The organism is Cellulomonas chitinilytica, from assembly GCF_016862675.1.
GTDB lineage: Bacteria > Actinomycetota > Actinomycetes > Actinomycetales > Cellulomonadaceae > Cellulomonas > Cellulomonas chitinilytica.
Genome location: NZ_BONK01000006.1, coordinates 227,367 through 285,037 on the forward strand (window position 1 = coordinate 227,367; position 57,671 = coordinate 285,037).

Genomic DNA, 57,671 nt, shown 5'->3' on the forward strand with positions numbered 1-57,671 from the left:
TACCTGTCGTCCGCGCACCCGCTGCAGGTGGCGCTGCGCGACACCGTCGCGGCGCTCACCGGCGTTCCCGTGGAGCACACCACCGTCGACGGGTGCGGGGCGCCGCTGTTCTCGACGACGCTCGCCGGCCTGGCCCGGGCGTTCGCCCGCATCGCCACGGCGCGACCCGGGACCGTCGAGCAGCGGGTCGCCCGGGCCATGTCGCAGCACCCGTGGCACGTCGCCGGCACCGGGCGGGACGCGACCCGCTTCATGCAGGCCGTGCCCGGGCTCGTCGCCAAGGACGGGGCGGACGGCGTCTACGCCGCCGGGCTGCCCGACGGGGGAGCGGTGGCCGTGAAGATCGTGGACGGCTCGCCCCGGCCGCGTCCCGTGGTGCTCGCCGCGGCGCTCGCCGTCGCCGGGGTCGACCCCGCGGTCCTGGCCCCGATCGGCGCCACGCCCGTGCTGGGTCACGGCTCACCGGTGGGAGCAGTCGTCGCGACGTTCGGGCCCGACGCGTGAGGGCGGTGGTCCAGCGGGCCACGCGCGCGTCGGTGACCGTCGACGGGATCGTGGTCGGGGCGATCGACCGGCCGGGGCTCGTCGCGCTCGTCGGCGTGACACCCGGCGACGGGCCCACCCAGGTCGAGATCATCGCCCGCAAGATCGCCGAGCTGCGGATCCTGCGCGACGAGCAGTCCGCCGTCGACGTCGGGGCGCCCGTGCTCGTCGTCAGCCAGTTCACGCTCTACGGCGACACCCGCAAGGGGCGTCGGCCCACCTGGAACGCCGCCGCGCCGCGCCCCGTCGCCGAGCCGCTCGTGGACGCCGTCGTCGACGCGCTGCGTGCCCGGGGGCTCGAGGTCGCGACCGGGGTGTTCGGGGCGGACATGGCCGTGGAGCTCGTGAACGACGGGCCCGTGACGATCCTGCTGGAGTCGGTGCCGGGGTCCTGATCGAGCACCGGGGCGTCGGTGGCGCGGGTGCGGCTGGGCAACGGAAAGGGCCCCTCGGAGTAAGCGTCCGAGGGGCCCTTCCGTGACCGCAGGTCGCGTGTCGCCGGCTGACCGGTGACCGACGCCGCCGTTGACGGTGCGGCTCCGACCCGACACCCGGTGGTTCGCCGGCTGCGCTTCCCCCGGAGGGGTCCCACTGCCTGCTCTCCGCCGTGGGCGGGGGGACTGCGATCGACCTCCCGGTCCGTAGCGACCCCTGCGTCGTCATCCGCAGGTCGGTGGGTTGCCCCTCCGATGTGGTTGCCCGTTCTCCGGTCGGCCTGGCCTCGACCGCCTGTCTCCGCCTGCGTCCGGCACCCCCGGAGGGGTTCCTTGGCCTGCGGTTCTCGAACCGTCGAGGTCGATGTGTGATTTCTAGTCCTGCCCTCGCGGGGGCTGCAAGGGCTTCGGAGAGGAATGTTTGTCCACCGCTGTCCCCACACCTTCGTCCACAGGCTGACCTGCATGAAGACGCGGGAAACACAGGGGTGTGGACAACATTTGTGGATGGTTGGCGCGTCGTTCACCCAGGTGGGTGCAGGCGCCAGGTATCCTGGGACGCAGCGACAGGCCCCTCGGAGTAAGCGTCCGAGGGGCCTTCCTCGTGCCCGGCGTCCGCCGTCCCGGTGTCGGGGCCGCGCGGCGCCCGCCATGATGGCCAGGTGCGCATCGAAGCCGTGCAAGGTGACATCACCACGCAGGACGTCGACGTGATCGTGAACGCCGCCAACTCCTCGCTGCTCGGCGGCGGCGGGGTCGACGGCGCGATCCATGCGGCGGCCGGTCCGGAGCTGCTGGCCGCGTGCCGGGAGCTGCGCCGCACGACCTACCCCGACGGGCTGCCGCCGGGCGACGCGGTCGCGACCCCGGGGTTCGGGCTGCCCGCCCGGTGGGTCGTGCACACCGTCGGGCCCAACCTGCACGCCGGTCAGGACGACCCGACGGTGCTCGGCTCCTGCTTCTCCCGGTCGCTCGAGGTCGCCGTCGAGCTCGGGGCGCGCAGCATCGCGTTCCCCGCGATCAGTGCCGGGGTGTACGGGTGGGACGTCGCCGACGTCGCGCGCATCGGCGTCGGCGTGGCACGCATCTGGGAGGCGGGCGTCGAGTCGGGTGCCGCGGACGGGCACCCGTCGCCGCACGGCCTCGACCTGGTGCGGTTCGTGCTGTTCTCCGCCGCGGCGCTCGACGCGTTCGAGCAGCGCCTCGCCGCCCCGGGCCGGCACGATGAGTGACCTGCTCCCCGCCCTCTCGCTGGACGGCGTCCGGCGCGTGCTCTGCGTCGTGGCCCACCCGGACGACGTCGAGTACGGCACGTCGTCGGCCGTCGCCGCCTGGACGGCCGCGGGCGTCGAGGTCTCCTACCTCCTGCTGACCCGCGGCGAGGCCGGGATGGACTCCTCGCCGCCCGAGCGCACGGCGCAGGTGCGCACCCGCGAGCAGGTCGCCGGCGCGGCGGAGGTCGGCGTCACCGACGTCGTGTTCGCCGAGCACCCCGACGGCGTGCTCGTCTACGGGCTGGACCTGCGCCGGGACATCGCCCGCAGGATCCGCGAGGTCCGGCCCGACACCGTCGTGACGGGCTCGTGGGAGGTCGAGGGGTTCGTCGGGCTCAACCAGGCCGACCACCGCGCCGCCGGGCTCGCGAGCGTCGACGCCGTCCGGGACGCGGGCAACCGCTGGGTGTTCGGGGAGCTGCTCGACGACGGGCTGGAGCCGTGGGAGGTGACCCGGCTGCTCGTCGCGGGGGACTCGCGCCCGACCCACGGCGTGGACGTCGGCGGCGAGCCGCTGCGGCGCGGCATCGCGTCGCTCGAGGCCCACGCCGAGTACCTCGCCGGGCTGCCCGGCCACCCAGCGCCCGCAGACATGCTGCCGTTCATCGCGGCGATGCAGGGGCGGGCCATGGGCGTCGAGCACGCGGTGCTGTTCCGGGTGCACGACCTGCAGGGGCCGCCGCCCGAGCTGCGGGACGAGCTCGCCCGGCGGGGCATGACCCCACCGGACGAGCCCACCGGCTGAGAGCGGGTCAGGCGGCGTCGAGCTCCGCGATCTCCTCGGGGCCGAGGATCAGCTCGGCGGCCCGCAGCGAGTCGCGGATCGTCTCCGGGCGGGACGCCCCGGGGATCGGGATGACGACGGGCGCCTGCGCGAGCTCCCACGCGAGGGTCACCTGCTGGGGGCTCACGTGGTGGGCCGCCGCGATGCGCGCGAACGCGCCGAACCGGTCGCCCAGCTCGCCGGCCCGGGCGATGCCGCCGAGCGGGCTCCACGGCAGGAACGCGATGCCGAGCTCGGCACACAGGTCGAGCTCCGGCTGCGACGAGCGGAACGCGGGCGAGTACTGGTTCTGGACCGACACGAGCCGGCCGCCGAGCACGTCCTGCGCCTCGCGGATCTGGTCCGGGTTCGCGTTGGAGATGCCGGCCATCCGGATCTTGCCCGCGTCGAGCAGCTCGACGAGGACGCCGACCGAGTCGGCGTAGGGGACGGTGTTGTCGGGCCGGTGGTACTGGTACAGACCGATCGCGTCGACGCCCAGCCGCTTCAGCGACCCCTCCACGGCCTCCCGCAGGTGCTTCGGGGAGCCGTCGACGGTCCACGAGCCGTCGCCCGGGCGCAGGTGGCCGCCCTTCGTCGCGACGAGCACGTCGGAGGTGTCGCCGCCCCACGTCTGCAGGGCCTCCGCGATGAGCTCCTCGTTGTGGCCGACCTCGCCGGCGAGCAGGTGGTACGAGTCGGCGGTGTCGATGAGTGTGACGCCCGCGTCGAGGGCCGCGTGGATCGTCGCGATCGAGCGGGAGCGGTCCGGCCGGCCCTCGATGGACATCGGCATGCCGCCGAGCCCGATCGCGCTGACCTGGACGTCTCCGAGTGTGCGTGTCTGCATAGGGACCATCACAACAGAGGACGGGCGCGCACCGCATGCGGTGCGCGCCCGTCCTCCTTCGTGGCCGGTGGGGTCCCGGTCAGGCCGGGACGACCTCCTGCTCCGGTTCCTTGGCGGCGGGCGCCAGGGACGGGTCGGGCCGCTTGGCCAGGGCGCTCGGCCACCACATCGTCTTGCCGATGTCGAGGTTGAGCGCGGTGACCAGGACGGACCGCACGATGATCGTGTCGAGCAGCACGCCGAACGCGACCGCGAACCCGATCTCCGCGAACGACACCAGCGGCAGCGTGCCGAGCACCGCGAACGTCCCGGCGAGCACCAGGCCGGCCGACGTGATGACACCACCGGTCGCCGCGAGGCCGACGAGCGAGCCGCGGTGGTGACCCACCCGGATCGCCTCCTCCCGCACCCGTGTCATGAGGAAGATGTTGTAGTCGATCCCCAGCGCCACCAGGAAGACGAACACGAACAGCGGGAACGACGTGTCCGCGCCGGCGTACCCGAACACGTGCCGGAAGATCAGCGCGCTCACGCCGATCGCGGCGCCGAACGAGAGCACCACGGTCCCGACGAGCACGAGCGGTGCGACGATCGCCCGCAGCAGGATCATCAGGATGACGAACACCGCGACCAGGATGATCGGGATGATGATCTTGCTGTCGTACGCGGCGGCCCGCTGGACGTCGAGGTTCGTGGCCGTCGCCCCGCCGACCTTCGCGTCGGCGTCCGGGACCGCGTGCAGCTCGTCGCGGGCGCGGTCGACGGTGGCGTAGGCCGCCTGGCTGTCCGGTGCGGACGTCAGGGTGCCCTCGATGTAGGCGAGGTCGCCCTTCACGACCGGCTCGGACACGCTCGACGGCTCGATGCCGTCGACGCCCTTGAACGCCGTGGCCACGGCGTCCGCCTCGTCGGCGTTCGCGATGACGACGACCGGGGTCCCGGCGCCGCCGGCGAAGTGCGCCGAGAGCACCTTCTCGCCCTCGATGGACGGCTGCGTGGTGGTGAACGAGTCCTCGTTGCTGAGGCCGACGGCGTTGAGCTGGGCGATACCGACGCACGCGACGAGCAGGATGCCGGCGGTGACGATCCAGGTGCCCCGGGGACGCTTCTCGATGCGGCCGCCGACACGGGCCCAGAAGCCGTTCTCGGTGGGCTCGCGGTCGCCGACGTGCGGGGCGCGCGGCCAGAACACCCAGCGGCCGCACGTCACGAGCAGGGCGGGGAGCAGCGTGGTCATGACGGCGAGCGCGACGACGATGCCGACGGCGGCGACCGGGCCGAGGCCCGCGGTGGAGTTCATGGTCGCGAACAGCAGGCAGAGCATGCCGACGGTCACGGTCGCGCCGCTCGCGATGATCGCCGGGCCTGCCCGGTGCAGGGCGACGGCCATGGCCTCGTGCCGGTCCGTGTGATGTCGCAGCTCTTCCCGGTATCTCGCGACGAGCAGGAGCGCGTAGTCGGTCCCGGCGCCGAACACGAGGACCGTGAGGATGCCGGCGCTCTGCGCGTTGACCGTGAGGTCGTAGCGGTCCGCGAGGACGTAGATCACGGCCTGCGCCACGGTGAGGGCCACCACGGCGGACACCACGGGCAGCAGCCACAGGACCGGGCTGCGGTAGGTCAGCAGCAGGATGACGATGACGACCGCGCCCGCCGCGTACAGCAGGGTGCCGTCGATGCCCTCGAAGGCCGCGGACGAGTCGGCGGCCTGGCCGGCCGGCCCGGTGACGTACACGCCCATGCCGTTCGCGCCGTCCTCGGCGGTCGCCCGCAGGTCGGCGACGGCATCGGCGGCGAGGTCCCAGCCGTCCTTGCCGAGGTCGAGCGGCACGATGACCTGCACGGCCTCGCCGTCCTCCGACGGGACCGGGCCGATCACCTCGCCGTCGAGGGTGTCGAGCGAGGAGAACTCGGCGACGTCCGCCTGGATGGCGGAGAGGTCGTCCTGGGTGAGACCGCCCGGGCGGTCGTAGACGATGACGGCCGGGATCGTGTTCTCGGAGACGAAGGTGCTCGCCACGTCGATGACCTCGGTGGACTCGGCATCTCCGGGGAGCCAGGACTTGGCGTCGTTGTCCTGCGCGCTCGTGAGCTTGCCCGCGAGGGGGCCGAGCAGGGCGACGACGACGAGCCAGAAGGCGATGACGACGAACTTCGCGTAGCGGTGCGTGATCCAGCCCGCAACCTTGGACATGACAAATCCTCTGGGGGTGTCGACGACGACGGTGGAGTTGGCCGGCGAGGGTGGGGATGCACGTCGCGCGCCGGGCGAATCCTAGGTTCCTCGGGGAGGTGCATCACGGACCATCCGGGATACCCCCGAGTTTCCCCTCAGGGTGCGACCCGGGTCACGCGCCTTTCCTCAGGGAACTCTCAGGGAACGGACCCAGGCGACGACCTCGCTGGTCACGGGCCCGTCGTCGCGCGGCGAGTGGTCGCCCGTGACGGTCACCAGCCTCAGCGGCCCCTCGATCGTGCCCAGGTGCAGGGCCAGCTCCTCAGGGGTGCCGAACGGGTCCCGCAGGCCCGAGACGGCCAGCGCGGGCACCGTGACCTGCGGCAGGTGCTCGACCCTCAGCTGGTCCGGACGTCCGGGCGGGTGCAGCGGGTACGACAGCAGCACGAGCCCCGCCGCCGGCAGGCCCTGGGCGACGGCCATCGAGCACATCCGTCCCCCGAACGACCGCCCGCCCAGCACCAGGCGGTCCGTGCCGACCCCGAGCTCGGCCGCGAACGCGGTCGCCTCCTCGACGACGCACGCGATCGCCGCGTCCGGGCGGTCGGGGCCACGGCGGCCCGCACGACGGTTCGGGAAGTCGACGCGGCGGACCGGGAGCGGGGCGAGCGCCTCCTCCAGGGCGACGAGCGTGCGGTGGTCGCGGCCGGCGCTCGCTCCCGGGGTCAGCAGGACCCCGGCGACGTCCCGTGGACCCGCGGGTGCCGCGCCGCCGGTCGACGCGGGGGAGCTCATCGGGCGGCGACCCGCGCCGCGTGCCCGACCGCCGCGCCCGCAGCCCGGTCCACGTCGTCCTCGTCGTTCCACACGTGGAACGCGAGCCGCACCCGGCCCCCGCGGCCGGCCACCCGGCACCCGGCCGCGTCGAGCGCTGCCCGCAGCGTGCCGCGCTCGTCGTCCTCGAGCGACACGATCGCGCTGTCGGACGGCCCCAGCCCGACGGCGTCGCGGAACGCGTTCGCGAGGCCGACGTCGTGCCGGTGCACGGCCTCACGGTCGGTCGAGGCGAACGCCTCCAGCGCGGGCGCCACCCCCAGCCACACCAACCAGGCCGGGGAGACGTCGAACCGCCGCGCGTCCGACGCCAGCGTCATCTCGGGCCCGTAGATCGACGACCAGATCTCCTTGCCCGCGTACCAGCCGGCGTGCAGCGGGCGCAGCCGCTCGACGAGGCCGGGCGCGACCGTGAGGAACGCCGCGCCGCGCGGCCCGGCGAGCCACTTGTACGACGAGCCCGTGGTCACGTCGAACCGGCCGGCGTCCGTCGGCAGCCACCCGACGGCCTGCGTCAGGTCGCACACGGTCAGCGCCCCGACGTCCGCGGCCGCCCGGCACACCGCGTCGGCGTCCGCGACCTTCCCGTCACGCGACTGCACGAGCGAGAACGCCACCGCACCGGTCGACGGGCGCACCTCGTCGGCCAGCGCCTCCACCGGGACGTGCCGCACCGTGACGCCCCGGTCGGCGTGCGCGAGGAACGGGAACACGACCGACGCGAAGTCCTGGTCGACCGTCAGCACCTCGCACCCGTCGGGCAGCGCGGCCGCGGCCAGGCCGACGAGCGACGACACCTGCGCGCCGATCGCCACCGCGGCGGGGTCCACGCCCACGAGGCGCGCGTACGCCTCGCGTGAGCGGGTGACCGCGTCGTCGTAGCCGTCCATGTCGATGCGGCCCGCCTGCCACGCGTCGATGCCGGCACGCATCGCGTCGGCGGTCTGGCGGGACGGCAGCCCGCACGTCGCCGCGTCGAGGTAGCCGGGGACGCGCTCGAAGCGGTCCTGCAGCGCGGCGAGCGTCCCGGTCCCCGTCGTCGTCGTGGTCATGGGCCGATGGTCGCCCGACGTGCGGCCCCGCACAACGTCCAGCTCACCGGAAGTGGCCTCTCCGGGGCGGTGCGGGTGGGCCTGTCCCGGCGGCGCGGTCAGCGGACGACGGCTGCGACGGCGGCGACCTCGATCAGGGCGCCCGGCACCGAGAGGCCCGCGACCCGGGCGCCGGTCACGAGCGCCGGGTCGCCGTCGACCTGGAGGGTCGGGGCGGCCGCGGCGAAGGCGGCCCCGAGGTCGGCGCCGTCGACGATGAGGATCGTCCACGCCACGACGTCACGGATCGTCGCGTCGGCCGCGGCGAGCGCCGTGACGACGTTCGCCATGACCTGACGGGTCTGGGCCGCGACGTCGTCCCCGCCGACGAGGGCGCCGGTGGCGTCGACGGCGTTCTGGCCGCCGACGTGGATGGTCGTCGCCCCCGGCGGCACGACGGCGACGTGGCTGAACACCGGGCTGTGCACCAGCCCGGCGGGGCGGAGGAACGAGACGGAGGTGTCCATACGGGTCACGCTAGGGCGAACCACCCACACGGACCCGCCGCTGCGGTTAGGGTCGCGCGGTGTCCGTCGCCGCCCTCCTGGTGCTCCTCGCCGTCCTGACCCTCGCCGTCGGGCCCGTCCTCATCGTGCTCGGCAGCCGGAGGATCGCGGCCGCGCGGAACGTGCCCCGGGTGGCGGTGCCGGCCCGTCTGCTGTCCCGCTGGCCCGTGCCCGGCGGGCTGATGCTCTCCGTCGAGTACCCCGGCCCCGACGGGAGGCCGCTGCGTGCGGACACGTACGCCGTGATCCGCCAGGGGCTCGGCGCGACCCCGACGTTCGCGGGCTGGGTGTACGTGAACCGTGACGACCCGTCGGACGTCATGACCCGCCCCACCGGGCGGACCGGTGCGGGCTGGTGGCTCGTCATCGTCGGGATCGTGCTGTGCGTCGCGTCCCTGCTGCTGCTCCTCGTGGCCGGCGTCGTCGCCGTCAGCAACGCGGGCGTCCCCGCCTGACGGCCGGTCAGGCCTCGATCCCCAGCACCGCGCGGATGGTGCGGACCACGCCGTTGGCGTTGTTCGACGGCGCGACGAACCGGGCGGCGGCCCGCACCTCGGGGTGCGCGTTGTCCATCGCGAACGACCAGTGCGAGGCGGCGAGCATGCCGAGGTCGTTGAAGTAGTCGCCGAAGGCCATGGTCTGCTCGGGGGTGATGCCGAGCCGGGCCTGGACGGCCTGCAGGGCGGTGCCCTTGTCGACGGTCCGGCCCATCACGTCGACCCAGTGCTCGCCGGACACGATCACCCGGTCGTGCGCGTCGAACGGCGCGAGCAGCGGCCCGGCGCCCTGCTCGGCGGGGCCGAAGTCGTACACCGCGACCTTCAGCACGTCGTCCTCGACCGCGGTCAGGTCGTCGACGAGCTCCAGGAGGGCGTAGTAGGGGCGGACCTGCGCGAGGAACCGGTCGTCGGTGCGCTCGACGTACGCGGACCGCTTGCCGCACAGGACCGTGCCCACGTCGCCGGCCGACGAGCGCACCGTCCCGACGAGGGCGTGGGCGGTCGCCGGCGTGAGCGGGTCGGAGGAGATCTCCTCGTCGTGCCGCACCACGTACGCGCCGTTCTCCGCGATGTAGACGAGGTCGTCCCGCGCGAACTCGCGGCGCAGCGTCGCGTACTGGCGGCCGCTCGCGGGGGCGACGAGGATCCCGCGGCGGTCCAGCTCCTCGAGCAGCGGCCAGAAGCTCGGGTCGATCCGCTTGTGGTCGTCGAGCAGGGAACCGTCCTGGTCGAGGGCGATCAGGCGGACGTCGGGGACCTCCCCGACGTCGGGCGGGTCGAGGACGGGGCGGGGGCCGGGCGCAGTGGTCACCCGACGATCCTCGCAAACGGCTCAGCCGGCGCTCTCGGACCCCGCGAGCGCGAGGGCGTCGCTTACGCCGGTCTCGGGCGGTCCGCCGAAGCGCGGTGCGCGGTGCGTGAGCGCGTCGAACGCGGCCCGGCCCGACGCGGGCAGCTCCCGCACGCGGTACATCGCCGCCTTCGCGGGCTCCACGCTGCGCGACGAGACGCCCACGCCGACGACGTCGATCCCCGCGGCCCCGCAGGAGAACAGCGCCCGCCGCAGGTGGTAGTCCTGCGTGACGACGACCGCACCGGTCACGCCGAACACGTCGTGCGCCCGCACGCACGTGTCGTGCGTGTCGACCCCCGCGAAGTCCGAGACCACCGCCGCGTCGGGCACGCCGTGGTCCACGAGCCAGCCGCGCATGGCCGTCGGCTCGTCGTGCCACCGCGTGGTGCTGTCGCCGCTCACCAGGACCACCCGCACCGTGCCGTCCGCGTACAGCCGGCGCGCGGCCTCGAGCCGTCGACGCAGGTAGGTGGACGGGCTGCCGTCGGGCCGCAGGCCGGCGCCGAGGACGAGCGCGACGGGCCGGTCCGGCACGTCGCCCGCGTCGCGGACGCGGGACTGACCCACGGCCTGCACCCAGAGCACCGGCGCGGCGACCACGAGGACGAGGGCCGCGGCCACCACCGCGACGAGGCGGCGACGCGACCGGCGGGGCGGCGGGGCGGTGGTCACGACGGCGAGCGTACGGCCGCGGCGACGCGTGCGGGCCGCGAGCCTGGGCCGCCGCGCCCGTCAGGACCTTCGTCACGCCTGCGGCGAACACGGGCAGTGGCAGCACCACCCCGCCGTTAGCATCGAACAACGCCGCTCGTCGTCGCCCACCGGCCGCCGCCCCGGGTACGCGGTGAGCACGTCGCTCGTGAGGAGTGCACATGTTCGAGAGATTCACGGACCGAGCCCGTCGCGTGGTCGTCCTTGCCCAAGAAGAGGCACGGATGCTCAACCACAACTACATCGGCACCGAGCACATCCTCCTGGGACTGATCCACGAGGGTGAGGGTGTCGCGGCCAAGGCTCTCGAGTCGCTCGGCATCTCCCTCGAGGCCGTCCGCGCCCAGGTGCAGGAGATCATCGGCGAGGGCCAGCAGGCGCCGTCGGGGCACATCCCGTTCACGCCGCGCGCCAAGAAGGTCCTGGAGCTGTCGCTGCGCGAGGCGCTGCAGCTCGGCCACAACTACATCGGCACCGAGCACATCCTGCTCGGCCTCATCCGCGAGGGTGAGGGCGTCGCGGCCCAGGTGCTGAACAAGCTCGGCGCCGACCTCAACCGCGTGCGCCAGCAGGTCATCCAGCTCGTGTCCGGCTACCAGGGCAAGGAGCCCGTCGCCGCCGGCGGCCCGCAGGAGGGTCAGCCCTCGGGCTCGGCCGTCCTCGACCAGTTCGGCCGCAACCTCACGCAGGCGGCGCGCGACGGCAAGCTCGACCCGGTCATCGGGCGCGAGAAGGAGATCGAGCGGGTCATGCAGGTGCTGTCCCGCCGCACCAAGAACAACCCGGTCCTCATCGGGGAGCCCGGCGTCGGCAAGACGGCCGTCGTCGAGGGCCTCGCGCAGGACATCGTGCGCGGGGACGTCCCGGAGACGCTCAAGGACAAGCAGCTCTACACGCTGGACCTGGGCGCCCTGGTGGCCGGCTCCCGCTACCGCGGTGACTTCGAGGAGCGCCTGAAGAAGGTCCTCAAGGAGATCCGCACGCGCGGCGACATCATCCTGTTCATCGACGAGATCCACACGCTCGTCGGTGCGGGTGCCGCCGAGGGCGCGATCGACGCGGCGAGCATCCTCAAGCCGATGCTGGCCCGCGGCGAGCTGCAGACCATCGGTGCGACCACGCTCGACGAGTACCGCAAGTACGTCGAGAAGGACCCGGCCCTGGAGCGCCGCTTCCAGCCGATCCAGGTCGCCGAGCCGAACCTGCAGCACGCGATCGAGATCCTCAAGGGCCTGCGCGACCGCTACGAGGCGCACCACCGGGTGTCCATCACGGACGCCGCCCTGGTGGCCGCCGCGACGCTCGCCGACCGGTACGTCAACGACCGGTACCTGCCGGACAAGGCGATCGACCTGGTCGACGAGGCCGGCGCCCGGCTGCGCATCCGCCGCATGACGGCTCCGCCGGAGCTGCGCGAGCTCGACGAGCAGATCGCCGAGACGCGCCGCGACAAGGAGTCGGCGATCGACGAGCAGGACTTCGAGAAGGCCGCGCGCCTGCGCGACACCGAGAAGCAGCTCGGACTGCGCCGCCTCGAGAAGGAGAAGTCCTGGAAGAACGGCGACCTCGACGCCGTCGCCGAGGTGGACGAGGAGCTCATCGCCGAGGTGCTGGCGAACGCCACGGGCATCCCGGTGTTCAAGCTCACCGAGGAGGAGTCCAGCCGCCTGCTCCACATGGAGGAGAACCTGCACAAGCGGGTCGTCGGCCAGGACGCCGCCATCAAGGCGCTCTCGCAGGCCATCCGCCGCACGCGCGCCGGGCTCAAGGACCCGAAGCGTCCCGGTGGGTCGTTCATCTTCGCCGGCCCCACGGGCGTCGGGAAGACGGAGCTCGCCAAGGCGCTCGCGGAGTTCCTGTTCGGTGACGAGGACGCGCTGATCCAGCTCGACATGTCCGAGTTCTCGGAGAAGCACACCGTCTCGCGGCTGTTCGGCTCGCCTCCCGGCTACGTCGGGTACGACGAGGGCGGCCAGCTCACCGAGAAGGTGCGCCGCAAGCCGTTCTCGGTGGTCCTGTTCGACGAGGTCGAGAAGGCCCACGCGGACATCTTCAACTCGCTGCTGCAGATCCTCGAGGACGGTCGCCTGACCGACTCGCAGGGCCGGGTGGTCGACTTCAAGAACACCGTGATCATCATGACCACCAACCTCGGCACGCGGGACATCGCCAAGGGCCTGCAGACCGGCTTCCAGGCCGGTGGCGACCTGTCGACGTCCTACGAGCGGATGAAGGCCAAGGTCAACGACGAGCTCAAGACGCACTTCCGTCCCGAGTTCCTCAACCGCGTCGACGACGTGGTCGTGTTCCCGCAGCTGTCCCAGCCGGAGATCTTCGCGATCGTCGACCTGATGATCGCCAAGCTCGACAAGCGGCTGAAGGACAAGGACATGGCCATCGAGGTCACGCCCGCCGCGAAGAAGCTCCTCTCGGAGAAGGGCTACGACCCGGTCCTGGGCGCCCGGCCGCTGCGCCGCGCGATCCAGCGGGACATCGAGGACGCCCTGTCCGAGAAGATCCTGTTCGGGGAGCTCAAGTCCGGCCAGCTCGTGATCGTGGACGCCGAGGGCGAAGGCCTGCTCGGGGAGTTCATCTTCCGCGGCGTGCCGAAGGGCGAGCGCCCGGCGGAGCCCGTCACGGTGGGCGCCTCGGTCGGGACGGCCCACTCCGGGACCGACGTGCCGGCCGCGCCGACCGTCTCCGGTCGGGGCGACGGCGGGACGGGGACGCAGCCGATCGCCGGCTGACCTCCCAGACCCGCACGACGACAGCCCCGGTCCCCTCTGTGGGGGCCGGGGCTTCGTCGTGCCCGGGAGGCTGTGGAGAACCCTGACCGCGATGACGACCGGATCGCCATCCACGCGCTGACCTGGGCGGGCGCGCCCGCCGGGACGGGTACGCCTCACGCGGCGAGAGGGGCCAGGATGGCTGACCGTGGACGTCGTGGTGCTGTCAGGGACCGTCGGGGCGGGGAAGACCACGGTCGCGGGCGCGCTGCGTCGAGAGCTGGTCGCCCAGGGGCACGTCGCGGCGGAGCTCGACGTGGACGGCGTGGCACGCCAGGCGCCCGCGCCGCCGGCCGACCCGTTCAACGAGCGGCTCGTCGTCGCCCACCTGCGCGCACTGCGGTCGCGGTGGGAGCGGGCCGGTGTCGACGTCCTGGTCCTGCCGCGCGTCGTCGAGACGGTCGCGCAACGAGACGCCTACGCCGACGCGGTGGGCCGGCCGGTCCGCGTGGTGCGGATCGACGCGCCTGCCTCGACCCGACGCCGCCGACTCGTTGCCCGGCACGACGCCGGTCCGGACCGGGACTGGCACCTCGCCCGTACCGACTCGCTCGCGGCGATCCTGGCAGTCGCCGCGGTCGAGGACGTCGTGGTCGTCAACGACCGGCGCCCGCCGTCCGCCGTCGCCACGGAGATCCTCGCTGCCCTCGGCTGGTCGCAGCGGTGCACGACGGTCGGGCCCTGAGCGGTCCGGCCGGACGTCACCGGTCGGCGGCGGAGGGTCGTCGTGCCTCGCGCGCCGACGTCGGCCAGGCCACCGACGATCAGGCCCAGCACCGTGGCGACGACCGACACGATGCACGCGACCGGGCCGCGCGGGTCCCGTGCGGTGGTCGCTCCTGGCACACTCTCGCGCGTGACGACACCGCCGCCCGACCCTGCCGGGCTCGACCTCTCGCCGCTGCGCCGCCGTGCGACCCGCCGCGAGCTGTGGACCTGGCGGCGTGAGCAGCGCGCACGGCAACCCCGCGGGTACGTCGACGTCGAGCACATGACCGGCCTCATCCTCGTGTGGGGCTTCGGCGGGTTCGTGGCGGTCGCCGCCGTCGGGTCGGGGATCTACGCGCTGCACGACACGTTCGGGCGGACGGTCGTCGCGGTTGTCGCGATCGTGGCGCTGGCGACCTCCTGGGTCCTCGCGCGGGTGATCCTCTACCACGGCCCGCGGTGGCGGCGGTGGGCGAGGCTCGCGACGTTCGCGCGGGTCAACGGCTGGTCGTACGACGTCATGCGGACCGGACCGGCGCACCCCGCGGCCCGGTTCGCGCGGGCCGGCACGCTCGGCACCGCGCTCGACGTGTTCCACGACCCGGTGCGCCGCGCGCACATCGGCAACCACGTCAGCCCCGTCGCGGCCGGCATGGTGCAGGCGGACCGGTTCGGCTACGTCGTCGTCGAACTGGGCCTGCCCATCTCGGACCGGCCGATCCCACGCGACGAGGTGCGGCGCATCACGGACAGCCGCGCGCACCTGTTCGCGTTCGAGGGCGAGGTGCTCGACGGGTCGGTGGTGCTGACCATGGACTCGCCGTGGTTCCGGTTCCGCGACGCCGACACCATGCGGCGGATCGTCGGGGTCGTCGACTCGGTCACCGAACGTGCGCCTGCGTGGGCCGGGGTGGCCGACCGCCCGTCGAGCTAGCCGCTGCGGCGATCCGGTCGCGTTCGTGCCGTCAGCAGCTCATCCACAGCCAGACGGCAGACGCACGGCGGCTCCGGTCCGTGGGGACCGGAGCCGCCGTGAAGCAGCGTGTCAGCGCGGGCGGCGGCGCAGCGTCGCGTCCGTGAGGGCCGGCGGGGTCCAGCCCGCGTCGGCCGCGTTGAGGGTCGTGCCGGGAGCGACGATGGCGTCGATCTCGTCGAGGACGTCCGCCGGGAGGCGGGTGTCGAGCGCGGCGAGCGCCGAGTCGAGGTGCTCGGCCGTGCGCGGGCCGATGATCGCGGACGTCACCGCCGGGTGCTCCAGGACGAACCCGAGGGCGAGCTGCACGAGCGTCAGCCCGGAGGCGTCGGCCAGCTTGGTCAGCGCCTGGACCGCGGACGCCTTCGCGACGTTCTCCGGGAGCGACGGGTCGTGCCGGCCGGGCTGGCGGGCGATCCGCGGGGACACCGGGGCGTCGGCGCCGACGGGCCGACCGGACAGCCAGCCGCCCGCGAGCGGGCTCCACGGCAGGACGCCGAGGCCGTGCTCCTGCGCGAGCGGCAGGATCTCCCGCTCGACGCCGCGCGCGAGGATCGAGTACGGCGGCTGCTCGGTGACCGGACGGACGAGGCGGCGGTCGCGGGCGACCCACTGGGCCTCGACGAGATGCGACCCGAGGAACGTCGACGTGCCGACGTAGCGGACCTTGCCCTGGTGGACCAGGTCCGAGAGCGCCGACAGGGTCTCCTCGATGTCCGTGACCGGCTCGGGGCGGTGCACCTGGTAGAGGTCGATGTGGTCGGTCTGCAGGCGGGTGAGGGACGCCTCGACCTCCCGGACGATCCAGCGACGGGAGTTGCCGGCGTGGTTCACCTCGTCGGAGAGGCGGCCGTGGACCTTCGTCGCGAGGATCACGTCGTCGCGACGACCACGGAGGGCCTTGCCGACGATCGTCTCGGACTCGCCGCGCGAGTAGACGTCGGCGGTGTCGACGATGTTGATGCCGGCGTCGAGGGCGCGGTGGATGATCGCGACGGACTCGTCGTGGTCGGTGTTGCCCCAGGCGCCGAAGTTCATCGTGCCGAGCGTCAGGGGGGTGACCTGGACGCCGGTGCGGCCGAGCGGGCGGTACGTGGTCATGCGTGGGCTCCTTCGAGGAGGGTGGACGGGGTCATCGGGCGATCTCGGCCGTGCGGGCGGCGGTCCAGCGGTTCTCGGGGACGGCCAGCCCGTAGTGCTCGCGCAGCGTGGTGCCGGTGTACTCGGTGCGGAACAGGCCGCGGTCGACGAGGATCGGCACCACCTGGTCGACGAAGTCGTCCAGGCCGGACGGCAGGACCGCGGGCATGATGTTGAACCCGTCGGCGGCGCCGTGGTCGTACCAGTCCTGGATGGCGTCGGCGACCTGCTCGGCCGTGCCGGAGAACGTCCGGTGGCCTCGCCCGCCGCCGAGACGGCCGATGAGCTGACGGACCGTGAGGTGCTCGCGCCGGGCCAGGTTGACGACCAGCGTGTACCGCGACTTGGCGCCCTCGATCTCGTCCTCCGACGGCAGGTCGGCGGGCAGCTCGCGGTCCAGGGGCAGGTCGTCGGGGTGCACCCGGAGGGTCTTCGCGAGCTCGACGCGCGCGTACTCCGGCTTGATCAGGCGGTCGAGCTCGTCCTCCTTCTCGCGGGCCTCCGCCTCCGTCGCGCCGATCACCGGCACGATGCCGGGCAGCACGAGCACCGTCGCCGGGTCGCGGCCCCACTCGACGGCCCGCCGCTTGAGGTCGGCGTAGAACTCCTGCGCGTCGGCGAGGGTCTGCTGCGCGGTGAACACCGCCTCCGCGTACTGCGCGGCGAAGTCCTTGCCGTCCTCCGAGGACCCGGCCTGCACCAGCAGCGGCCGGCCCTGCGGCGAGCGGGGCGTGGTGAGCGCGCCCGCGACGGAGAAGTGCTCCCCGACGTGCCCGATCGCGTGCACCTTCGACGAGTCGCCCCACACGCCCGCGGCCTTGTCGCCGACCTCCGCGTCCGCCTCCCACGAGTCCCACAGCTTGAGGGACACCTCGAGGAACTCCGCGGCCCGCTCGTAGCGCTCGCGGTGCGACGGCTGGTCGGCGAGCCCGAAGTTGCGGGCCGCCTCGCCGAACGCCGTGGTCACGATGTTCCAGCCCGCGCGGCCGCCGCTGATGTGGTCGACGGACGCGAACCGGCGGGCCAGGTTGTACGGGTCGTTGTACGTGGTGGACGCCGTCGCGATCAGCCCGATCCGGCTGGTCACGGCGGCGATGGCCGCCAGCACGACGGTCGGCTCCAGCGTCCCCGACGGGCGGCGGCCGACGTCCCGTCCCTGGGCGGGGCCGTCCGCGAAGAAGATCGAGTCGAGCCTGCCCCGCTCGGCGGTCAGCGCGAGCTGCTGCAGGAACGCGATGTTCGTCGAGACGGACGACGGGTCGCTCTCGGGGAGCCGCCACGACGCCTCGTGGTGGCCCGAGCTCATGAGGAACGCGTTGAGGTGGAGCTGTCCGGGTCGGTGGGTCATCACTCGGTCCCTTCGGTCGGTGGGACACCCAGCGCGTCCAGCAGGCGGGCGCGCAGGGCGGCGAACCCGGGGTCGGCGGCGGACCGCGTGCCCTCCAGGTCGACGGGCAGGTGCAGGCTGATGCGGCCGGAGTCGAGCACCACGACGCGGTCGGCGAGGGTGATCGCCTCGTCGACGTCGTGGGTGACGAGCAGGACCGCGGGCCGGTGCCGCGCGCACAGCTCGCGCAGCAGGGTGTGCATCCGGATCCGGGTGAGGGCGTCGAGCGCCCCGAACGGCTCGTCGGCGAGCAGCAGCTGCGGCTCGCGGACCAGCGACCGGGCGAGCGACACCCGCTGCTGCTCGCCGCCCGACAGCTCGGTGGGCCAGGCGCGCTCGCGGCCGGCGAGGCCGACCTCGGCGAGCCGCTCGCGGCCGAGGTCGTCGGCGTGCCGCAGGCCGAGCGTCACGTTGTCGAGCACCCGGGCCCACGGCAGCAGCCGGGAGTCCTGGAACACGACGGACACCCGCTCGGGCACGACGACGGTGCCGGACCCGGACACGTCGTGGTCGAGGCCGGCGAGCGCCCGCAGCAGGGTGCTCTTGCCCGAGCCGCTGCGCCCGAGGATCGCGACGAACTCGCCCTGCCGGATCGTCAGGTCGACACCCAGCAGCACCGGCGTCTCGCCGTCGGTCTTCGTCGGGACGCCGTACGTGCGGACCAGGTCCTGGACGACGACGGCGGCCGGTGCGTCGTCGATCGTGGAGGTCAGGTCGGTGGTGACGGTGTCGACCGCGTCGGCCACGGCACCGGCCACGACGGTCAGTCCGCCAGGGTGCGCCGCCACGACAGGGCCCTCCTCTGCACGAGTCGGACCACCGCGTCGGATCCGTAGCCGAGGACCCCGTAGAGCACGAGGCCGACGACGATGATCTCCGTCTGCCCGTAGGTGCGCGCGAGCTCCATCATGTAGCCGATCCCGGCGGTGCCGTTGATCTGCTCGACGACCACGAGCGACAGCCACGCGGCCGTCACCGCGAACCGCAGGCCCAGCAGGAACCCGGGCAGGGCGCCCGGCAGGATCACCCGGGTCACGAACCCCCAGCGGGACAGCCCGACCGTCTCGGCGAGCTCCACGTACCGTGCGTCGATGGTGCGCAGCCCGTTGTGGGTGTGGATGTAGACGGGCACCGCGACGCCGAGCGTGATGGTGACGACCTTCATGGGCTCGCCGATGCCGAGCCACAGGATCAGCAGTGGCAGCAGCGCGAGGCTGGGGATGGCCCGCTTGACCTGCACGGGCCCGTCGATGAACGCCTCGCCGATCCGGCTGAGCCCGGAGACGAGCGCGAGGGCCGTCCCGACGGCGATGCCGATGAGCAGCCCGAGGAACGCCCGCTGCGCGGACACCGCGAGGTTCGTCTGGAGCCGGCCGTCGGCGATGAGGTCGCCCGCGGTCGTGACGACGGTCCACGGGGCGCTCAGGGTGCGGGTGTCGATGAACCCGGTGAGGCTGCCCACCGACCAGACGACGAGCAACGTGAGCAGGCCGATCGCGGCGCTGCCGCGGATCGGTCGGCCGGGGCCGAGCCGGCGCGTCGTGCGACGCCGGGCCGCTGCCGCCGTGCCGGTGCCGGAGTGCGGCCCGGTGTGCAGCGCGCGGGGCAGGGTCAGCGTCGACATCAGGGGTTCGCCTTCCGGTAGGCGTCCGCAGCCTCCGCGATGACCGGGGCGAACCGCTCGTCCCAGATGTCCGCGGCGTGGATGGGCTCGTTGCCGGTGGCCTTCGCGAGCAGGTCGATCGTCTCCTGGTGGCGGGCGATCGGCTCGGTCCAGTCGGCGGGCAGGTCCGGGACGCCCGCGTGGTCGACGAGGTACTGGGCGTCCTTCTCGTCGAGCCCCTGGTCCTTGACGTAGTAGCCCTCGCGCCACTCGTCGGGGTGGTCGGCGACCCACAGCTTCGCCTGGGCCCACACCCGGACGTACTCGCGCAGCGCGGCCGCCTTCGCCGGGTCGTCGATCACGCTCGTCGGTGCGTACAGGTCGCTCGGGTCGTCGCGCAGCCCGTGCTGGACGGTGTGCGCGCCGTCCTTGCCGTACTGGTCGACGTACCGGGCGATCTGCGCCCCGCCGATGGGCGCGACGTCGACCTCCTTCGCGGCGAGCGCCGTCGGGTACACGTCGCCCGTGCTGGGCAGCTCGATGAGCGTGACGTCCTTCTCGGTGAGCCCGGCCTTCTTGAGCGCCCGCAGCACGAGGGCACCCTGCGCCTGCCCCGGGCTGTAGGCGATCTTCTTGCCGCGGAAGTCCTCGAGCGACGTCACGTCCGGCAGACCCGGCCGGATACCGAACTCGTAGATCGGGTTCTCCTGCCAGTCCTCGCGGTACGACGCCGCGACGATCCGCACGTCGAGCCCCGTCCACGTGGCGTGGATCGGCGGGATGTCCGCGACGGCACCGACGTCCAGCGCGTTCGCCCGGAACGCCTCGGTGGTCGCCGGGCCGCCGGACACGTTGGCCCACTGGAGGTCGAAGTCGACGTGGCTGTCGATCTCGTCGCCGGCGAGCGCCACGGCCTTCTGGGTCGTCGGGTCGCCGACCACGAGCGTGGTCCCGGAGGGCACCTGGGTCGGCAGGGCCGCGCCGGGCGCGACGCTGGGCTCGTCGTCGCCGGACGTGGCCGCGGCACCGGCGCAGCCGGCGAGCGTCGTCGCGGCGAGGAGCAGCGCGGCGACGGCGAGCGGGGCCCGGGATCGGCGACGGGTGGGGTGAGGGGTGCGCATGGAGGAGCCCTTTCGAGGGGATGACGAGGGACCGCGGGCACGACGAGGTGCCGCGGGCGGGCAGGACGGCCGGCCGGGTCGACGGGTCGGTCGACGGGCGCGGCCACAGGTGCGTGGAGCTCTCGCGGTGGGGGACAGCGGCGCCGGTCGGCCCGCCTGGGTCTCAGGTGGGCGGGGTCCGGCGCCGGCGAGGCAGGACGCTCAGCGGCAGGGCCGACAGGGTCCGTCGTCGACGGGGCGCCGACACGTGCGGCGCGGCCCGGACGGGTCGTCGACGACGGGGCGCAGCCGGGCTGCGCGGTCGGTCACTCGACTCGTGGACATGCCGCCGGACCATGCCAGTGACACTCGGGAGTGACAAGGGTCAGGACAGGACATTCCGGATCCTGAGACGTCGGGCGGCGGGTTCAGCCGTCGTCCGTCCGGCGCCGCCGCACCGCACGCACGACCCGGACGACCACCCAGCCCACGCACCAGACGATCAGCAGGATCGCACCCACCAGCACGAGCGTCGTGTACCAGTCGGCGGGGGCGTCCGCCGAGCTCGGCAGGTTCACCACCAGGAGGACCACGGCGGCGACGACCACGAGCGCGAGCGTGTACCGCGCCCACGCGGGCAGGCGGGTGAGGTCGACCCGACGTCGTGCAGGCCCCGGCATGGCGTCATCGTGGCACGTCCCGGCCCCGGGCCGTCGGCCCGCGAGGCTGCCCTTTCGGGTAGCAGGGGCGGCCCTGGGGCGCGCGGCACGGCGGTGCGACGCTGGCCGGGTGGCCCGTGGCGCGCACACCGAGCAGAACCACGCCGGGCAGGAGGCGGAACGCGCGGCCCGGTCAGTCGGTGCTGCCCATGCTGACGTCGAGGTCACGGCCGTGCCCGAGGTCGTCGACATGCGCGACGTGGGCGTGCTCGCAGAGCCGGGCGAGGGCGCCACCGCCAGGGCCGACCCGCCACGAGGGAGCGGGCCGTCGCTGCTGCGCCTGCAACGGGCCGCGGGCAACCAGGCGGTGGCCGCGATGCTGCACGCGCGCCGCCGCGGTCCCGCCCCCGTCGTGCAGCGCGACATGGCCGGGACGCTCGAGGCGCGCGCCCAGCAGCAGATCGAGGCGGCGAAGGCCGCCCGGGCCAAGGATGCGCCCGAGGGCGAGGAAGGCGAGAAGCCGGCCCCGCCGAGCCGCGAAGAGGTCGCCGCGGAGAAGGCCAAGCAGAAGCAGGCGATGTCCGGTGCGGTCGCGCCCCCCGACACGTCCGGGGCCCGGTCGGAGACCGCGAGCGCCGCGAACGCCGCGAAGGCGGAGGCCGCGAAGCCGCCGACGCCCGTCGCCGAGGGGAAGTCCGCGGGCGGTGCCGCCGACGGCGCCGCCGCGGGCGGTGGCGCCGGAGCCGGTGAGGTGGCTGCCGCCGCCCAGGGCGCCGCCGCCGCGGCCGCAGCAGCCGCCGCCGTCGTCCCGCCCGACCTCCCCGCACCCGTCGAGGTGCCGGTGCGGAACGAGACCGTGAACGCCGGCGGCCGGCAGATCCCCGCGGACCCCGCGATGGAAGGGGCGGTCGCCGGGGTCGCCGCCAAGCTGCAGGCCCTGCGCGCAGGAGCGCATCAGGTCCGGACGGCCGCCGCCGCCGAACGGGCCCAGTCGCACCGCACCGAGGGGCTCCTGCAGGCAGGCCGCAGCGGGGTCGCCGACGCCGCCGCCGGGATCACCGCGCTGCAAGGTCACAGCGCCCACCGCAAAGGCGTCGTCACGCAGGCGAAGGCCGCCCTCGAGGTGTCGCAGCAGAAGGCCGACACGGTCGCGTCGGGAGCGCCCGAGGTCACCGCGAAGAGCGAGGAGGGCGCGCAGAAGTCGGGGCCGATGGCGACGGAGTCGAAGGGGCTCGCCGCCGAGAACTCGTCCAAGCAGCCTGAGGACGCCGAGGCCGCCGGGCAGTCCGCCGAGCAGGGCTCCAAGCTCTCGCAGGTCGGCACGGACATGGGGTCGATCGACTCGACGATCGGCCAGACGAAGGCTCGCGCCGGCCAGCTCGCCGCCGAGGCCGCACAGGCGAAGGCGTCGAACACCGCCACGCAGGGCAAGATCGCCGAGACCGAGCAGTCGATCGCCGCGACCGACGCCAAGGCCGAGCAGATGACGGCCCAGAACGACGCTGCGCGGGCCCGTCTCGACGGGATGGCCGCGCAGCCCGCGGCGCACCGGAACCAGGCGACCGCGCTCGACGAGCAGGGCCAGTCCCTGCACGCGGCCTCCACGCAGCTCGAGGCCCGGCTCGCCGCCGCCCAGCAGACGTACGTCGCGGGCATGGCCTCGACGCCCGCGCCCGTCCCCGCCCGGCGGGGCGCCGCCGCCGTGCAGCGCGCCGGCTACGAGGACCGCACGACGCTGGACCCGGCCAAGGCCGTGACATCGACGCTGCCGTCCTGGCTCACCGGCGAGGACCCGCCGAACGCCGTCAACGCCCAGAAGCACAAGGAGGAGGAGGACGCCCGGCGGGCCGCGGAGATCGCCGAGATCGAGAAGGAGGCCGGCGGGCACTTCGAGACGCTCACCGCGTCGCAGAAGGCCGGGATCGCGCTGCGCCTCACGGGGCGCAACCTGTTCAAGGAGGTCGGCGCGACGAACCTGCCGAAGTTCGGCCTGTCGATCCTGCGCGGGTTCGTCGACCCCCGGATGTCGCTCATGGGCGTCGTGCACGGCGTCGGGTCCATCGCCACCGGCGTCGCGAACCTGTTCTCCGCCGAGCAGTGGGCCAAGGACCCCCTCGGCAACGCCCTCAAGTCGTCCGCCGACATCGCCACCGGCGTCACCATCGTGCTCGGGTCCATCGCGGGGCTTGCCGTCTCGATCGGCATCATCCTCACCGCCGTCGCGATCATCGGGTCGATCTTCTCGTTCGGTGCCGTCGGGCTCGCCCTCGCGCCGATCATCGCGTTCTGCGGGACGGTCGCGTCGACCGTCGGGCCGTGGGCGCTGTGGGCCGCCGCGATCGCGCTCACCCTGCACGGGCTCGTGTTCATCAAGAACCTCATCGACGCCGCGACCGCGAGCACCGCCACCGAGCTGCAGCAGAACTCGGACCAGATGACGGAGGACGCCAAGAACGCCGGGGCGATGGCGCTGCAGATCGGCATGGCGAAGGCGATGGAGCTCGGCGGGAAGATGCTCGCCGGGCGGGGTGGCGGCGGTGGGACCGGCGAGCCCGTGCCCGCGGGCGGTGGGGGGACCGGCGAGCCTGTGCCCGCCGGTGGTGGTGGCGGCGGGGCGCCGGAGCCGGTGCCTGCAGGCGGGGGTGGCGGCGGGGCGCCGGAGCCCGTGCCTGCAGGCGGGGGTGGTGGGGGTGCGCCCGAGCCGGTGCCTGCAGGCGGGGGTGGTGGGGGTGCGCCCGAGCCGGTGCCCGCAGGCGGGGGCGGCGGACCTGAGCCGGTGCCGGCGCCTGAACCCGTACCCGCGCCCGAGCCCGTCCCGGCGCCCGAACCTGCTCCGGCGCCCGAACCTGCTCCCGCACCGGAGCCAGTTCCTGGTCCTGAGGGACCGGTGCCCGAAGGTCCGGCGCCGGAGGGCCCCGCGCCGGAAGGTCCGGCGCCGGAGGGCCCGGCGCCGGAAGGCCCCGCGCCCGAGAACGCCCCTGAGGGGGCCACCCCCGAGAAGGCGCCCGAGGGGGCAACCCCCGAGAACGCCCCCGAGGGGACCACCCCCGAGAAGGCGCCCGAGGGGACCACCCCCGAGAACGCCCCGGAGACCACCCCCGAGGGCGCCCCGAAGCCCGCCGAGCAGGTCAAGTGGCCGCCCGACCCGCCGCAGGGCAAGAAGCCGGCGGTCGGCGAGCCCGGTGCTGCGGAGTGGCGGTACCAGCGCTACCTGCAGAAGGCGTACAAGGCCGGCAAGGGCCCGGGGGACGTGCTGTCGTTCGAGGAGTACGTGGCGGAGCACTACAGCCAGGTCGAGGCGGGCAACCGTCCGGGCCGCCGCGGTGGCAAGGAGCAGGTGGCCGCCAAGGAGAAGCTCACGGAGGCTGAGGGCGTCCAGGAGACGGAGAACGTCAAGCTCGGGAAGAACTACCCCGACGGCGTCTCGCCGAAGCCGAACGCCGCGGGCGGCCGCGACTACTTCGAGGTCGGCAAGATGCTCAAGAAGGGCATCCCCGAGGCGCGCGAGCGACCGAAGCTGCAGGCCGAGATCGACTCGCTCGGGCCGAACGACTCGATCACGTTCGTCGACAAGATGGACACGTCGAACCGCATCACCTACCGCAAGGGTGACACGATCGCGGGGGGTGGCAGCGGACCGCCCCCGCCCGCGCAGCCTCCCCTGACCGAGGGCCCGACGCCCGAAGGCCCGACGCCCGAGGGGCCCGCACCGGAAGGCCCGGCCCCGGAGGGCCCGACGCCCGACGAGGAGCTGTAGACCGACCGCGTCGGCCACGACGGCGCAACCCCGATGCTCGTGACGAAGGAGGTATCGCGTGGCCATGTTCCTGCACGTGTTCGCCAGGTCGGGCGCCGCGCTCGACGTCGACGCCGTGGCGGAGGCGGCGGAGATGGCCTGGACGGGCGACGACCCTCTCGAGCTCGACCACGAGACGGACGGCGACCAGGTGCTCCGGATCAGCGTGCCGGGCGCCGGGCGCCCGATCACGGTGCTCGTCGCCTCGGCCGAGATGGTCAAGGACATGGTCGACGAGGTGCTCGAGGAGCACGACCAGGCGCCGGAGAAGGTCGTGGAGCAGATCCGGGCGACGAAGCAGGTGGTGAGCTTCGAGGTGTTCCCGGAGCGGCTCGACGACGACGGGTGGGAGGTGGTCGACGCGATGGAGATGTCGGTCGCGCGGGCGCTCGACGGCCTGGTCGTCACGGACGACGGCATCTACGACGCGCACCTGAAGCAGCTCGCGCCGTAGGGCGGGCCGCTCAGCGGACCTCGAGCACCGTCCACCAGTCGTTCTGGTCGCGCCCGTCGAACCCGGTGACCTCGTCCTGCCCCGAGGTGAGGCGTGGGTCCGACTCGCGGTGCGAGTGCAGCGCGGCACCGGTCGCGACGTGCACGAGCCGGACGCGGGATCCGGCGAGCCAGGCACCGCCGCCGTCGACCTCGACGCGCCAGTCGTCATTGCCGTCGCCCACGCCGTCCGTCCCGAACGCGGTCACCTCCTGCTGGCCCGTGAGCGGCGACGGGAAGCCCGCGTGGCTGTGCAGGTTGCGGCCGGTGCGGACGTGCCGGAGGCGGACGACGTCGCCGTCGGTGAGCTCGCGGCCGCCGTCGTCCGGCGGGGTGCCGTGCGGGGCGGCCAGCCGCCACAGGTCGTTGTCGTCGGACCCGCCGTACGTCGTGACCTGCTGCTGGCCCGACGTGCCGGGGTGGGTGTAGACGGCCGGGTGGGAGTGCAGGGACCGGCCGGTCCAGACGTGCGACAGCTTGAGCGTGACGCCGGTCCGCAGGTGCAGGTCCTCGTCGAGGGCGACGGAGCCGATCGTGCGGGGCCGCTTCGCCGAGTACGCCTGCACGAAGAACCCGCGCCACTGCGGGCCGTTGCTCGCGGTCCAGCCGAGCTGCCCCGGGTCGGACGTCAGGCGGACCTCCTGGCCGGGGCTGTTGTTGTCGTAGACGAGGACGGTGGCGCGGCCCGACGGCTCCTTCTCGTACCCGTAGGCCAGCACCTGGTGGTTCTTCCCGATGTCTCCGAGCGACCGGGCGACGACGAGGCCGAGCGGCACGGGGCGGCCGGCGTCGACCGCGGCGACGACCTTCGGCAGCTCGTCCTCGTGCGTCCAGCGGCTGACGCCCTTCGAGATCCAGGTCGCGTTGTCCGAGCTCTGCGTCCACGTCACGAACTTCGCCGCGGTGCCCGTGCGGAACGAGTCGAAGAGCCGGGAGCGGATGTCGTCGGCGAGCCAGTGCCCGTCGGGCGGGACGCGGCCCGGTGCCCACAGCGTGGCCGGCCAGCGCGGCACCGGACGGCCGGCGTTCCAGTGGTCGAGCGCCAGGTACGCCATGCCGCCGCACCGGCCCGACGTCGTGATCTCGAACGCGCCGACCGACAGGAGGACGTCGACGAACCGGTTGGCGAACGCGAATCCGTGCACCGCCGGGTCGAAGCCCGGGACGCGCCCGGACCGTGCGCGGGTCGCGGTGCCGGCCCCGGGTGTCTGACCGCTCATCGGTGCCTCCCTGCTGGTGAGGGCCGGCGCGACGTCGTGCCCGTCGCACCGACTCTGCCAGGAGGAGGCACCCGACGCCCTCGCTGATACGACCCGGGCCCCGGTCCGTGGAGAGGACCGGGGCCCGAGCACGACGGGCGTCGCGCGTCAGCCGGGGAGGATCAGCTGATCGCGGACTCGACCTCCGTCACGTACTGCTTGGCCGCGTCCTTGGGGGAGAGACGGCCGAACAGCACCTCCTGGTTGAGCCGCTTCGTGATCTCGGCGACGTCACCAGCACCGACCGGCGGCACCACCGGGCCGTCGACGATGTCGTCCTGCAGGCCGGCCAGGAAGTCGGCGGCCTGCTTGTCCGTGGCGTTGAACTTGTCGGTCACGGCCGCGCGCACGTCGGTGTTGGCCGGCAGGCCGCGGTCGGAGAGCAGGATCTCGCCCGCTGCCTCGTCGTTGAGCAGGAAGTCGACGAGCAGCGCCGCCTCCTTCGGGTGCTTCGACTTGGCGGAGACGGAGTAGAACATGGCCGGCTTGAAGTACATGCCGGTCCGCTTGTGCTCGTCCTCGCCGGGGACCCGCAGCAGCTTGAGCTCCTTGCCGGACGCCTTCGTGATGGCGGTGAGCTGGTTCGTCCAGAACCACGCCATGGCGCCCTGGCCGGTGCCGACGAGCGACTGCTCGGGGCCGCCGGCGTCGACCTCGACGGTCTTCGCGGCGTCGGGCTCGCCGCCGCCCTGCTGGAGGTCGAGCGAGTACTGCCACCACTCGGCGAGGGTGCTCTCCTTGAAGCCGATCCCGCCGTCCTCGGCGTAGAGCGACTGCCCCCGCTGCCGGGCGAAGATCGAGAACCCGGGCTCGTTGAAGCCGTAGTCCTGCGCGCCGTACACGGCCTTGCCGGTCTTCGCGGAGATCTCGTTGGCGATGTCGACGTAGTCGTGCCACGTCCACGTCTTGTCGTCGGGCAGGTCGACGCCCGCCGCGGCGAACGCGGCCGGGTCGGCGACGACCGCGTACGCGTTGACGCCCGTCGCGACGCCGTACAGCTTGCCGTCGAGGGTGCCGGACTCGAGGACCGACTTGTCGATCTTCGAGGTGTCGATGCCGAGCTCGTTCGCGTCGGCCAGCACGCCGCGCGACGCGTAGTCGGCGAGGTAGCGCTCCTCCTGCGTGATGACGTCGGGGGCGTCCCCGCCGGCGACCGACGTGCTCAGCTTGTCGAAGTAGCTGTTCCAGTCGGTGTAGTCGGGCACCACCGTGATGTACGGGTACTTCTCGGTGAACTTGTCGAGCACCTGCTGGGTGAGCTCGTGGCGGGTGTCGGAGCCCCACCAGGAGAACCGGATCGACACCGGCTCGGGCGGGCCGGACGACGTCGGGCTGGCGTCGGGGGTGTCCGCCGAGCCGCCCGCGCAGGCGGTCAGGGCCAGGGTGCCTGCGGCCAGCAGGGCCGCGAGACGGACGGTGCGGTTGCGCATGGTGCTCCTTCGAGGACGTCGGTGTGCTCGGTGGGCCGGGCGGTGTTCCAGGGAGGGACTGCTGCTACTTGATGCCGGTCGTCGCGATCCCCTTGACCAGGTACTTCTGGCCGAGCAGGAACGCGAGGAAGACCGGGACGAGCGACACGATGGACATCGCGAACATGGGGCCCCACGAGCTCTGGCCCGTGGAGTCGAGGAACGTGCGCAGCGCGACGGGGGCGGTGTACATGTCGGGCCGCGTGAGGAAGATCAGCTGGCTGAAGAAGTCGTTCCAGGTCCAGATGAACGTGAAGATCGCGGTCGTCGCGAGGGCGGGCAGCGACAGCGGGAGCATGATCCGCAGGTAGATGCGTCCGTGCCCGCAGCCGTCGAGCCGCGCCGCCTCGTCGAGCTCGCGGGGGATGCCGCGGAAGAACTGGACCATGAGGAAGATGAAGAACGCGTCCGTGGCCAGCAGCTTCGGCACGATCAGCGGCAGGAACGTGTTGACCCAGCCGAGCCGGGAGAACAGCACGTACTGCGGGACGATGATCACGTGGATCGGCAGCATGATCGACATGAGCATGATCGCGAACCACAGCTGCCGGCCCCGGAACTCCAGGCGGGCGAACGCGTAGGCGGCCATCGAGCAGCTCACGAGGTTGCCGACGAGCGAGCCGAGCACGATGACGGCCGAGTTCAGCAGGTACCGGCTGAACGGGTACTGCAGGGCGGTCCAGCCGGCCGTGTAGTTGCCGAGGTCGATCTCGCTGGGGATGAGGGAGACGTCCCGGAAGATCAGCTCGGTCGGCTTGAGCGAGCTCATCAGCAGCCAGATCAGCGGGTACAGCATGACCACGCCGAGGACGACGAGCCCGAGGTGCTTGACCGCGGCACGCCGGCGGGCGGGCCAGGGGGAGCGGTACGGGGCGGGGCCGGCGGCGTCGGCGAGCTGTGTCAGCGACTGTCGCGAGGCGCTTGCGGACGTGGCGGGGGGCTCAGGGAGCACGCGGACCTCAGTCATCGTAGAAGACCCAGAACTTGGAGGCGACGAAGTTCACGACGGTCATCGCGGCGACGATGAGCACGAGCAGCCACGCCATGGCGGAGGCGTACCCCATGTCCAGGGAGGCGAAGCCCTTCTGGTAGAGGTACAGCGTGTAGAACATCGTCGAGTCGGCCGGGCCGCCGGTGCCGCCGGAGACGACGAACGCCTGCGTGAAGCTCTGGAACGCCCCGATGATCTGCAGGACCAGGTTGAAGAAGATGATCGGGGTGAGCAGCGGCAGGGTGATGGACCGGAACTGGCGGACCCGGGAGGCACCGTCGATCGACGCCGCCTCGTAGTACATCTCGGGGATCTGCCGCAGGCCCGCGAGGAAGATGATCATCGGCGCACCGAACGTCCACACGTGCAGGGCGACGAGCGTCCACAGCGCGGTGTCCGGGTCGGACACCCACCCCTTGCCCTCGATGCCGAAGATGCCGAGGAACGCGTTGACGAGGCCGTCGACGCCGAACACCTGGCGCCACAGGATCGCGACGGCGACGGAGCCGCCGAGCAGGGACGGCAGGTAGAACGCCGACCGGTAGAACGCGAGGCCCCGCACGCCGCGGTCGAGCAGCAGCGCGAGGCCGAGGGCGACGACGAGCTGCAGCGGGACGGCGGTGAGCACGTAGGTGAACGTGACCCGCAGCGCGTTGAGCAGCCGGGGGTCGTGCCACATGTGGGTGTAGTTCTCGACGCCGATCCACTGCGGGGGCTGCAGCAGGTTGTAGTCGGTGAACGACAGGTACGCCGAGGCGAGCATCGGGCCGAGGGTCACGAGCGCGAGCCCGAGGAACCAGGGGGCGAGGAAGACGACGGCGGCTCGGCCGTCGCCCTTGCGCAGCGCCGGCCGGGCGGTGGCGGGCCTGTCGCCGCCGCGGGCGCGCCTGCGGCGGCCGGGTGGCTGGTCGCCGTCGGCGGACCGGGTGGTCCGCCGCAGCTCCGAGACCACGGACATCGTCGATCACCTCTTCGTGCTCGTACGGTGGGAAACCGGTTCCCAAGAAGGGAAGGTAGCACCGGCTCGGCGCATTGGGAACCGGTTTCCCGTGGTGTATGTTCTGCCGGGAGCGGCCCCGTGGCGGGTGACTATAGCCGTGGGGCCTGAAATGTCCGGACCGCAGGAGGCTGCAGTGACGCAGGACGGGTGGCGGCGCGCGACGCCCACCATCGCGGAGGTGGCGCAGGCCGCCGGGGTGTCCCGGGCGACGGTGTCGCGCGTGATGAACGGGCGGTCCACCGTCGACGCCGAGCTCGTCGAACGCGTCCGGCAGGTCGCCGACCAGATGCACTACCGGCCCTCGACCGTGGCGCGCAGCCTGTCGCTCGGGCGCACCAACACCGTCGCCGTCGTCGTCCCCGACCTCGCGAACCCGATGTTCCAGCAGGTGCTGCGCGGCGTCACGTCCGCCGCCGCCGAGCACGGGTACCGGGTCCTCGTCGCCGACACCGTCGAGGACGCCGCCGCCGAGGAGCGCGTCGCCCTCGACGCGCGGATGCGGTGCGACGGTCTCGTCCTCGTGTCCCCGCGGATGGCCGAGACGACCCTGCGCGCCCTGCTCGCCGAGGTCCGGCCCGTCGCCGTCGTCAACCGCGCGCCCGACGGCGTCACCCCGACCGTCGCCGTCGACTACGCCGCCGGTGTCGAGCAGATCGTCGAGCACCTCCTCGCCCTCGGCCACCGGCACCTGCTCTACCTCGCCGGGCCGCCCGACTCCGCCTCGCACAACGCCCGCCTCGAGGCCCTGCGGATCGCCGCCTCCGGACGGACCGACGTGCGGCTGTCCGAGATGCCCGCCGGCTCGTCCGTCGAGTCCGGGTACGCCGCCGCGCAGGACGTGCTCGCCTCGCGGGCCACCGCCGTCGTCGCGTACAACGACCTCGTCGCGTTCGGCCTGCTCGCGCGCCTCAACGAGCTCGGCGTCGCCGTCCCCGGGGACGTGTCGATCACCGGCTTCGACGACATCGAGCTCGCCCGCTTCGCGACGCCGTCGCTCACCACCGTGACCGTCCCGCAGGCCGACCTCGGCCGGCTCGCCTGGACGCACCTGCACGGGCTCGTGTCCGGCGAGGGCGCCCTCGACCCGACCCCCGAGCGGATCCGGCCCGTGCTCGCCGTGCGGGACAGCACCGGCCCCGTGCCGCCCGCCGCCCGGCTCGGCCGACGTGCGCCGACCGACCCGGTCGGGCTCGTCGTGCCCACCCTCGCCGGGACTGCCTGGCGTGCCGACCTCGGCTCGTTCCTGCTCGGCGGGGCCGTGCGCGACGACGAGGCGACCGTCCCGCTCGCGCGGTACGAGTCCGGTGAGCGCGTGCCCGGCGTGCACGCCCCCCGGCCCTACCTGCATCCCGTGCGGTCCGCCGCCGGTCGCGTGCTCACCGAGGTCAGCCCCGTCGACCACCGCCACCACTACGGCGTCTCCATGGCCGTGCCCGTCGTCAACGGCACCTCCTACTGGGGCGGCCGCACGTTCCTGCGCGACGAGGGCCCGACCCTGCTGCCCAACCACGGCCGCCAGGTCAGCACCGGCACGACCCTGCTCGACGACGGGACCACGCTGCACGACGACGTCGTCTGGCACGACGAGCACGGCGCACCCCAGCTCCGCGAGGACCGCCGCCTGCACGCCGCCGCCCTGCCCGACGGGCGCGGCTGGACGCTGCAGTGGACGTCGGTGCTCCACGCCTCCGAGGGGCCGCTCCGGTTCGAGAGCCCCGGCACCAACGGCCGCCCCGACGCCGGCTACGGCGGGCTGTTCTGGCGGCTGCCCTCCGCCGACGTCACGACCGTGCTCGGCGACGGGCTCGTCGGCGAGGCCGCCGTGCACGGCAGCACGTCACCCTGGCTCGCGTTCGTGCAGCGCCGCGAGGGGACCACGACCACTGTGCTGCTCGTCCAGCCCGCCGGCCAGGTGCGGCCCTGGTTCGCCCGCGTCGCCGAGTACGTCGGCGCCGGGCCCGCGCTCGCCTGGGACCGGGTCGTCGACGTCCCCGCCGGCGGACGGGTCGACGTCGGCCTCACCGCCGTCGTCGTCGACCGGGCGCTCGGGGCCGACGAGGCGGGGGCGCTGGCGGCGGAGCTCGGGCGATGAGCGGCGAACCGGCAGTGTCCGACGACCGCCTGGCCGACGACCGCGTCGCCGCCCCGGCCGGAGGTCGCGGGCCGAACACCGTGGACGGGCTGAGCACCCGGGATGCAGGCCGGGCGTCGGTCGCCGGCCGTGGGCCGTCGGTGGCCGTCGTCGGGGTGCACGGGTTCGGGGCGTCGCACGTCCGCCGGGTCGTCGACCTCGCGGCCGACGGGCGGGCCACGCTCGCCGCCGTCGTCGACCCGCGGCCCGTCGACGGTCTCGAGCACGTCCCGGCCGGCACGCCCTGGTACCCGGACCTCGACACGCTGCTCGACCGGGCCGCGCCCGACGTCGTCGTCCTCGCCACCCCCATCCCCACCCACCTCCCGTTCGCGGCCGCCGCGCTCCGCGCCGGGTGCGACGTGCTCCTGGAGAAGCCGCCCGTCGCGTCGCTCGCCGAGCACGAGGAGCTGCTCTCTGTCGTCGAGGAGACCGGCCGGCTCTGCCAGGTCGGCTTCCAGACGTTCGGGTCCGGCGCGGTCGACGAGGTCGCGCGGATCGTCGCGAGCGGCGAGCTCGGCGACGTCACGGGGGTCGGGGCCGTCGGCACCTGGCTGCGGACCGCCGGCTACTACGGCCGGGCCCGCTGGGCCGGGCGGCGCACGCTCGACGGGGTCGACGTGGTCGACGGCGTCGTCACCAACCCGCTCGCGCACGCCGTCGCGACCGCCCTGCTGCTCGCCGGCGCGCGGACCGCGCTGGACGTCGCCGACGTGCGGCTCGACCAGTACCGCGCCCACCCCATCGAGGCCGACGACACGTCGTCGCTCGTCGTCACGACGGCGGGCGGCGTGCGGGTCGCCGCCGGGCTCACCGTGTGCGCGCCCGTCCAGTCGCCCGCGCGGGTCGTCGTGCAGGGGACGCTCGGCACCGCGACGCTGCTCTACGAGTCGGACACGATCGAGGTCTCGTCCGGCCGGGGCGTGCGGCGGATCCAGTGCGGTCGGACTGACCTGCTGCACCAGCTCCTCGACGCCCGTGCGGACCCGGCGGTCACCCTGCGGTGCGAGGTCGCCGACACCGGGGCGTTCATGCGCGTGCTCGAGGCGGTCCGCACCGCCCCGAACCCTCGTCCGGTGCCGGAGCGGTTCGTTCAGTGGCACGGCGAGGGCGACGAGCGGCACCCCGTGGTCGACGGGATCGAGGACTGGTGCGCGCGGGTCGCCGCCGAGGGCCGCACGTTCCGCGAGCTCGGCGCGCCGTTCGCCGGGTGACCACACAGCCTCCGCGGGGCTGGTCCGTCTGCGAGCCTGGTGCCGTGACGACGTCGGGCGACGGAGAGCCGGCACTCCGTGCGGAGGTGGCGCGATGGTCCGCCGCGCTCCGCGAGGTGGAGGTGCTCGAGCCCTGGCTCACCGAGTCCCACTGGGACGAGCACTACTGGGACGACGTCGCCGAGCAGGTCGCCGACGATCCTCGGAGCAGGGCGGACGCCCGTGGCGCGCGTGACGCCCTAGAAGACGCCTTGCGGCGGGCTTTCCCGGGCGCATCGCTCGTCAGCGAGAACGGTCTCTACCGGGACCGGCTCGGCGAACGGCTCGACAGGGTCGTCGGGCTCGTGGTGTCGCGCCGATCGGCCGATCGGCGACCGCCACGCAGCTGGTGACGGCCAGGGGTGACGGTCCGGGGCGGCAGGCGGCACCATCAGGGCATGCATCGACAGGTCGGCGCTCTGATCCTCGCGGGCGGGCTCGCGCTCGCGGGGTGCAGCCCGTCCTCGTCCGAGGTCGCACCGACGCCCGACCCGTCGCGCTCGGCCGTGCCGATCCCCGGCGACGTGCTGGCCGGGCTGTCCGTCGAGGTGCGGCAGGCGCGCAGCGACTGGGCGTTGCGGGTCGTGCAGCTCCGGGTGACGAACGCCGGACCGGGTGACGTGACCGTCGCGCAGGCGCGGCTGGTCACGCCGGACGACGAGGGGGTCGCGACGGGCGACCGGGAGCGGCCCGTCCGGGCGGGGGTCGACCGGGACGTGTCCGTCGCGCTCGGGACGCCCGACTGCACGAGCGCGACGTCCGGGGTGCCGCGGGCCGAGCTCGACCTCGTCGACCCGGACGGGAGGCGGTCGACGCTCGTCGTGCAGCCCGACGACCCGCAGGGGCACCTCGCCCGCATCCACGGCGAGGACTGCGCGGCGGCCGCCGTCGCGCGCGGGGCGACGATCACGCTCGCCGACGAGCTCGGCATCCAGGAGGTCGACGGACGGTTCGTCGCGGAGGTGGACCTGGAGGTCGAGCCCGTGCCCGGTGGGCCGCGGGTGGAGCTGAACGGCGTGGACGGGACCGTGCTGCTGGCGCCGGCGGACGGGGCGACGGGCTGGGCCGTGGACGTCGACACGGCCGACGGTGGGACCGCCGGGGGGACGGGGGGCACGAGCGACGGCGCCACCGGCGGCGAGAGCACGACCCTCCGGCTGCTCGTGGTGCCGACCCGGTGCGACGCGCACGCCGTCGCGGAGGACAAGCGGGGGACGTTCTTCGGGCTGCACACGCGGGTCGACGGGGTGGAGCAGCCGGTGTTCTACGTCGGCGCGGACGACTCGCTGCGCGGGGCGCTGCACGACTTCGTCGGGACGTCCTGCGGGGTGCCGGCCGCGAGCTGACCGATCGGCTCGCCGGGGCGGTCGAGGCGCGGGTCGGCGCTGGAGAACGGGGTCCCGGCTGACCGGGCGCCCGGCCGGGGACGTACCTCTCGGCCCGGCGGCCGTCCCGGCGGGAGGCTGACGCCCGGTATCAGCCGGCGGCGAGTCGTGCTCCGGACAGTGTCCGGCCGGACAGCAGCGCCCGGCCCGGCCGACCGCAGGGGGGCTCCCGGTGGTGCTCGAGACGACCGACGGGCGGCCCGGCGCAGGAGCGGCGCAGGCGCAGGTCCGGACCGTGCGCGTCGATGGACAGCGCGTCGAGGACGTCGTCGCCGTGAGCCCGGGCGCCGCGCCGTTCGAGCTGCGGCACGAGGAGGTCCGGGCGCTCCTCGCCCAGTACGCACGGGTCGTCCGCGCCGCCGAGGAGGTGCACGGCCTCGTCTGGGTGCGGACCCGACCGCCGGGCACGGCAGCGTGCGCGCGGTGGTGGCGGCTCCCGCGACCCACGGTCGGCCTCCGGATCCTCGTGGTCCGGCACGTGACCCGGTCCGTGGACACCCTCTCGCGGGCGTACGCCCGGCGGGCGGCGCTCGACGAGCTCGACGAGCAGGGCGTCCGGACCCGGCAGATGGTCGCCGACTACCGGGCGGCGCTGCCGCCGATCCCGTGGAAGACGGTCGTCGCGCTGTCGGCGCTCGCGGGCCTGCTCGTCACGCGAGCCCTCGTCGGGGCAGGCGTCGACCTCGCGGCGCACGTGCTGCGGGTCAACGCCCCCGCCGGCGAGCAGCAGGAGGCGCTGACGCGGGTCGTCGACGGGCTCGTGACGTTCTCGACGACGTTCTCGCCCGCCGGCCTCGTCGACCAGCTCGCGGGCGCGGGCCAGGTCGGCCTCGCGGGGGTGCTCGTGCTCGCGGTGCTGCTGCTCGTGGCGGCCTACGTCGTGCTGCGACCCATGTCCGCGGTCTTCCGGGTCAAGCGGATGCTGTTCAACCTGTGCGACGACCCCGACCTGCGCCGGACGGCGTCCACCTGGCACGTCCCGCGGGCCGTGGGGCTCTACGCGCACGAGCGGTCGGTGTTCGGCGCTGCGGGCTGCGTGGTTCCCGCCGAGCCGTCGCTCGACCTCGCGCTCGGCCTGCTCGGGGCGTTCCTGACCTGCGGGTTCGTGCTGCGGCTGTACGTGTTCGACCCGGAGACCGACCGGCTGCTGCTGTTCCGCGACGGCGCGGCGCCGGGGGACTACGGGGTCGTCCTGCTGGTGCTCCTGCTGGCCGGGGCGCGCGTGGTGTGGCTCCTGCGCGCGATGCGGTCGCGGCGCGCCGGGACGACGCCGTCCGACGGCGTGTCCGACGTCGAGCCGAGCATCGTGGTGCTGGCGGCGACCGCCCGCCTCGTGGAACGACGATCGCCCCTCGAGGTGTTCGGCCTGCTGGCCGCGACCTCCGTGGCCTTCGTCGGCTGGCTCGTCGTCCCGTTCACGTTCTCCCGGCTCTGGGCGCAGATCCACGACGCGGACCGCGAGGTCGGCCCCCGGGCCCTCGGCGCGCGGTGGCACCCCTACCGGTCGTTCGCCGTCGCGGGTGTCGCGGTCGCGTCGGCCGTCGCGTCGCCCGTGGTCGCCTGCGTCCTCGCGTGGCGCGTCGTGCGGTCGACGACCGTCCGGGTCCGCGGCGGGTCGGCGTTCCTCGGGCTCGCAGCGCTCGCGGCGGTGGCCTGGTCGCTCGCCCTGCGCACGTTCTTCCTGCCGAGCGACGACGAAGCCCTCGGGGTGTCGCTCCTCGTCATCGCGGTGACGGTCGGGCTCACGGGTGCCGTCGCGCAGCACGTCGCGAACGAGGCGGTGGCGCGCCAGGGGCAGCCGTGGGTGGGTGGGGTCCTCCCGGAGCAGGTGGTGACGGAGTTCCGCGTGCCGCCGTCATGGCCGGCGCCACCCGTCGGGTGGTCCGGGCCGGCCCCCGGGTTCCTGCCGGACCCGTCGTGGGGCGAGGTCCCGGGGGGCTGGCGGTTCTGGAGCGCTCCGGGCGGTGCGCTGCCGCTGCCGGTGGACCGTCCCGAGGCCGCCGCCGCCGTGCGTCCCAGCGTGCGCGACCGCCGCCTCGTGTCTCACGCGCTCGCTCCACGTGCGTCCCGCAGGTGACCGCGAGGGGCGCCCGCCGGCCGGGAGCCGGGCCGGGGTGACCCGGCCCGGCACCTGCTCAGACCCGGACGACGACCTTGCCGCGGACGTGCCCGGTCGCGCTCGCCTCGTGGGCGGCGGCCGCGTCGGCCAGGTCGAACACCTGCGCCACGTCGACGCTGAGCTTCCCGGCGTCTGCCAGGGCGCCGAGCGCCTCGAGGTCGGCGGTCGAGGGGCGCACCCACACGTGGTGGCCGCCCAGCTCGTCGCGGGCCTTCGGGTCGAGGATGGACGCGATCGTGCCGCCGGGGGCGAGGAGCTGCGGAGCGGTGGCCACGGCGTCGTCGCTGCCGTAGTCGAGGATCACGTCGACGCCGTCCGGGGCCAGGGCGCGGACCCGGTCGACGAGGCCGTCGCCGTAGGTCACCGGCTCGGCGCCGAGGTCGCGCAGGTGGTCGTGGTTCCGCTCGGAGGCAGTGCCGACGACGCGCGCGCCCAGTGCCCGGGCGATCTGCACGGCGAACCCGCCGACCCCGCCGGCGGCCGCGTGCACGAGCACAGTCTGGCCTGCGGTGACGCCCGCGCGCCGGATCGACTGGTACGCGGTGAGGCCGGCCAGCGGGATCGCGGCGGCCTCCTCGAACGAGAGGGACGCCGGCTTGCGGGCGAGCGTCCGGACGGGAGCGGAGACGTACTCGGCGAACGTGCCGCCCTGGACCCAGTCCTTGCGGACGTACCCGAACACCTCGTCGCCGACCTCCAGCTCCGGGGTGTCCAGGCCGACGCGCTCGACGACCCCGGCGACGTCCCAGCCCGGCACCACCGGGAAGGCGACGTCCATGATCGGGTCGAGGTAGCCCTGGCGGACCTTCCAGTCGACCGGGTTGACCGACGCGGCCTTGACCCGGACCAGCACGGCGTCGGGGCCGACCTTCGGGGTGGGCAGGTCGGTGAGCTCGAGGACGTCGGGGCCGCCGTAGCGGGAGTAGGTGATCGCACGCATGTCTTCTCGCAGCACCGGCAGGTGCCCGTCGTATTCCACGCCGCCCGCAGGTGTGCCCGACCCCACGCCGCTGCCTCGGGGAGGATCAACGGTGAGCTGCGGGTTCCGGGGTCGGGTGCACGACGACTGTGAGCGGCCAGGGTGCTCGGCGCCAGGCCGGGCGCAGGCGGCCCGACCGGGCGAGGAGGACCGCGACGACCGTCGTCGCGAGCAGGGCCAGGGCGCCCGTGACCACCAGGCCGAGCCGGACACCGAGCTGCTCGGTGAGCCACCCCTGCAGCAGCCCGCCGAGCGCGTGGCCGCCGAGCAGCAGCGGCGAGTAGAGGGCGAGGACCCGTCCGCGCACGGGCCGGTCGGCGGTGAGCTGCACGAGGGTCGCGGCCGTGGTGAGGAACAGCAGGGTGGTCGCGCCGACGACGGTGAGCATGACGAGGAACGTCGCCTGGTTCGGCGCCAGCGCCGCGAGCGTCTCGGCGACGGCGAACGCGGCGGACGCGACGACGACCGACCGGGCCCGCACCCGCACGAACCGCGCGCCCACGAGCACCCCGGTGAAGGCACCGACGGCGCTCACGGTGTTGTACAGCCCGAAGCCGCCGGCGCCGGTGTGCCAGACGTCCTGCGCGAACGCCGTCAGCACGACCGGTCCGTTCATGCCGAGCGCCCCCATCAGCCCCGCGAGCACGATCACCCAGCCGAGCCGCGGGCGGTCCCGCACGTACCGGACGCCTTCCCGGACCTGACCGCGGGCCGGGCGGACGGGCGGGGCGACGTGCAGCTCGCGGCGGCGCATCGACAGCACGACCGACACGACCAGGAGGGCGACGACGCCGTTCGCGGTGAACGCCCACGACTCGCCCCAGCGGTGGATCACGAGCCCCGCGACGGCCGGCCCGATCATCCCGCCGGCCTGACCGAGCGCGTTCACCGTGCTCACCGCCCGTTGCAGCCAGCGGTCACCGACGACCTCGCCGACGAGCACCTGCCGGGCCGGCTGGTCGACGGCGGTGACCAGCCCCATCAACGCGGCCGCGACGTACAGGTGCCAGACCTCGACGGTGCCCGTGAACGTGAGGGCGGCGAGCGCGGCGGCGAGCACCGCCTGCGCGGTCTGCGCGATCGCGACGAGCCGCCGCTTGTCGTACCGGTCGGCGAGCAGCCCGCCCCACGGCCCGACGAGCAGCAGCGGCAGGAACTGCAGCGCGACGAGCACGCCGACGGCCTCGGAGCTGCCGGTGATCTCCAGGACCAGCCAGTCGGCGGCCATGCGGAGCATCCACATACCCGTGCCGCCGAGCAGCTGCGCGCCGACGAGCAGGCGGAAGTTGTGCAGCCGCAGGGGCGGACGGTCGTCGGGAGGGTTGGGCTGGTCGGGTCTCAGGACGCGTCCCGGGTCGTCAGGGGAGCCGGACGTGCTGGGGGCCGAGCTGGTCGACGGACGCGACCCCGAGCAGGGCCATCGTGCGCCGCACCTCCCGGGTGAGGATCTCGACGGCCCGGTCGACGCCGCGCTCACCGCCGGCCATGAGGCCGTAGAGGTACGCGCGTCCGACGAGCGTCGACCGTGCGCCGAGCGCGATGGCGGCGACGACGTCGGCGCCGGACATGATCCCGGTGTCGACCCACACCTGCGTGCGGTCGCCGACGGCCTCCGCGACGTCGGGCAGGAGCCGCAGGGGCACGGGGGCCCGGTCGAGCTGCCGTCCGCCGTGGTTGGACAGCACGATCGCGTCGGCCCCGGCTTCGGTGACGCGCCGGGCGTCCTCGACCGTCTGGATGCCCTTGATGATGAGCGGCCCGTCCCACGAGGCGCGCAGCCACTCGAGGTCCGCGAGCGTCATCGAGGCGTCGAAGAGCTTGTCGAGCAGGTCCGCGACGGTCCCGCTCCACGACGACAGCGACGCGAACGTCAGCGGCTCGGTGGTCAGCAGGTTCATCCACCAGGCGGGGTGGGTGGCGGCGTCGAGGACGGTCCTGACGGTGAGCGCCGGGGGGATCGAGAAGCCGTTGCGGGCGTCGCGCAGCCGGGCGCCGGCCACCGGCACGTCGACCGTGAGCATGAGCGCCTCGTACCCGGCGGCCTTGGCGCGGGCCATGAGGTCCTCGCCGGCGGCCCGGTCCTTCCAGACGTAGAGCTGGAACCACTTGCGGGCGTCCGGTGCGGCCGCGGCGACGTCCTCGATCGACGTCGTGCCCATCGTCGAGAGCGCGTACGGGATGTGGTGGCGCTCGGCGACGCGGACGACGGCCCGTTCGCCCTCGTGGTGCATCATCCGCGTGAAGCCGGTGGGGGCGAGCGCGAACGGCAGGGCGGAGCGCGTGCCGAGCATCTCGGTGGACGTGTCGACCTGGGAGACGTCGTGCAGGATCGAGGGCCGGAACTCGAGGTTCCGGAACAGCGAGCGGGCGCGGCGCAGGCTGATCTCGGCCTCGGCGGCGCCGTCGGTGTAGTCGAAGACCGAGCGGGGGGTGCGGCGGCGGGCGACCTGCCGGAGGTCGGCGATCGTGAGGGCGTCGTCGAGGCGACGACGGGTCGGGTCGAGCTGGATCGGCTTGGGTCGCAGGAGCGGCTTGAGCTCGGACCACGACGGGATCTGACGGTCGGTCACCGGGGCTCCAGGGTGTGTGGCGCGTCGTCGGGCTGCACGGAGGTGGATCTTTTGAAACGATACACTCACGTCACCCGGTGCGGTCCAGAGGGGTGTCGCACGGTGGTCGCCATCGCGGCTCCGGACCCGGGGCGTGCCGCGTCGACGGCGCGACGATCTGCCCGGGTAGCGGCTTTGTAACGATTCATCGCGATCCGTTGACACATCGGCAAGCGCTCACCTAGCGTCCGGAATGCGCTTTCACACCCCGAGCAAGGAGGCTCCCGACGATGAAGCGGACGTTCTGGAAGGCGGTCGCGGTTACTGCCGCCGCCGCACTCACCCTCGCCGCGTGCGCCGGTGGTGACGCGGGCGACGACGAGGCCGCCCCCACCTCCACCGGCCCCGACACCAGCCCCGTCACCATCAACTTCACGTGGTGGGGCAACGACGACCGGGCCGCCCGCTACAACGAGGCCCTCGCCCTGTTCAAGACGAAGTACCCGTACATCACCGTCCAGACCAGCTTCGCCGCGTTCCCCGACTACTGGACGAAGCGCTCCACCGAGGCCGCCGGCCGTGCCCTGCCGGACGTCATGCAGTTCGACCTGTCCTACCTGCGCGAGTTCAGCCAGAACGGGCAGCTCCTCGACCTCGCGCCGTACGTGGAGAACGGCTCGATCGACCTGTCGAACTTCGACGAGAACCTCGTGAAGTCCGGTGAGCTCGACGGCAAGACCGTCGGCATCCCCACCTCGACCAACACGTTCGCGATGTTCCAGAACCCGCACGTCATCGAGGCGACGGGCGCGACGTTCCCGGACGACACCAAGTACACGTGGGACCAGTACAACGACTTCATCGCGGACGTCTCCGACGCCGGGGCGAAGACCGCCGACGGCTACGGCCTCTACGGCGCCGTCGACTACACCGGCACCTTCTGGTTCTTCATCCAGTGGCTCCTGCAGAAGGGCATCACGCCGTTCGAGGACGACGGCACCTTCGGGTTCAAGGAGAAGGACATCGTCGAGTTCCTGAACCTCACCGCCGACCTGCGGGACGCCAAGCAGGTGTACCCGACGGACCGGAACGTGGCGCTCGCGCCCAAGGGCGGGTTCACGGTGAACGAGACCGCGTCCGAGATGAGCTGGGACAACTTCCTGGCCGGCTACGTCGCCGACTCCGGCACCGCCGACCTGGCCATGGCGCAGATCCCGTCCATCAAGGCCGGCGAGAAGCACCTGTTCTACAAGCCGTCGATGCTGCTGTCGTCGGGCGCGAACACCAAGCACCCCGAGGCCGCGGCGACGCTCATCAACTTCCTGCTCACGGACCCCGAGGTCGGCAAGATCTTCGGCACCTCCAAGGGCGTTCCGGCCGACTCGAAGCAGCGTGCGGCCGTGACGACCGAGGAGGGCAGCGTCGACGCCCAGGTCATCGCGTACGAGGAGAAGGTCGCCGACTCGGTCACCGAGCCGACCCCGATCCCCGTGAAGGGCTTCGGCGCCATCGAGGCCAAGTGGAAGTCCCTCGGCGAGGAGCTCGGCTACGGCACGCTCTCGCCCGAGGACTTCGCCTCCCAGTGGTTCTCGGAGGCCGAGCTCAGCACCCAGTGACCGCCGGTGGGCCGCCCGTCCAGCACGGGCGGGCGGCCCGCCGTCCGGACCGGCGGGGGTCGCCACCTCCGTCGACGACGATCGGAACCACCGTGACCCTCATCGCCGAGGCACCCGTCGGGACCCGCCCCCGACCCCGCCCGTCCGACGTCCGCCGCCGCCGGCAGCGCGCCGAGACCCGCGCCGGGTACGCCTTCCTCGCCCCGTGGCTGATCGGGTTCGTCGTGCTGACGGCCGGACCGATGCTCACGTCGCTGTACCTGTCGTTCACGAACTACAACCTGTTCGCGCCGCCGAAGTGGATCGGCCTGGACAACTTCCGGCTCCTGTTCAAGGACCCGAACTACCTGCAGGCGTGGAAGGTCACCGGCACGTACGTGATCTTCGGGACGCCGCTCAAGCTCGCCGCCGCCCTCGGCGTCGCGATGCTGCTCAACACGGCGCACCGCGGCAAGGGGTTCTACCGCTCGTCGTTCTACGCGCCGTCGCTCATCGGGGCGTCCGTGTCGATCGCCATCGTCTGGAAGGCGATGTTCATCGACCACGGCATCGTCGACCGGATCCAGGTGTTCTTCGGCTTCCCCGAGGGCGGCTGGGTCGGCGACCCGTCGCGCACCATGCCGATGCTCATCATGCTGACCATCTGGCAGTTCGGGGCGCCCATGGTGATCTTCCTGGCCGGCCTCAAGCAGATCCCGAACGAGCTCTACGAGGCCGCGTCGGTCGACGGCGCCGGGCCCGGACGCAAGTTCCTGAAGATCACGCTGCCGATGCTGTCGCCCGTCATCTTCTTCAACCTGCTGCTCGAGACGATCCACGCGTTCCAGGTGTTCGCGTCGGCGTTCATCATCTCGAACGGCACCGGTGGGCCGGCCCGGTCGACCCTCTTCTACACGCTGTACCTCTACTTCCGCGGCTTCCAGGACTTCCGGATGGGGTACGCGTCGGCGATGGCCTGGGTGCTCGTCGTCGTCGTCGGGATCCTCACGCTGATCTTCTTCCGCAGCTCGAAGTTCTGGGTGCACTACTCCGGGGAGGGCAAGTGACCACCGCCGCCGCCATGCCGACCGGGTCGACCGTCGCGTCCGTGTCGTCGACCGCCGTGCCCTCGGGCCCGACCGTCACCGTCGAGGAGAGCGCCCGGCTGCACCGCCGGCACCGCAACCGGACGAACGTGAGGTCCGTGGTGTTCCACGTGCTCGCGCTCGCGCTGGTCGTGGTGATCCTCTACCCGGCCGTCTGGATGCTCGTCTCGGCCTTCAAGCCGACCGCCGACATCGTCGGCAACGTCAGCCTCATCCCGAAGGACGCGTCGTTCGACAACTTCGCCAAGGCCCTGCAGGGGATCGGCGGCGTCTCGTTCTGGCGGTTCTTCACGAACTCGCTGATCCTGGCGCTCGGGTCGGTCATCGGCATCACGCTGTCGTGCTCGGTGTCCGCCTACGCGTTCGCCCGCATCGAGTTCCCCGGCCGCAACGTGTTCTTCGCCCTGATGATCGGCACGCTGCTGCTGCCGTTCCACGTCGTGATCATCCCGCAGTACATCGTGTTCAGCCGGCTGCACCTGGTCGACACGTACGTGCCGCTGCTCATCGGGAAGTTCCTCGCGGCCGAGGCGTTCTTCGTGTTCCTCATGGTCCAGTTCATGCGGAACCTGCCGCGCGAGCTCGACGAGGCCGCCCGCATCGACGGCGCCGGGCACGTGCGGATCTTCCGGTCGATCATGCTGCCGCTGATGAAGCCCGCCCTCGTGACGAGCTCGATCTTCGCGTTCATCTGGTCGTGGAACGACTTCTTCGGGCCGCTCATCTACCTGTCGAAGCCGAACCTGTACTCGCTGCCGGTGGCGCTGCGGCTGTTCGTCGACCAGACGACGACCTCCGACTACGGCGCGCAGATGGCGATGGCCGTGCTCGCGCTCGTGCCGGTGCTGCTGTTCTTCCTGATCTTCCAGCGGTACCTCGTCGAGGGCGTGGCCACGCAGGGGCTCAAGGGCTGATGGCCGCGCGTGCGACGCTGGAGCCCGTGAGCGAGGAACGCGACGACTCCCCGGTCCCTCCGGAGCGGCCCCTGCTGGGCGGGGGGCGGTTCGGGCTGTTCAGCGAGTCGCTGGTCGTCGGGCTCGGGGTCTCGCTGCTGAGCCTGCCGGTCGTCACCGCGCTCCCCGCCCTCGCTGCGGGCGTCGCGCACCTGCGGCGGCACCTCGACGGCCGGTCCGACACCCTCGCCGACCTGTGGGCCGAGTTCCGGGCCGCGTGCCGGGGCGTGTGGGTCGTGTCGGTGGCGTCCGTGCTGCTGCTCGTGGTGCTGCTGTTCAACGTGCAGGTCGCCGGCTCCGGGGTGCTCCCGGGCGGGACCGGCGTGCGTGTCTTCTCGGCGGTCATAGCCGTGACGCTGCTCGTCGTGCTGCTGCGGTCCGCCGCCGGGTGGGTGCCCGGCGCCCGCTGGAACGACGTGCTGCGGGCCGCCGGGCGACGGACGGGCGACGACCTCGCCGGGTCGTTCCTGCTGGTCGTGGCCCTGGGGCTGTGCGCGGTGATCGTGTGGATGCTGCCCCCGCTGGCGGTGCTCGTGCCGGGGCTCCTGTCGCTCGCGGTGGTCGCGGTCGAGCGGCGTGCCGGGAAGCGCTGAGCCTCTCGATGGCGTCGCGCCGCCTCGTCTGGTCGGACGAGTTCGACGGACGGCCGGGCTCGCCGCCCGACCCTCGGGTGTGGCGGCACGAGGTCGGGGCGGGCGGCTGGGGTGACGAGCAGGTGCAGCGCTACACGGCCGACCTCCGCAACGCCCACGTCACGTCCGGGCACCAGCTCGCGCTCACGGCGCACGGCGGGGAGGACGTCACCTCCGCGCGGCTCACCACCTCCGGCACCGTCGACGTGCGGCACGGCCGCGTCGAGGCCCGCATCCGGCAGCCACGGGGGTCCGGGCTGTGGTCGGCGTTCTGGATGCTGGGCACGGACCTCGGCGACGTCGGCTGGCCGGCGTGCGGCGAGATCGACGTGATGGAGCACGTCGGGTCGCAGCCACGGGCGGTGCACGGGACCGTGCACGGACCGGGCTACGCCGGGCTCGGGAGCGGGGTGACGGGATCGGTCCAGGCGTCGTCGGCGCTCGCGGACGCGTTCCACGTCTACGCGGTCGAGTGGGCTCCCGACGAGATCCGCTGGGAGCTGGACGGCATGCCCTACCACCGGGTGGCCCCCGCCGACGTGCCCGGCCCGTGGCCGTTCCGGCACCCGTTCTTCCTGGTGCTCAACGTCGCGGTCGGTGGCCGCTGGCCCGGGAACGACGCCGCGGGGCTGCGGCTCCCGGCGACGATGCTCGTGGACTGGGTGCGGGTGCACGGCGTGGCCGGCTGACCGGGCATGGCGCTCGTATCGGTTCGACGACACGTCCCGAGGTCTGGTCCACCGGCCGTTCTCGGCCTACGCTTGCCGAGACGGAACGCGCTTTCCAAGCGTCGGTGCGACGACGCACCGCGGCGAGAGGACCGGACACCACCACCGTGATCGAGACCGATGTGACCCCCGCCCCCACGACGACGAGCGGCCCGGCCGACGGCCCGACCGCAGGCACGACCGCCGGGACGACCGCCGGCGCGGCCGCCGTGGTCGACCAGAACCCCACCGCGCCCCGCCCGCCGTCGAGCGCGAGTGCCGCGCCCGGTCCGGGCGTGATCCCCGCGTTCGCCCCCGCCCCGCCCGGCGAGCAGCGCCGCGTCGCGGTCGCCGGCACCGGCCACCGCGCCGGCATGTACGTCGGCGCGGTCACCGGCGAGCACGCCGACGTCGCGACGCTCGTCGCGTGGCTCGACCCCAACCCGGGCCGCATCGACCACTACGACGCCGAGGTCGGTGCCGCGCTCGGGCTCGACGGCCCCGCGCGGCTGCCCCGGTACACGCCCGACGGGCTCGAGCGGATGGTCGCCGAGCAGCGCGTCGACGTCGTGATCGTCACCGCCCCCGACCACGCGCACGCCGACCTCGTGGCCCGCGCGCTCGCCGCGGGCGCCGACGTCGTCGTCGAGAAGCCCCTCACCACCGACCGCGCCGGCTGCCGGCGGATCACGTCGGCGGTCGCCGAGTCCGGCCGCGACGTCACCATGACGTTCAACTACCGGTACGCCCCGCGGAACAGCTCGCTGCGCGAGGTCGTCCGCTCCGGCGCGATCGGCGACGTCACGAGCGTGCACTTCGAGTGGGTGCTCGACACCGTGCACGGCGCCGACTACTTCCGTCGGTGGCACCGCGAGAAGCGGAACTCGGGCGGGCTGCTGGTGCACAAGTCGAGCCACCACTTCGACCTCGTCAACTGGTGGCTGGGCGACGTGCCGTCACGCGTGTACGCGTCGGGCGGGCTGCGGTTCTACGGCGACCGGAACGCCGCCGCACGCGGCCTCGGGCCCCGGCCGGCACGCGGGACGGGGACGACCGGCGACCCGTTCGCGCTCGACCTGACCCACGACCCGCGCCTGAGGTCGCTGTACCTCGACGCCGAGTACCACGACGGCTACCTGCGCGACCAGGACGTGTTCGGGCCCGGCATCACCATCGAGGACAACCTCGCGCTCGTCGTCGACTACCGCCGCGGCGCGACCATGACGTACTCCCTCAACGCGCACAGCCCCTGGGAGGGGTACCGGGTCGCCGTCAACGGCACGGCCGGGCGGGCCGAGCTCGAGGTCGTCGAGCGCGGCGCCGTCGAGCTCGACGAGCACGGCAACGCGATCCTCGACCCGTCCGCCACGCCCGGTGCGTCCGCACGTCCGTCGCTGCGGCCCGAGGGGGAGCGGTTGCTCGTCCAGCGGCACTGGGAGCAGCCCGTCGAGCACCCGATCCCGGCCGGCATCGGCGGGCACGGGGGCGGTGACGCGATCCTGCTCAAGGACGTCTTCCGCCGGCACCTGCGCGTCGAGGAGGACGCCCTCGGGCGGCCCGCCGGGTACCTCGACGGGCTGCGGGCCGTCGCCGTCGGCATCGCCGCCAACCAGTCGCTCGTCACCGGGCTGCCCGTGACGATCCGCGACCTCGACCTCGGCGCGGACCTGTCGCTCACGACGGCGGCCCCCGTGGCGGTCCGGTGACCTCCGGGCCGGAGGCCGTCGGGCGCACCGGGACGCGGGGCACGGCGGCCGTCGCGACCGCCCGTGCGACGACGCGTCCGCGTCTCGACCCTCGGCCCCGGGTCACCGCGCAGCACGACGTCGGCCGGTCCGTCGACATCGGCGCCGCGGGCGTCGTCCTCGCGCGGTACGTGTACGTGCCCGACGACGCCCAGCTCGAGAGCCCCCGCCCGTACCTGCACCCCGTGCGGACCCGCGGCGGCGACCTCGTCACCGCGTTCCGGCCGCACGACCACGTGTGGCACAAGGGGATCGCCTGGTCGCTGCCCGTGGTCGGCGAGCACAACTTCTGGGGCGGGCCCACCTACGTGCACGGCCAGGGGTACGTGCAGCTCGACAACGACGGGTCGATGGACCACCAGGCCCTCGACGTCCTCGCGGTCGGCACCACACACGGCACCGCGGACAGCAGCGCGGGCGGCGCCGACCGGGTCGACCTCGCCCACACCCTCGCGTGGCACACGCAGGCCGGCGCGCACGTGGTCGACGAGCGCCGCGAGCTCGCCGTCGTCGTCCCGCGCGACCGCGACAACGTCTGGTTCCTCACCTTCGCGACCACCATGACCAACGTCTCGCCCGACGACCTCCCGCTCGGGTCGCCCACGACGCGCGGCCGCGACAACGCCGGCTACGGCGGCCTGTTCTGGCGCGGCCCCCGCTCGTTCACCGGCGGCACCCTGCTGGCCCCCGGGTTCACCGGCGGCGAGGAGGCGCGCGGCACCCGGGCGCCGTGGATGGGGTTCGTCGGGCAGCACGACGACGTCGGCCGCGCGTCGAGCGTCGTCATGGTCGACGCCGCCGACAACCCGCAGCACCCGCCGCAGTGGTTCGCCCGCACCGAGCTGTTCGGCTGCCTCGCCCCCGCGCCGTTCTTCTCCACCGAGGTGCCGTTCGGGCCCGGCGACACCCTGCGGTTCCGCTACGCGGTCGCCGTGGCGGACGGTGCCGTCGACGAGACCGGCGCCGCCGCGCTCGCGGACCTCGGTCGCGGCATCCTGGGCGCATGAGCGTGCTGCCCGGCGGCGTGTCGGTCAGCCACCTGCGGGTCTACGACTGGCCCGCGGCCGACGGGGTCGGCCTGGTCGGGTCGGGGTCGCCGCACCTGCACGTCGCCTCGGCCGAGGCGTACCTGGTGCTCGCCGGCACGGGCGCCGTGCACACGCTCGACGCCTCCGGGTTCCACGAGCACCGGGTGGGGCCGGGGTCCGTCGTGCGGTTCGACCCCGGCGTCGTCCACCGGGCCGTCAACGACGGCGACCTCGAGGTGCTCGTCGTCATGTCGAACGCCGGGCTGCCCGAGGCGGGCGACGCCGTGCTCACCTTCCCGCGTGCCGTGCTCGCGGACGCGGCGGCGTACCGGGCGGCGGCCACCCTGCCAGGGGCCGGGGCCCGGGACGACGACCTCGCGGCGGCGGCCCGACGGCGCCGCGACCTGGCCGTCGAGGGGTACCGCGAGCTGCTCGACGACGTCGCGCGCGTCGGACCCGTCGCCGCGACGCGTGCCCTGCACGACGCCGCCGTCCGGCTCGTGCGCCCGGCCGTGCCGCACTGGCAGGACCGGTGGACGCGGACCGTCCTGGCCGAGACCGACGCGTCCGCGCTGCTGCTCGAAGGGCTGGCCCGCGGAGTCGTGCCAGGGTTCGGCGCCGCGCGGACCTCCGCCGCCCAGGCGGAGCCCGGTGCCCGCCGGTACGGGATGTGCGGGCGGCTGCGCGTCTGGCCGTCGAGCGGCTGACGCCCCGGCAGGCCGGTCCGCCGGGTCGGTCCGCCGGGTCAGGCCGCCGGGTCATGCCGCCGGGTCAGTCCGCCTGGTCGTAGCTGTCGACCACCGACACGTCGAGCGAGAACTCTACGGGGAACCCGCCGAACAGCAGCCGCCCCGCCTCCGCGGCGGCCTCACGGACGGCGTCGGCGACCCGCTCCGCGACGTCGGCGGGGGTGTGCACCACGACCTCGTCGTGCAGGAAGAACACCAGGTGCGGCCGCCCGCGCGCGCCGCCCTCGGCCGACCCGTCGGCCGCCTGCCCGAGCATCGGCTCCGCGGTCCCGTCGATCGCCAGCAGCCGCCGGCGCAGCGCCGCCATCCAGCACAGCGCCCACTCGGCGGCTGTGCCCTGCACGACGAAGTTGCGCGTGAACCGGCCCCAGTCGCGGCCGCGACGACGGGCCGCCCGGACCTCCTCGGCCCCGGCGCCCTCGGCCGCGGCCGCGTGCAGGGCGTCCTGCCACTCGGCGTCGGGCACGGGTGACGAGCGGCCGAGCCACGTGGTGACGACCTCGCCGCGCTCACCGGCCCGGGCGGCGTCCTCGACGAGCCCGACCGCCCGGGGGTACGCGCGCGTGAGCTGCGGCATGAGGGCCGCGCTCGCACCGGTCGTCGCGCCGTAGATCGCGCCGAGCATCGCGTACTTGGCGTCCTTGCGGCTCTGGACGATCCCCGCCTCGACGACCCCCTGGTACAGGTCCGCCCGACGTGCTGCCGCGGCCATCGCGAGGTCGCCCGACATCGCGGCCAGGACCCGCGGCTCGAGCTGCGCGGCGTCCGCGACGACGAGCCGCCACCCCGGGTCCGCCCGCACGGCCGCCCGGATCGCCGCGGGGAGCTGCAGCGCGCCGCCGCCGTTCGTCGCCCACCGGCCCGACACCACCCCCGCGGGCACGTACTCGGGCCGGAACCGGCCGTCGTGCACCCACGTGTCGATCCAGGCCCACCCGTTCGCGCTGAGCAGCCGGGACAGCTTCTTGTACTCCAGGAGCGGCTCCCGGACGGGGTGGTCGAGCGCCTGGATCTCCCACTTGCTCGTCGACGCCAGGTCGAACCCGGCCAGGCGCAGGCCGCGCAGCAGGTCCGGCTGCGAGTCAGGGTTGAGCGACGGCTGGTCGAGCGCGGTGCGCACCCGGTCGGCGAGCGCCTCGAGCGTGGCCGGCCGGCTGCCCGCCCGGGGCCGAGGTCCGAGCATCCGCGTGAGGATCTCGTCGTGCGTCCGTGCGCTCCACGGCAGGCCGTCGTGCCGCATCTCCTCGGCGATCAGGGCACCCGTGGACTCGGCGGCGAGCAGCAGGCGCAGGCGGCCGGGGTGCGTCGCGCCGGCGACGGACGCGAGCTGGCGGGTCAGCTCCGCGGCGGGGTCGAGGCCGTCGCCTCCAGGAACCGGGGCCGGCTCGTCGTCCGCGTCGAACAGGCTCGCCTCGACGGGCTGCGGCGCGCTCGGCCGCGGGCCGTCCCACGCGGTCCGCGGGCCGACGGCGACGGGCGTCCCGGCGGTGTACGCGCTGTGCCGCAGGATCGCGTGGCACAGCCGCAGGTCGTGGCAGCGTTCGACCCGCACCCCGGCGTCGAGCAGCGGCGGGTAGCGGCGGGACGTGTCGTCCCACACCCAGCGGGGGCGGTCCCGTTCCCGGTCGGCGACGGCGGCCGGGAGCCCGGCGGCGGGCACCTCCGTGCGGGTCAGCGGCTGCCCGTCGTCCGTGAGCTCCTGCAGCAGGACGACGCCGGGACGGACCGGGTCGTCGAGCACGAGCTGCAAGGGCACGGCACATTGTCGCCGCCACCACCGACAGCCCGACGGCCCGGCGCACCTCACGGCGGGTCGGCCGTGCCGGTGCCGGCCCGGTCAGCCCGCCTTCGCGACCGGCGCGTCCACCGCCCGCCGCTCGGTCCGTCGCATCGCGAAGATCCACGGCCCGCCCTCGGCGAGCGGCAGCGGCTCCCGGACGGGGTCGTACCCCAGCGCCTGGTAGTACCCGACGTTGTCCGGCTTGGTCGTCTCCAGGTAGCTCGGCGCCTCGTCGCCGTCGACGAGCCCGAACGCCGCCGCCATGAGCCGCTTGCCGCGACCCGCGCGCTGCAGGTCGGGCCGGACGCCGAGCGCCTCGACGTACCAGGTGTCCGTGGGCACGCCCGACGCGGTCACGTCGCCGAACCGGATGATGCCCAGGCTGTGCTCGCGGGTGTACAGCGCGATCCGGGCGATGCGGCCCGCCTGGCGCCACCAGCGGGCCGCCGTCATCGGGTACGTGCCGGGCGGGTAGATCGCGATGGCGCCGGTCACGACGCCGTGCAGCTTCGTCACGAACGCGCGGCCGTACCGCACCGAGTCGGACAGCGTCATGCGGTACATCGCCCGCAGCTCGTGCTCCCGGCGACGGCGCACGGGGAACAGGTGCACGAAACCCGGGTCCTCGGCGAGGGCCGCCGCCAGGACCGTCGCGGCCGCGCGGACGTCCTCGGGGCGCAGGGGCACGACGACGTCGGGCGGGGGCGGTGCGAGCATGTCGCGCATCTTCTCTGGGACATGCGTCCAGATGCAACCCATCCGTCCCGGTTCGTCCGCGCGGGTCCGCGGGGCTCAGGCACGCTGCCGGGACCGCCTCAGTGCGCCTCGCGGACCACCGCGACACCGCCCGCCGGGACCTCGAGGACCCCCGCGACGGGCCGGTCGGCGAGGAGCTCGTGGCCGCCGGCCCGGACCTGCACGTCGGCGTCGGTGTGGTTGAGCACGACGAGCCACGACCGCCCGTCGTCCGCGACCCGCCGCACCGCCTCCACCCCCGGCCCGATGCCCGCGCCACCGCCCGCGGCGAGCCCGTCGACGACCGGCCGCACCCCCGCCTCGGCGACGAGCGCCGCGGTGAGGTCGTCGAGCGCCTCGGGGCTCAGCCGGGTCGCGAGGTACCACGCCGCACCGCCCGCGTCGCCGACGGGTCGACGGGTCACGGCCGCACCGCCCGCGAGGTCGCCGTCGACGAACGTCCGGACCGCCTCCGTGCCGGGTCGCAGGTGGAGGTGCTCGGACCAGACGTCGGCGGTGCTGCCGTCGTCGAGCGTCACGGTCTCGCCGTCCTGGAGGGCCCAGAACTCCTCCGCGCGCACCCCGAGCAGGTCCCGGAACGCGCCCGGGTACCCGCCGAGCCGCACGTGGTCGTGCTCGTCGACGATCCCGGAGAAGTACGTGACCAGCACCGTCGCACCCCGGTCGGCCGCGGCCGCGAGGTTGGCCGCGTCGGCGTCGGTCACGACGTACAGGGTCGGGACGACGACGAGCCGGTAGCCCGTCAGGTCCGCGGACGGCGGCACCACGTCGACCGTCACGCCCTGCCGCCACAGCGCCCGGTAGTGCGCGAGCACGCGGTCCGGGTAGGTGACGTCGGCGGACGGGTGCGAGTCGAGCTCGGTGCCCCACCAGGCCGGGTAGTCGAAGACGAGGGCGACGTCGGCGTGCACCCGCGAGCCCCGCAGCTCGCCGACCGCGCTGAGCGCCGACCCGAGCGCGACGGTGCTCCGCCACACGTCCGAGTCGGTCCCCGCGTGGGGCAGCATCGCCGAGTGGTACTTCTCGGCGCCCGCCGCCGACTGGCGCCACTGGAAGAACATGATCGCGTCGGCGCCGCGCGCCAGGTGGCCGAACGAGTGCCGCAGCATCTCGCCGGGCCGCTTGCTGCGGTTGCGGGGCTGCCAGTTCACGGCCGACGTCGAGTGCTCCATGAGCATCCACGGGTCGCCGCCCGCGACGCCGCGGGACAGGTCGGCGCTGAACGCGAGCTCGACGTGCGCGTCCTCGTCGTGCGCCCGGGTGTAGTGGTCGTTCGCGACGACGTCGAGGTCGCCGGCCCAGGAGAAGTAGTCCATCCACTTCGTGCCCGTCGACATCATGAGGTTCGTCGTCGTCGGGACGTGCGGGGTGACCTCCCGGAGCACGTCGCGCAGCTCGCGGTACCAGGCGAGGAGCTCGTCGGACGAGTACCGGGCGAAGTCGAGCTGCTGCGTCGGGTTCGGGTACGTCGGGGCCTCGCGCGGCGGGAGGACCTCGTCGAACGTGTCGTACCGCTGCGACCAGAACGCGGTGCCCCACGCGTGGTTGAGGGCGTCGACCGTGCCGTACCTCGCCTCCAGCCAGCGGCGGAACGCGGCCGCCGAGTCGTCCGAGAAGTCGTGGGGCACGTGGCAGCCGAGCTCGTTGTCGACGTGCCACAGGGCCAGCGCCGGGTGGGCCGCGTACCGCTCGGCGACCGTCCGGGCCATCCGCAGCGCGTACGCCCGGTAGGTCGGGGAGGACACCCGGTACGCCTGGCGCCCGCCCGGGTGCAGCACGGTGCCGTCGGCCAGCTCGGGGAGGATCTCGGGGTGCGTGCGGGACAGCCACGGCGGCGGGCTCGCCGTCGCCGTCGCCAGCGCCACCCGGATGCCCGCCGCGTGGAGCCGGTCGAGGACGTCGTCGAGCCAGCCGAAGTCGTGCTCCCCCTCGCGGGGCTCGAGCTGCGCCCACGAGAAGATCCCGACGCTCACCAGCGTCACGCCCGCCTCGCGCATGAGCTCGACGTCCTCGACGCGGGTCGCGAGCGGCCACTGCTCCGGGTTGTAGTCGCCGCCGTACGCGATGCCGTCGACGCCGAGGGGCCAGGGGGTGGTGGTCATGTCGTCCTTCGTGAGAGGGCTGCCGGGGTGAGCGCGCCGGTGGTGTCGCGCAGGTCCTCGACGCCGTGCAGGAACCCGTCGCGCAGCGTGCTGCCCGGGGCGAGGTCGTCCTTCGTGACCGGGCGGCCCAGGGCGGCCGACGCGTAGATCGCCGTGACGAGCTCGAGCGACCGGTGCGGCTCGGCGGCGACGGCGGGCAGCGGACCGCCGTCGCGCAGGGCGTCGTACACGGCGCGCAGGAGCGGGGTGTGGCCGCTCGGCTCGTCGTCGGACGGGAGCGTCCACGACGCCGGCGCGGGCGCGGGGTCCCCGCCGGTGCGGTCCGGGGCGGGGGTGAGCCGCCACGAGCGGGCGTCGTGGCCGTACAGGTGCTCGACCTCGACCGTGCCGAGGGTGGTGTCGATCCGGACGTAGCTCGTCTGCCGCGGTGCCAGGGCCGTGGTGAGGACCGAGACGACCGCGCCGTTCGCGAACCGGACCGTCGCGGTCGAGGTGTCCTCCGTCTCGACGTCGCGCGCGAGCCGGAACGCCCGCGCGTCGACCTCCGCCCACTCGCCGAGCAGGAACCCGAGCAGGTCGAGCTGGTGGATGCCGAGTCCGAGCAGCGGGCCGCCGCCCTCCGTCGCCCACCGCCCGCGCCACGGGACCGCGTAGTAGTCCTCCTGCTTCCGGTACCAGAGCGTGTGGCAGACCCCGACGAGCGGGCGGCCGAGCTCGCCGTCCGCGAGGAGCCGCTGGACGTGGCCGACCGCGGTGCCGGTCCGCTGCTGGAAGACCACGGCGTACCGGCGGCCCACCTCGTCGGCGACGGCGAGGACGGCGTCGAGGTCGGCGAGCGACAGCACCGGGGGCTTCTCGCACACGACGTGCGCCCCGGCCCGCAGGGCGGCGACGGCCTGGTCGCGGTGCAGGCCGGGCGGGGTGCACAGGTGGACGACGTCGGGCACGTCGACCTGCGCGGCGAGGAGCGCGTCGAGGTCGGCGTACCGGCCCGGGACGGCGTACTCGTCGGCGAACGCGTCGCGGACCTCGGGGTTCGGGTCGGCGACGGCGACGAGCGTGACCCGCGGGTCCGTCGCCAGCACCCGGGCGTGCGCGTGGGCGATGGCCCCGGTCCCGACGATCGCGACGCGCAGGGCGTCCTGCACCGTGGTCGTGCTCCCGGCTGTCTCGGTCACGTTCGCTCCTCGCTCTCCGTCCGCCGCGTCGCGGTACCGGCCTTGCTACGGTAAGCGCTTGCCCCGGATCCGTCCACGCCCGCCCGCCCCTCCGGTGGGTGGACGGGCCGTGGGGGTCAGGGACCAGGGATCAGGGATCAGGCCGTCGGGTCCGAGGAGCCGCGGACCACGAGCTCCGGCTGGAACTGGACCCGCTGGTGGCGGAACGCGTCGCCCTCCGACCGCTGCCGCAGGAGCAGGTCGGCCGCGGTCCAGCCGAGCTGGTGCGTCGGCTGCCGCACCGACGTGAGCGGCACGGTGAGCATCGACGCGAACACCACGTCGTCGTACCCCACCACGGCCATGTCGCCCGGCACCGCCACGTCGCGGGCGCGCAGGGCGCGCAGCACACCGAGCGCGGTGAGGTCGTTGACGCAGAACACCGCCGTCGGACGGTCGTCGGCGTGCTCGTCGAGCACCCGCAGGATGCCGGCCTCGCCGCCGTCGGCGTTCAGGGAGGAGATCGTGACCTCCACGAGCGCCCGCGCCGGGTCGAGGCCCGCCGCGGCGAGCGCCTCGAGCACGCCGGCGCGCCGGTCGACGCACTGCTTGATCGTGGGCGGTCCGTTGACGAACGCGATCCGGCGGTGCCCGAGAGAGACGAGGTGCTCGACGGCGAGCGCGGCGCCGCGCACGTCGTCGACCGCGACGGACGAGACGTCGTCGACGGGGGAGGTGGCGTCGAGCAGGACGACGTCGATGCCGCGCTCGCGCAGCGCGAGGACGGCGTCGAGCGAGCCGGCGGACGGGGTCACCATGACGCCCTGCACGCCGTGCTCCTCGAACAGCCTCAGGTAGCGGGCCTCGCGCTCGGGGTCCTCGTCGGACGACGACAGCATGAGGGTGTACTCGTCGGACGTGAGGCGGTCCTCGATGCCGCGCGCGACCTCGGTGAAGAACGGGTTGGCGATGTCGAGGACGATCGCGCCGACCGTCTGGATGGTGCCCGCGCGCAGCTGCCGGGCGGAGGCGTTGCGGACGAACTGCAGCTCCTCGATCGCCACGAGCACCCGGTCGCGCGTCGGCTCGCTCACCTGGTCCGGGCGGTTCAGCACGTTGGAGACGGTCCCGACGGACACCCCTGCCCTGCGGGCGACGTCCGTGATCGACGGGCGACGGTCCGCGCGTCCTCGTGTCGTCGTCGACATCGACGGTCGTCCTCTCGTCGCGCTCGCGGTGGTGCTCTCGTCGGTGCTCTGGTCGGTGCTCTGGTCGGTGCACTGGTGAGTGCTCTGGTCAGGCACGAGGTGCGCCCGATGCTAGTTGCCGCCGTCGGTGCCGCTGCGGTGCCTCGCTGCATCACGAAGACGTCACAACTCTTGCGGCGTCCGGGACGCGCCATTAGCGTTGATGGTAGTGAATCGATTCACCATCCTCAAGGGAGAGGCCATGGCGGAATCAGACGACGAGCCCGGGCCGACGTCCAGCCATCCGGGCGCGTCGGCGGACGCGGCACCGGCCACCCCGGCTGCCCCGCTCGGCCCGGCCGCCCCGCTCGGCCCGGCTGCCCCGCTCGGCCCGTCGACGCGCACCCCCGCGCCGACGCTCGTCGTCCGTGGCCTCGTCAAGCACTTCGGCCCGGTCGTCGCGCTCGCCCGCGCCGAGCTCGAGGTCCGCCCCGGCGAGATCCACGCGCTCGTCGGCGAGAACGGCGCCGGGAAGTCGACGCTCGTCAAGCTCCTCGCCGGCGTCTACCAGCCCACCGCCGGGCAGATGCTCCTCGACGGCGCACCCCTCGAGCCCCGCACCCCCGCCGACGCCCGGGACGCCGGCGTCGCCGTCATCTACCAGGAGCCGACCCTCTTCCCCGACCTGTCCGTCGCGGAGAACGTGTTCATGGGCCGCCTCCTCACCGGCCGCGGCGGGCTCGTCTCCCGCAAGGCCATGCGCGAGCGCACCCGCGAGCTGCTCGCGACCCTCGGCGTCGAGATCGACCCCGACCGGCCCGCGCTCGGCCTGTCCATCGCCGACCAGCAGCTCGTCGAGATCGTCAAGGCCGTGAGCCTCGACGCGAAGCTCCTGGTCATGGACGAGCCGACCGCCGCCCTCAGCGGGGTCGAGGTGGACCGGCTGTTCGCCGTCGCGCGGCAGCTGCGCGACCGCGGGGCGGCCGTCGTGTTCATCTCCCACCGGTTCGACGAGATCTTCGCGCTGAGCGACCGGATCACCGTGATGCGCGACGGCGAGCACGTCAGCACGCAGGACACCGCCGCCACCGACACCGCCACGATCGTGCGGCAGATGGTCGGCCGCGCCGTCGACACGATGTTCCCGCGCACCGAGCGGACCCCCGGCGCGGTGGTGCTCGAGGTCCAGGGCCTCACGAGGGCCGGCACGTTCGAGGGCGTCGACCTGCACGTCCGCGCCGGGGAGATCCTCGGCATCGCCGGCCTCGTCGGGTCGGGGCGCAGCGAGGTCGTGCGGGCCGTGTTCGGCATCGACCGCTACGACTCCGGCACCGTCCGGGTCGACGGGCGCGTCCTCGCGCAGGACGGCCCCGAGCAGGCCATGCGGCACGGGCTCGCGCTCGTCCCCGAGGACCGCCGCAGGCAGGGCCTGCACACCGACCTGTCGGTCGCCCGCAACGTCGCCCTCACGCTGCGGCGCCGGCTCAGCCGCGGCGGCATCCTCACGAGCGGCGCCGAGTACCGGGTCGCGCACGAGTGGGCCGCCACGCTCCAGGTCAAGGCCCGCGACCTCGACGCCGTCGCGGGCACCCTCTCCGGCGGCAACCAGCAGAAGGTCGTGCTCGCCAAGTGGCTGTCGACGACTCCGCGGGTGCTCCTCATCGACGAGCCCACCCGCGGCATCGACGTCGGCACGAAGGCCGAGGTCCACCGGCTGCTCGACCGGCTCGCCGGCGACGGCGTCGCCGTCGTGATGATCTCCTCCGAGCTGCCCGAGGTGCTCGGCATGAGCGACCGGGTGCTCGTCATGCACGAGGGCCGGGTCACCGCCGTGCTCGACCGGGCCGACGCCGACCCCGA

The 57,671-nt window shown here is 73.8% G+C and carries 50 protein-coding genes (2 of these 50 cut by a window edge); 25 read left to right on the top strand and 25 right to left on the bottom strand.

Annotated features, from left to right (window positions below; all coding sequences use genetic code 11):
* From Cch01nite_RS10695 to Cch01nite_RS10710, 4 genes are all read left to right on the top strand, one after another.
* Window positions 1-504, top strand: partial view of an asparaginase gene (locus tag Cch01nite_RS10695; RefSeq protein WP_203753049.1) — the 3' portion only. 471 nt of this gene lie to the left of the window's left edge; the window shows 504 of its 975 coding nt (coding positions 472-975); its start codon lies off the left edge, out of view; it ends in the stop codon at window positions 502-504.
* Complete coding sequence (gene dtd, locus Cch01nite_RS10700) at window positions 501-938, top strand: D-aminoacyl-tRNA deacylase (protein ID WP_203753052.1); 438 nt, start codon at window positions 501-503, stop codon at window positions 936-938. Before Cch01nite_RS10695 ends, dtd begins: the two co-directional genes overlap by 4 nt.
* 701 nt (window positions 939-1,639) lie before the next feature.
* Window positions 1,640-2,209: an O-acetyl-ADP-ribose deacetylase gene (locus Cch01nite_RS10705; protein ID WP_203753055.1), complete on the top strand. Its 570-nt coding sequence runs from the start codon at window positions 1,640-1,642 to the stop codon at window positions 2,207-2,209.
* On the top strand, window positions 2,202-2,996 hold the full coding sequence (locus tag Cch01nite_RS10710) for a PIG-L deacetylase family protein (protein ID WP_203753058.1): 795 nt from the start codon (window positions 2,202-2,204) through the stop codon (window positions 2,994-2,996). Before Cch01nite_RS10705 ends, Cch01nite_RS10710 begins: the two co-directional genes overlap by 8 nt.
* Before the next feature lie 7 nt (window positions 2,997-3,003).
* Here the strand turns inward: Cch01nite_RS10710 and Cch01nite_RS10715 are convergent, their stop codons facing one another.
* From Cch01nite_RS10715 to Cch01nite_RS10735, 5 genes are all read right to left on the bottom strand, one after another.
* On the bottom strand, window positions 3,004-3,864 hold the full coding sequence (locus Cch01nite_RS10715; RefSeq protein WP_203753061.1) for an aldo/keto reductase: 861 nt from the start codon (window positions 3,862-3,864) through the stop codon (window positions 3,004-3,006).
* 79 nt (window positions 3,865-3,943) lie between these two features.
* Entirely contained in the window at window positions 3,944-6,058 is a 2,115-nt protein-coding gene (locus Cch01nite_RS10720) for an MMPL family transporter (protein WP_203753064.1), read from the bottom strand.
* A gap of 168 nt (window positions 6,059-6,226) precedes the next feature.
* On the bottom strand, window positions 6,227-6,835 hold the full coding sequence (locus tag Cch01nite_RS10725; protein ID WP_203753067.1) for an alpha/beta hydrolase family protein: 609 nt from the start codon (window positions 6,833-6,835) through the stop codon (window positions 6,227-6,229).
* Complete coding sequence (locus tag Cch01nite_RS10730) at window positions 6,832-7,926, bottom strand: aminotransferase class V-fold PLP-dependent enzyme (protein WP_203753082.1); 1,095 nt, start codon at window positions 7,924-7,926, stop codon at window positions 6,832-6,834. The genes Cch01nite_RS10725 and Cch01nite_RS10730 overlap by 4 nt, the downstream gene beginning before the upstream one ends.
* Before the next feature lie 98 nt (window positions 7,927-8,024).
* Window positions 8,025-8,432, bottom strand: coding sequence for a RidA family protein (locus Cch01nite_RS10735; protein WP_203753085.1), 408 nt, complete (start codon window positions 8,430-8,432; stop codon window positions 8,025-8,027).
* Window positions 8,433-8,491: 59 nt separating this feature from the next.
* Here Cch01nite_RS10735 and Cch01nite_RS10740 point away from each other — a divergent pair, with 59 nt between their 5' ends.
* Window positions 8,492-8,926 (top strand): hypothetical protein, encoded by a 435-nt coding sequence (locus Cch01nite_RS10740; protein WP_203753088.1) that lies wholly within the window; start codon window positions 8,492-8,494, stop codon window positions 8,924-8,926.
* 7 nt (window positions 8,927-8,933) lie between these two features.
* On the opposite strand, the gene Cch01nite_RS10745 is transcribed toward Cch01nite_RS10740, so the two are convergent.
* Together Cch01nite_RS10745 and Cch01nite_RS10750 are read right to left on the bottom strand one after the other, a co-directional pair.
* Window positions 8,934-9,782, bottom strand: coding sequence for an HAD family hydrolase (locus tag Cch01nite_RS10745; RefSeq protein ID WP_203753091.1), 849 nt, complete (start codon window positions 9,780-9,782; stop codon window positions 8,934-8,936).
* A gap of 21 nt (window positions 9,783-9,803) precedes the next feature.
* Window positions 9,804-10,496, bottom strand: a complete 693-nt coding sequence (locus Cch01nite_RS10750) for a SanA/YdcF family protein (protein WP_203753109.1) — start codon at window positions 10,494-10,496, stop codon at window positions 9,804-9,806.
* Between the two features lie 200 nt (window positions 10,497-10,696).
* Between Cch01nite_RS10750 and Cch01nite_RS10755 the strand changes: the two genes are divergently transcribed.
* From Cch01nite_RS10755 to Cch01nite_RS10765, 3 genes are all read left to right on the top strand, one after another.
* A complete protein-coding gene (locus tag Cch01nite_RS10755) occupies window positions 10,697-13,282 on the top strand; it encodes an ATP-dependent Clp protease ATP-binding subunit (RefSeq protein WP_203753112.1) in 2,586 nt (861 codons plus the stop codon).
* A gap of 196 nt (window positions 13,283-13,478) precedes the next feature.
* Window positions 13,479-14,006: an AAA family ATPase gene (locus Cch01nite_RS10760; RefSeq protein WP_203753115.1), complete on the top strand. Its 528-nt coding sequence runs from the start codon at window positions 13,479-13,481 to the stop codon at window positions 14,004-14,006.
* Between the two features lie 171 nt (window positions 14,007-14,177).
* Window positions 14,178-14,963 carry a hypothetical protein gene (locus Cch01nite_RS10765; protein ID WP_203753118.1) on the top strand — a complete coding sequence of 262 codons (786 nt, stop codon included), beginning with the start codon at window positions 14,178-14,180 and terminating at the stop codon, window positions 14,961-14,963.
* Between the two features lie 111 nt (window positions 14,964-15,074).
* Here Cch01nite_RS10765 and Cch01nite_RS10770 read toward each other — a convergent pair whose 3' ends face one another.
* The 6 genes from Cch01nite_RS10770 to Cch01nite_RS10795 all read right to left on the bottom strand — a co-directional run bounded on the left by Cch01nite_RS10770 (window position 15,075) and on the right by Cch01nite_RS10795 (window position 20,912).
* The gene (locus Cch01nite_RS10770) at window positions 15,075-16,103 is read right to left on the bottom strand and encodes an aldo/keto reductase (RefSeq protein WP_203753121.1); all 1,029 of its coding nucleotides are present in this window, start codon (window positions 16,101-16,103) and stop codon (window positions 15,075-15,077) included.
* A 31-nt stretch (window positions 16,104-16,134) separates the two neighbouring features.
* Window positions 16,135-17,490, bottom strand: a complete 1,356-nt coding sequence (locus tag Cch01nite_RS10775) for an LLM class flavin-dependent oxidoreductase (protein WP_203753124.1) — start codon at window positions 17,488-17,490, stop codon at window positions 16,135-16,137.
* Window positions 17,490-18,317, bottom strand: coding sequence for an ABC transporter ATP-binding protein (locus tag Cch01nite_RS10780; RefSeq protein WP_203753139.1), 828 nt, complete (start codon window positions 18,315-18,317; stop codon window positions 17,490-17,492). The genes Cch01nite_RS10775 and Cch01nite_RS10780 overlap by 1 nt, the downstream gene beginning before the upstream one ends.
* Window positions 18,293-19,153, bottom strand: a complete 861-nt coding sequence (locus tag Cch01nite_RS10785) for an ABC transporter permease (protein WP_203753142.1) — start codon at window positions 19,151-19,153, stop codon at window positions 18,293-18,295. The genes Cch01nite_RS10780 and Cch01nite_RS10785 overlap by 25 nt, the downstream gene beginning before the upstream one ends.
* Window positions 19,153-20,253, bottom strand: coding sequence for an ABC transporter substrate-binding protein (locus Cch01nite_RS10790; protein ID WP_203753145.1), 1,101 nt, complete (start codon window positions 20,251-20,253; stop codon window positions 19,153-19,155). Before Cch01nite_RS10790 ends, Cch01nite_RS10785 begins: the two co-directional genes overlap by 1 nt.
* A gap of 407 nt (window positions 20,254-20,660) precedes the next feature.
* Entirely contained in the window at window positions 20,661-20,912 is a 252-nt protein-coding gene (locus tag Cch01nite_RS10795; protein WP_203753148.1) for a hypothetical protein, read from the bottom strand.
* Between the two features lie 109 nt (window positions 20,913-21,021).
* On the opposite strand from Cch01nite_RS10795, the gene Cch01nite_RS10800 reads away from it, so the two are divergent.
* Together Cch01nite_RS10800 and Cch01nite_RS10805 are read left to right on the top strand one after the other, a co-directional pair.
* On the top strand, window positions 21,022-24,648 hold the full coding sequence (locus tag Cch01nite_RS10800) for a hypothetical protein (protein ID WP_203753151.1): 3,627 nt from the start codon (window positions 21,022-21,024) through the stop codon (window positions 24,646-24,648).
* A gap of 58 nt (window positions 24,649-24,706) precedes the next feature.
* The gene (locus Cch01nite_RS10805; RefSeq protein WP_203753154.1) at window positions 24,707-25,141 is read left to right on the top strand and encodes a hypothetical protein; all 435 of its coding nucleotides are present in this window, start codon (window positions 24,707-24,709) and stop codon (window positions 25,139-25,141) included.
* A gap of 10 nt (window positions 25,142-25,151) precedes the next feature.
* On the opposite strand, the gene Cch01nite_RS10810 is transcribed toward Cch01nite_RS10805, so the two are convergent.
* From Cch01nite_RS10810 to Cch01nite_RS10825, 4 genes are all read right to left on the bottom strand, one after another.
* A complete protein-coding gene (locus Cch01nite_RS10810; RefSeq protein WP_203753157.1) occupies window positions 25,152-26,399 on the bottom strand; it encodes an MIR domain-containing protein in 1,248 nt (415 codons plus the stop codon).
* A 161-nt stretch (window positions 26,400-26,560) separates the two neighbouring features.
* Window positions 26,561-27,868, bottom strand: coding sequence for an ABC transporter substrate-binding protein (locus Cch01nite_RS10815; RefSeq protein ID WP_203753160.1), 1,308 nt, complete (start codon window positions 27,866-27,868; stop codon window positions 26,561-26,563).
* Window positions 27,869-27,932: 64 nt separating this feature from the next.
* Window positions 27,933-28,874: a carbohydrate ABC transporter permease gene (locus tag Cch01nite_RS10820; RefSeq protein ID WP_203753164.1), complete on the bottom strand. Its 942-nt coding sequence runs from the start codon at window positions 28,872-28,874 to the stop codon at window positions 27,933-27,935.
* The gene (locus tag Cch01nite_RS10825) at window positions 28,867-29,856 is read right to left on the bottom strand and encodes a carbohydrate ABC transporter permease (RefSeq protein WP_203753166.1); all 990 of its coding nucleotides are present in this window, start codon (window positions 29,854-29,856) and stop codon (window positions 28,867-28,869) included. The genes Cch01nite_RS10820 and Cch01nite_RS10825 overlap by 8 nt, the downstream gene beginning before the upstream one ends.
* A 175-nt stretch (window positions 29,857-30,031) precedes the next feature.
* Here Cch01nite_RS10825 and Cch01nite_RS10830 point away from each other — a divergent pair, with 175 nt between their 5' ends.
* The 5 genes from Cch01nite_RS10830 (at window position 30,032) to Cch01nite_RS10850 (ending at window position 36,744) form a co-directional block, all read left to right on the top strand.
* Entirely contained in the window at window positions 30,032-31,990 is a 1,959-nt protein-coding gene (locus Cch01nite_RS10830; RefSeq protein WP_203753169.1) for a DUF6807 family protein, read from the top strand.
* Window positions 31,987-33,243 carry a Gfo/Idh/MocA family protein gene (locus Cch01nite_RS10835; protein ID WP_203753172.1) on the top strand — a complete coding sequence of 419 codons (1,257 nt, stop codon included), beginning with the start codon at window positions 31,987-31,989 and terminating at the stop codon, window positions 33,241-33,243. The genes Cch01nite_RS10830 and Cch01nite_RS10835 overlap by 4 nt, the downstream gene beginning before the upstream one ends.
* Before the next feature lie 44 nt (window positions 33,244-33,287).
* A complete protein-coding gene (locus tag Cch01nite_RS10840) occupies window positions 33,288-33,635 on the top strand; it encodes a hypothetical protein (protein WP_203753175.1) in 348 nt (115 codons plus the stop codon).
* A gap of 45 nt (window positions 33,636-33,680) precedes the next feature.
* Window positions 33,681-34,628: a putative periplasmic lipoprotein gene (locus Cch01nite_RS10845; RefSeq protein WP_203753178.1), complete on the top strand. Its 948-nt coding sequence runs from the start codon at window positions 33,681-33,683 to the stop codon at window positions 34,626-34,628.
* A gap of 211 nt (window positions 34,629-34,839) precedes the next feature.
* Window positions 34,840-36,744 carry a hypothetical protein gene (locus Cch01nite_RS10850; protein ID WP_203753181.1) on the top strand — a complete coding sequence of 635 codons (1,905 nt, stop codon included), beginning with the start codon at window positions 34,840-34,842 and terminating at the stop codon, window positions 36,742-36,744.
* A 58-nt stretch (window positions 36,745-36,802) separates the two neighbouring features.
* Here the strand turns inward: Cch01nite_RS10850 and Cch01nite_RS10855 are convergent, their stop codons facing one another.
* From Cch01nite_RS10855 to Cch01nite_RS10865, 3 genes are all read right to left on the bottom strand, one after another.
* Window positions 36,803-37,726, bottom strand: coding sequence for an NADP-dependent oxidoreductase (locus Cch01nite_RS10855; RefSeq protein ID WP_203753184.1), 924 nt, complete (start codon window positions 37,724-37,726; stop codon window positions 36,803-36,805).
* Between the two features lie 85 nt (window positions 37,727-37,811).
* Window positions 37,812-39,107 carry an MFS transporter gene (locus tag Cch01nite_RS10860; protein WP_373309922.1) on the bottom strand — a complete coding sequence of 432 codons (1,296 nt, stop codon included), beginning with the start codon at window positions 39,105-39,107 and terminating at the stop codon, window positions 37,812-37,814.
* Between the two features lie 16 nt (window positions 39,108-39,123).
* Complete coding sequence (locus Cch01nite_RS10865; RefSeq protein WP_203753187.1) at window positions 39,124-40,335, bottom strand: alpha-hydroxy acid oxidase; 1,212 nt, start codon at window positions 40,333-40,335, stop codon at window positions 39,124-39,126.
* A 269-nt stretch (window positions 40,336-40,604) separates the two neighbouring features.
* Here Cch01nite_RS10865 and Cch01nite_RS10870 point away from each other — a divergent pair, with 269 nt between their 5' ends.
* The 8 genes from Cch01nite_RS10870 (at window position 40,605) to Cch01nite_RS10905 (ending at window position 48,787) form a co-directional block, all read left to right on the top strand.
* Window positions 40,605-41,930, top strand: coding sequence for an ABC transporter substrate-binding protein (locus Cch01nite_RS10870; protein WP_203753202.1), 1,326 nt, complete (start codon window positions 40,605-40,607; stop codon window positions 41,928-41,930).
* Window positions 41,931-42,031: 101 nt separating this feature from the next.
* Window positions 42,032-42,976: a carbohydrate ABC transporter permease gene (locus Cch01nite_RS10875; RefSeq protein WP_203753350.1), complete on the top strand. Its 945-nt coding sequence runs from the start codon at window positions 42,032-42,034 to the stop codon at window positions 42,974-42,976.
* A 14-nt stretch (window positions 42,977-42,990) separates the two neighbouring features.
* The gene (locus Cch01nite_RS10880) at window positions 42,991-43,929 is read left to right on the top strand and encodes a carbohydrate ABC transporter permease (protein WP_203753353.1); all 939 of its coding nucleotides are present in this window, start codon (window positions 42,991-42,993) and stop codon (window positions 43,927-43,929) included.
* Between the two features lie 26 nt (window positions 43,930-43,955).
* Window positions 43,956-44,561 (top strand): hypothetical protein, encoded by a 606-nt coding sequence (locus Cch01nite_RS10885; protein ID WP_239070255.1) that lies wholly within the window; start codon window positions 43,956-43,958, stop codon window positions 44,559-44,561.
* Window positions 44,562-44,569: 8 nt separating this feature from the next.
* On the top strand, window positions 44,570-45,289 hold the full coding sequence (locus tag Cch01nite_RS10890; protein WP_203753205.1) for a glycoside hydrolase family 16 protein: 720 nt from the start codon (window positions 44,570-44,572) through the stop codon (window positions 45,287-45,289).
* A 248-nt stretch (window positions 45,290-45,537) separates the two neighbouring features.
* Complete coding sequence (locus Cch01nite_RS10895) at window positions 45,538-47,013, top strand: Gfo/Idh/MocA family protein (protein WP_203753359.1); 1,476 nt, start codon at window positions 45,538-45,540, stop codon at window positions 47,011-47,013.
* The gene (locus Cch01nite_RS10900; protein WP_203753207.1) at window positions 47,010-48,059 is read left to right on the top strand and encodes a DUF6807 domain-containing protein; all 1,050 of its coding nucleotides are present in this window, start codon (window positions 47,010-47,012) and stop codon (window positions 48,057-48,059) included. The genes Cch01nite_RS10895 and Cch01nite_RS10900 overlap by 4 nt, the downstream gene beginning before the upstream one ends.
* Entirely contained in the window at window positions 48,056-48,787 is a 732-nt protein-coding gene (locus tag Cch01nite_RS10905) for a cupin domain-containing protein (RefSeq protein ID WP_203753210.1), read from the top strand. The genes Cch01nite_RS10900 and Cch01nite_RS10905 overlap by 4 nt, the downstream gene beginning before the upstream one ends.
* Window positions 48,788-48,851: 64 nt before the next feature.
* On the opposite strand, the gene Cch01nite_RS10910 is transcribed toward Cch01nite_RS10905, so the two are convergent.
* The 5 genes from Cch01nite_RS10910 to Cch01nite_RS10930 form a co-directional block, all read right to left on the bottom strand.
* Window positions 48,852-50,585, bottom strand: coding sequence for a bifunctional 3'-5' exonuclease/DNA polymerase (locus tag Cch01nite_RS10910; RefSeq protein WP_203753213.1), 1,734 nt, complete (start codon window positions 50,583-50,585; stop codon window positions 48,852-48,854).
* Between the two features lie 81 nt (window positions 50,586-50,666).
* A complete protein-coding gene (locus Cch01nite_RS10915) occupies window positions 50,667-51,326 on the bottom strand; it encodes a GNAT family N-acetyltransferase (protein WP_239070256.1) in 660 nt (219 codons plus the stop codon).
* A gap of 98 nt (window positions 51,327-51,424) precedes the next feature.
* Window positions 51,425-53,467, bottom strand: coding sequence for a beta-galactosidase (locus tag Cch01nite_RS10920; RefSeq protein WP_203753219.1), 2,043 nt, complete (start codon window positions 53,465-53,467; stop codon window positions 51,425-51,427).
* Window positions 53,464-54,645 (bottom strand): Gfo/Idh/MocA family protein, encoded by a 1,182-nt coding sequence (locus Cch01nite_RS10925; protein ID WP_239070259.1) that lies wholly within the window; start codon window positions 54,643-54,645, stop codon window positions 53,464-53,466. The genes Cch01nite_RS10920 and Cch01nite_RS10925 overlap by 4 nt, the downstream gene beginning before the upstream one ends.
* Window positions 54,646-54,782: 137 nt before the next feature.
* On the bottom strand, window positions 54,783-55,739 hold the full coding sequence (locus tag Cch01nite_RS10930) for a LacI family DNA-binding transcriptional regulator (RefSeq protein WP_239070262.1): 957 nt from the start codon (window positions 55,737-55,739) through the stop codon (window positions 54,783-54,785).
* 1 nt (window position 55,740) lies between these two features.
* Here Cch01nite_RS10930 and Cch01nite_RS22715 point away from each other — a divergent pair, with 1 nt between their 5' ends.
* Together Cch01nite_RS22715 and Cch01nite_RS10935 are read left to right on the top strand one after the other, a co-directional pair.
* Complete coding sequence (locus Cch01nite_RS22715) at window positions 55,741-55,911, top strand: hypothetical protein (protein WP_239070265.1); 171 nt, start codon at window positions 55,741-55,743, stop codon at window positions 55,909-55,911.
* Between the two features lie 162 nt (window positions 55,912-56,073).
* On the top strand, window positions 56,074-57,671 hold the 5' portion of the coding sequence (locus tag Cch01nite_RS10935) for a sugar ABC transporter ATP-binding protein (protein WP_203753225.1). The gene runs 49 nt beyond the window's last position; the window shows 1,598 of its 1,647 coding nt (coding positions 1-1,598); it begins with the start codon at window positions 56,074-56,076; its stop codon lies off the right edge, out of view.

Bases quoted from the DNA above. Each gene is read 5' to 3' on its own strand.
- Cch01nite_RS10870 (WP_203753202.1), top strand. From the start codon at position 40,605: ATGAAGCGGACGTTCTGGAAGGCGGTCGCGGTTACTGCCGCCGCCGCA.
- Cch01nite_RS10775 (WP_203753124.1), bottom strand. From the start codon at position 17,490: ATGACCCACCGACCCGGACAGCTCCACCTCAACGCGTTCCTCATGAGC.
- Cch01nite_RS10815 (WP_203753160.1), bottom strand. From the start codon at position 27,868: ATGCGCAACCGCACCGTCCGTCTCGCGGCCCTGCTGGCCGCAGGCACC.
- Cch01nite_RS10710 (WP_203753058.1), top strand. From the start codon at position 2,202: ATGAGTGACCTGCTCCCCGCCCTCTCGCTGGACGGCGTCCGGCGCGTG.
- Cch01nite_RS10810 (WP_203753157.1), bottom strand. From the start codon at position 26,399: ATGAGCGGTCAGACACCCGGGGCCGGCACCGCGACCCGCGCACGGTCC.
- Cch01nite_RS10920 (WP_203753219.1), bottom strand. From the start codon at position 53,467: ATGACCACCACCCCCTGGCCCCTCGGCGTCGACGGCATCGCGTACGGC.
- Cch01nite_RS10755 (WP_203753112.1), top strand. From the start codon at position 10,697: ATGTTCGAGAGATTCACGGACCGAGCCCGTCGCGTGGTCGTCCTTGCC.
- Cch01nite_RS10720 (WP_203753064.1), bottom strand. From the start codon at position 6,058: ATGTCCAAGGTTGCGGGCTGGATCACGCACCGCTACGCGAAGTTCGTC.
- Cch01nite_RS10845 (WP_203753178.1), top strand. From the start codon at position 33,681: ATGCATCGACAGGTCGGCGCTCTGATCCTCGCGGGCGGGCTCGCGCTC.
- Cch01nite_RS10785 (WP_203753142.1), bottom strand. From the start codon at position 19,153: ATGTCGACGCTGACCCTGCCCCGCGCGCTGCACACCGGGCCGCACTCC.
- Cch01nite_RS10730 (WP_203753082.1), bottom strand. From the start codon at position 7,926: ATGACCACGACGACGACGGGGACCGGGACGCTCGCCGCGCTGCAGGAC.
- Cch01nite_RS10915 (WP_239070256.1), bottom strand. From the start codon at position 51,326: ATGCTCGCACCGCCCCCGCCCGACGTCGTCGTGCCCCTGCGCCCCGAG.
- Cch01nite_RS10880 (WP_203753353.1), top strand. From the start codon at position 42,991: ATGCCGACCGGGTCGACCGTCGCGTCCGTGTCGTCGACCGCCGTGCCC.
- Cch01nite_RS10820 (WP_203753164.1), bottom strand. From the start codon at position 28,874: ATGACTGAGGTCCGCGTGCTCCCTGAGCCCCCCGCCACGTCCGCAAGC.
- Cch01nite_RS10905 (WP_203753210.1), top strand. From the start codon at position 48,056: ATGAGCGTGCTGCCCGGCGGCGTGTCGGTCAGCCACCTGCGGGTCTAC.
- Cch01nite_RS10890 (WP_203753205.1), top strand. From the start codon at position 44,570: ATGGCGTCGCGCCGCCTCGTCTGGTCGGACGAGTTCGACGGACGGCCG.
- Cch01nite_RS10725 (WP_203753067.1), bottom strand. From the start codon at position 6,835: ATGAGCTCCCCCGCGTCGACCGGCGGCGCGGCACCCGCGGGTCCACGG.
- Cch01nite_RS10715 (WP_203753061.1), bottom strand. From the start codon at position 3,864: ATGCAGACACGCACACTCGGAGACGTCCAGGTCAGCGCGATCGGGCTC.
- Cch01nite_RS10735 (WP_203753085.1), bottom strand. From the start codon at position 8,432: ATGGACACCTCCGTCTCGTTCCTCCGCCCCGCCGGGCTGGTGCACAGC.
- Cch01nite_RS10825 (WP_203753166.1), bottom strand. From the start codon at position 29,856: ATGTCCGTGGTCTCGGAGCTGCGGCGGACCACCCGGTCCGCCGACGGC.
- Cch01nite_RS10795 (WP_203753148.1), bottom strand. From the start codon at position 20,912: ATGCCGGGGCCTGCACGACGTCGGGTCGACCTCACCCGCCTGCCCGCG.
- Cch01nite_RS10770 (WP_203753121.1), bottom strand. From the start codon at position 16,103: ATGACCACGTACCGCCCGCTCGGCCGCACCGGCGTCCAGGTCACCCCC.
- Cch01nite_RS10855 (WP_203753184.1), bottom strand. From the start codon at position 37,726: ATGCGTGCGATCACCTACTCCCGCTACGGCGGCCCCGACGTCCTCGAG.
- Cch01nite_RS10835 (WP_203753172.1), top strand. From the start codon at position 31,987: ATGAGCGGCGAACCGGCAGTGTCCGACGACCGCCTGGCCGACGACCGC.
- Cch01nite_RS10790 (WP_203753145.1), bottom strand. From the start codon at position 20,253: ATGCGCACCCCTCACCCCACCCGTCGCCGATCCCGGGCCCCGCTCGCC.